Source organism: Roseomonas gilardii (genome assembly GCF_001941945.1).
GTDB lineage: Bacteria > Pseudomonadota > Alphaproteobacteria > Acetobacterales > Acetobacteraceae > Roseomonas.
Genome location: NZ_CP015584.1, coordinates 115,343 through 171,069, shown reverse-complemented (window position 1 = coordinate 171,069; position 55,727 = coordinate 115,343). Strand labels below are relative to the sequence as shown.

The following is a 55,727-nucleotide window of genomic DNA, read 5'->3' as shown; positions in this document are numbered from 1 at the left end:
GGGAAGCGCAGCTTGGCCAGCGCGTATCCCGCCGGAACGGCGAAAAGGAGCTGGAAGAACAGGATGGCGCCGCAGACCACCACGCCGTTCAGCAGGTAGCGGAAGACGGGGATGCGCTCGAAGACCTTGCCGTAGTTCTCCGCCGCATGGAACCGTTCCGGCAGCAGCGAGAGGGAATCGCGGAAGATCTCGTCCAGCGGCTTCAGGCTGGCGGCGACCATCCAGATATAGGGCATCAGCACCAGCAGGCCGAGAACGGTCAGCAGGGCGAGGCGCGGCAGGTCGCGCAGGAAGGGCGTGTCGCGCGGCTCAGCCATAATGCACCTGCTTGTCCAGGAAGCGCGTCTGCAGCCACATCAGCGTCAGCACGATGGCCAGGAAGACCAGCGTGACCGCCGCCGCGTAGCCGAGGCGGAAATAGGTGAACCCCTCCTCGTAGAGCGTGTAGAGCAGCACGGTGGAGGCCTTGTTCGGCCCGCCCTGCGTCAGCACGGCCACGAGGTCGAAGGAGCGCGTCAGGGCCCGGATCATCGTGATCGTCAGCACGAAGAGCGTGGTGGGGCCGAGCAGCGGCCAGGTGACGAGGCGGAACCGCTCCCAGGCCGAGGGCACGCCATCCACCTCGGCGGCGGCATAGAGCTCACGCGGGATGGCGGTGAGGCCCGCCATGAAGAGCACCATGTTGAAACCCAGGTTCTCCCAGCTCCCGATCGCGGCCAGGGAGAGCAGCACCGTGTCGGAGGAGGACAGCCAGGCCGGCCCCGGCAGGCCGACGGTGCGCAGCATGGCGTTCAGCGGGCCGATGGTGGGATGCAGCAGGTACTGCCAGGCCGCCGCCATGGCGACGGCAAGCGACACCACGGGCAGGAAGAAGACGGCGCGGAAGAAGGCGCGGCCGCGCAGGCCGGACTCGATCAGCACGGCCAGCCCCAGCCCGCCCAGCACGGAGACCGGCGTGGTCAGCCCGACATAGACCAGCGTGTTGCGAACCGACTGGGCGAAGCCGCGATCCGCGAGAAGCTCGGCGAAGTTGTCGAGCCCGACCCAGTGGAAGCCCTCGACGCCGAGTTCGTAGTCGGTGAAGGCCATGGCCACGGCCGCCAGGGTCGGCAGCAGGATCATCAGCACATAGGCGATCACCGCCGGCAGGCTCAGCAGCCAGGCGGCGAGGGCTTCGCCATGCCCTTTCGACCGCGCGACCGGGGCCGCGAGCACGGCTTCAGACATGGGCCAGTTCCGCGCCCAGCGCCATCGAGGGGCAGCGCCGCCCGGCGGCATCGAAGAGCAGCGCCTTGCCCGCATCGAAGCCCAGGAAGACCTGCCCGTCGCCGGGGATGCCGCCACGGCCTTCCGGCGGCAGGCGCAGCACCAGGGCGGAGCCGCTCTCCGGATGGCGCAGATGCAGCAGCAGGCTCTCGCCCAGGAACTCCATCGCCTCGACGCGGGCCGGCAGGCCGCTGGAGGCGAGTTGCAGGTCCTCCGGCCGCACGGCCAGCGTCAGCGGCCCCGGCGCGGCGCGCAGCCCGATGGCGAGGCCGGCGACCCGGACGATCCCATCCGCCTCCGCCTCGGCCGGCAGGGTGTTGATGCGCGGCGAGCCGATGAAGGTGGCGACGCGCAGATCGGCCGGATCGTTGTAGATCGCCTCGGGCGTGGCCACCTGCAGGATGCGGCCGCCGAGCATGACCGCGACCCTGTCGGCCATGGTCAGCGCCTCGGACTGGTCATGCGTCACATAGAGCGTGGCCGCGCCGCTGCGCCGGTGGATCTCCACGATCTCGCGCCGTGTCTGGACCCGCAGCGAGGCGTCGAGGTTGGACAGCGGCTCGTCCATCAGGAAGAGCTTCGGTTGCCGCACCATGGCGCGCGCCAGGGCCACGCGCTGCCGCTGCCCGCCGGAAAGCTGGCCGGGCTTGCGGTCGAGCAGCCCCGCCAGGCCCAGGGCCCGCCCGGCCTTCTGGACATCGGCCTGGATGCCCTGCCGGACCCCGGATGTCCCCGGCAGGAAACGGCCCAGGAAAGGCGCGCGCTGCCAGCCGTTCAGCCGCCGCATGGCCAGCGGCACGGCGATGTTCTCCGCGGCGGTGAGGTGGGGATAGAGGGCATAGGACTGGAACACCATGGCGACGTCGCGGTCGGCGGCGCGCCGCCGGGTGACGTCGCGGCCGGCGATCTCGATCCGCCCCTGGTCCGGCTGCTCGATCCCCGCGGCGATCCGCATCAGCGTCGATTTGCCGCAGCCGGACGGACCCACCAGTGCAATGAATTCTCCTTCCGCCATCTCCAGCGAGACGCCGGACAGGATCGGCGCCCCGCCGAAGGACTTCGTGACTCCGTTGATCAGGACCCCAGGCAAACCGAATCTCCGCAGATGCGGGCGGCGAGATGCACCCGGGGGATGACGCACGGGTTGCGGTTTCACGAAGCTTTCGTGGCAATCCTCCGACAGCCGAACCCAGCCACCGCCGGCCGGCTCAGACGGGGCGGTAGTGCCAGACGCTGGCGGGCGGCAGGTTCAGCGGGGTCCAGGCCTCCCGCCTGCCGCTCAGCCCGAGCCGCCGGCAGGGCAGGGGCGAGGTGATGCAATAGGTGTAGAGCAGGAAGCCCCGCCCCGGCGCGACGGCTTCCACCGCCTGCACGAAGCGCCTCTGCCGCTCCAGCGGCAACAGCACCAGCGGGATGCCGCAGATCACCGTGCCGACGCGGCCATGCAGGCTGGCCGGGATCAGGCGCGGCAGGTCGAAGGCATCGCCCGTGACCACGCTGGCGCCGGGGAGCCGGCGGCGCAGGTGCAGGGCCATTTCGCTCTCGATCTCGACGACGGTCAGCCGCTCCGGCGCCAGCCCCTGCGCCAGCAGGGCCCGGGACACGACGCCCGTTCCGGCGCCGAGCTCCACCACGATCTCACCCTCCCCGGCGCGGGTCAGCCGGGCGATGCGCCGGCACAGAGCCGGAGAGGACGGCACCACGCTGCCCATGCGCAGCGGGTTGCTCGCCCACTGCTTCAGGAACAGGCCGGCATTGGCGATCCCACGGCCCGGTTCGGAGGGGCCCCGGCCATCCCCGGGACCGGCCTTCCGCATGACGGTGGCAAGCCGCGCGATCCGCGGCAGAAGCGTCGAAACAGGCAAAGCGTGGATCCTCGTGCAGAGCCCCGGCCGGCGCGCTGGCCTTGCCCTGTCGGTCGAGCAGCCCCGGGGACGGAAAAGGCGGGAACAGGGGCTCCACCCGCCGGTGCCTCCGGCATGGGCGGCCCGGCTCTGCCGGCCTGGCCATCCCAGCCGGCACGATGCCGCATCAGGCCGGGACCGACCGCACGGCGGGCACTGCCGGTTGGGGCATGGAGGGCTGGGGCATGGAGGGCTGGGGCACCGGCGGGCTGCGCCTCGACCAGTCGAGCAGTTCGAAGCGGCCGTCGGGATGCTCGACCAGGGCGGTGCAGGATTCCACCCAGTCGCCGGTGTTCATGTAGACCACGCCGCCGATGTCGCGCATCTCGGCATGGTGGATATGGCCGCAGATGACGCCGTCATAGCCGCCGCGCAGCGCCTCGTGCGCCAGCGATTCCTCGAAGCGGTCGATGGCCTTGACCGCCTCCTTCACCCGCCGCTTCAGCCATTGCGACAGCGACCAGTAGGGATAGCCCATCCGCCGCCGCGCGGTGTTGAACCAGCGGTTCAGCAGCAGCGCCGCGTCATAGGCCCAGTCCCCCAGATGGGCGAGCAGCGGCCAGTAGCGCACCACGCTGTCGAACTCGTCGCCATGCATCACCAGCAGCCGCCGGCCATCGGCGGTGACGTGCTCAGCCTGCTGCGCCAGCCTGATGCCCGCGATCTCCAGCCCCACCCAGTCGCGGAACATCTCGTCGTGGTTGCCGGGGATATAGAGGATCTCCACGCCCTCGCGCGCCCGGCGCAGCAGCAGGCGGATCACCTCGTCATGCGAGCGGTCCCAGAACCAGGACTTCCGCAGCCGCCATCCATCCACGATGTCGCCCACCAGCACGATCCGCCCGCAGTCCGTCCCTTCCAGGAAATCCAGCAGCAGATCCGCCCGGCTGGCACGAAGGCCAAGATGCAGGTCGGACAGGAACACCGTGCGATAATGGCGCTTCGCGAATGTCTGTTGCATCCGATGCCCGGTAGCCCGTTGTGCCGCCGGTATAGGGTCAGCCCCGCCCGCCCAGAGTGAAGATTCGTTGAAGGGTCCGGGTCAGAACGGATACGGCCACCCGGCCTCGCGCCCCCTTGGCTGCCCAGGCCCGGCTGGTCCATCCTGGGGTCTCCAGCACGGTGCTGGCCCTCATGCGACGGACGGACCCCGCGAGACATGCACGGTGAGTACAAGGTACAGGGCGGCAAGCTCGTCGTCGTCGATCTCGACCTCCGGGACGGCCGCATCGCCGATGTCCAGATCGCCGGCGACTTCTTTCTCGAACCGGGCGAGGCACTGGACGACATCCGCGGCGCGGTGGAGGGCCTGGCGGAGGATTCGGATGTCGAGCGCATCGCGGCGGCGATCCGCGCGGCGCTGAGGCCGGATGCGGCCCTCATCGGCTTCAGCGCCGAGGCGGTGGCCATCGCGGTGCGCCGCGCCCTCGGGTCGCGCGGCGGCTGGCGGGACTACGACTGGCAGATCATCGAGACGCCCCCGCTCTCGCCCGCGATGCACCTGGCGCTGGACGAGGTCCTGGCGCAGGAGGTCGCGGCCGGCCGGCGCGGTCCGATGCTGCGCTTCTGGGAATGGGAACGGCCCGCCATCATCATCGGCGCCTTCCAGTCGCTGCGCAACGAGGTGGATCTGGAGGCGGCCGCGGCCATGGGCGTGGAGGTCGTCCGCCGCGTCACCGGCGGCGGCGCCATGCTGGCGGAGCCAGGCAACAGCGTCACCTACTCGCTCTATGCGCCGGGCGAACTGGTGCGCGACATGACCTTCGCCGATTCCTACACCTTCCTCGACGCCTGGGTGCTGCAGGCGCTGATCTCCCTCGGCATCGACGCCTTCTACAAGCCGCTCAACGACATCTCCAGCACCAAGGGCAAGATCGGCGGCGCGGCGCAGAAGCGCTTCTCCGGCGGCACGGTGCTGCACCACGTGACCATGGCCTACGACATGGACGCGGAGAAGATGGTGAAGGTGCTGCGCATCGGGCGCGAGAAGCTGAGCGACAAGGGCACGGTGAGCGCGGTCAAGCGGGTCGATCCGCTGCGCAGCCAGACGGGCCTGCCGCGCGAGGCGGTGATCCGGCGGATGCGGGAAACCTTCGTGTCGCTGCACGGCGGCGTGGCCGGGCGGATCACGCCGGAGGAATATGCGGCGGCCGAGAAGCTCGCGGCGGAGAAGTTCTCTTCCGACGCCTGGCTGCGGCACGTTCCCTGAGGCAGACGGGCCTCCACCGCCGCCCCGGGGGCGGCGGAAGCGTGACGCGCCGCCGCCTGCCGGATGCTCACAGGGCCGCGCGGGCATCCTTCCGGGCGAGGCGAAGCAGCAGATAGTCCACTTCCGCCCGCGCAGCGGCGGTCAGGGCCGCACCGGGCTTGCGCTGCGCGTCGGAGGCGATGAAGCCGCGGCGCATCAGCACGTATTTACGGACCGCGAGGCCCACCCCCTGCTGCTGCTCGTAGCGCAGCAGCGGCAGATGGGCGTCGAACAGGTCATGCGCCGCGTCCCGCGCGCCTTCCTTCTGCAGCTGCACCACATCCGCCAGCATTTCGGGAAAGGCATAGCCCGTCATGGCCCCGTCCGCGCCGCGCTCCATCTCGAAGTCCAGGAACATCCCGCCATTGCCGGTCAGGATGGAAATCGGGCGCAGCGAGCCGTCCTCCTGATAACCCCGCAGGGTGGAGATCTTCTCCAGGCCCGGCCAGTCCTCGTGCTTCAGCATCACGCAGGAGGGATGCTCCTGCACGATCCGGCGGATCACCCCGGGCGTCATCTGCACCGAGAGGGTCAGCGGATAGTCCTGGATCACGAAGGGCACGTCGTCGCCGATGGCCTCGATCGCCTGGCGATAGTAGGTGACGATCTGGTCGTCGGTGCGCAGCGACGGCACCGGCGCGATCATCACCCCCGCCGCCCCCTTGTCCATCACCGCGCGGCTGAGGGAGCGCATGGCGGCGAAGCCGGGCGCCGACACGCCGACGATGACGGGAAGCCCCGCCATGCCCTTCACGAAGCGCGCGGCGATGTCGAGGGACTCCTCCGGCTCCAGCTTCGGCGCCTCGCCCATGATGCCGAGCACCGTGACGCCCGTGGCACCGGCGGCGAGGTAGCGCTCCATCAGGGTATCCACCGAGGCCACATCGATCCGCCCATCCGGGTGGAAGGGTGTCGGCGCGATGGGGAACAGGCCGCAGGCGGTGGAATCGAGAGCCATGACGTTATCCTCGGGATGCTGGCGATCGGTCTGCCATCCGCACGGATGACCGGACCCGCAGGATAAGGGTCAGGGGCACCGGCGAGGAAGCCCGCCGCGCCGGCCTATTTCCCTGGAACCCTTCGGATCGATGGGCGGATGGCGGACCTGCCGGCTCAGCCCGCCTGGGGGACGGGCCGCCGATCCACCCTGCCGAGACGGGCTTCCACCAGCGCCAGGTCGTCCGGCTTGTCCACATCCACGGCCGCCGCGCCGAAGGGCATCTCCACCACGGCCACGGGCGTCCCGCATCGCGCGCCCAGCGCATCCAGCCCGGCCCGCAGAGTCATCCAGCCCATGGCATAGCGGAGCAGCGCGATGGGCCCCAGCATCCGCGCCATGGCCGTCGGCCGCTTCCGCTGCTGCTCCAGCCGTTGCCAGAAACGCAGCACCCGCGCCGCCTCGGGGCCCGCCAGCAGGAACAGGTTGCAGCCGCTGAAGTCGCCATCCCGGAAGCGCAGCCAAGTGCGCCGGGTCTGCGGGAATTCCGCCAGGATCGTCTCGCGCCGCGCGAGCGCCGCCACGGCGGATGCCTGGCCGGGGGCCTCCCGCAGCAGATGCGCCACCATGGCCGGCGTCAGCAGCGCGTGATCCGCCGTGGTGACCAGCAGCGGGGCGCCGAATTCCTCGAACGCCGCCGCCGCGCTGAGGGCCGGGCCCGGCGCGGCTGCCCGCAGGATCACGCCCTCCAGCCCTTCCAGCCCGGCCAGCACGCGCTGCGGCTCCTCGATGGACACGACGATGCGGGCGATGCCGGGTGCGGATCGCAGGGCCGAGACCACGCGCAGCAGCATCGGCACGCCCGCCACCGGCAGCAGCGCCTTGTGCGAGACCCCCGCCGCGGCCGCCATCGGGTCCGTCCCGCGCCGCTGCCCGGCCAGGACCAGCGCCGTGACCCCCGTCACAGCGTCTTTCCGTAGATGCGATAGGTCTTGTAGGCCTGTGCCCCCAGGGCCTCGGCCAGATGCCGCATGGGCAGGTTGTCCTCCAGGACCCAGGACATCTCGATCTGCCGGATGCCCAGGGCGTGGGCCTCCCGCCGCAGCGCCTCCACCAGGAAGAGCGGCAGAACGCGCCCGAGCAGCCCCGACTGCAACTGCGGCCGCACCCCCATGAGCGGCACGCGCGCGGTGGAGACACCCGACACCTTCAGCCGCCACAGCAGCTTCGCCCAGCCGAGCGGCAGCAGCCGTCCCGACAGGTCGCGGATCGCCTCGTTCAGGTTCGGCAGGCAGACGGCGAAGGCGACGGGGCGCCCCCGCATCTCCGCGAACCAGACCAGCCGCTCGTTCAGCAGCGGCTTCAGCTCCGCGGCCAGATGCGCCACCTCGGCGGCGGTGAAGGGCACGAAGCCCCAGTTTCCCGCCCAGGCCTCGTTGTAGATGCCGATCAGCGCCTCGACCTCCTGCCGCAGCGCCGCGCGCCGCAGCGGCCGCAGCGTGACGCCGGAGGGCAGGCCGCGCGCCACCATCCGCGCCGCCGCCGGCGGCAGCGCCCCGGTCACCGGGCTGATATAGGCGAACATGTCCCGCGCCTTGGCATAGCCCAGCGCCTCCAGCCGCGCACCGGCATGGGGCGGGTCATGCGGCATCATCATCATCGGCGGCGTGTCGAAGCCCGAGACCAGGAGCCCCGTCTGCTCGTTGATGGAAAGGCTGAACGGCCCCAGCATCCGCCGCAGGCCACGGCCGCGCGCCCAGCCCTCGGCGGCGCCCAGCAGCGCCGCGAAGGTCCCGGCATCGTCCTCGGCGGCCAGCAGCCCGAAATGCGCCGGCCTCCCGCCTTCCGCCCCGGGCACCAGCCGGTCGTCCTGCGCGCTGATGCGCCCCACGTCGCGCCCGTCCCGCCGCGCGATCCAGAAGGCCGCCTCGCCATGCTGGAACCAGGGGTTCTTCGCTGGGGACAGCGCCTCCCGCCGCTCCAGCCGCAGCGGCGGCACCCAGGCGGGATCGTGCCGCATCAGGTCGTGCGGCAGCCGGATGAAACGCTCCATCCCCGCGCGGTCCGTGACGGGGAGGATCTCGACGGGGGAGGAAGCCCGCGCGCCGGCCGCGCTCACGCCGCCCTGTCCGGACGGGCATCCGGGCGTGCGGGCCGGTCGCGCGGCGGCGCGCCGGTCAGCTTCTCCACCCAGGGGAAGCGCTTCGCTTCCTCGCGGTCATAGCCCAGGTTGAAGACATGCGGGCTGCGCGGCCGCTGCCGCACCTCGCCGTAATAGGTGCCGAGGGCGCGATCGACAACGAAGCTGGTGATCCCGTAATTCCCGCCCTCGTGGTGGAAATGATGTGCGAGGTGCAGCTCCTTCATCCGCCGCAGCAGCCGGCTCCGCGGCTTGAAGTTCAGGTGCTGGATGCAGTGGCAGAACTCGTAGATGCAGGTGATCACGAAGCCCGCCGCACAGGCCGCCGCCGCGCCGGCCGCGCCGCCGATCAGCCAGCCGACGGGGATCAGGATGACCAGGATGGTCGGCACCGTCGTCACCGGCGCGCCGAAGAGCACGTCCAGCCGATGCGGGTCCTGGTGGTGGTCGAAATGCACGCGCTTCCACAGCGCCGCCGTCAGCGGGGAGCGGTAGAGGAAGCGCGAATGCAGGATGAAGCGGTGGATGGCGTACCAGGCCAGCGGATAGGCCAGGATCGTGGCGGCCACCGCCAGCGCCGGCCGCAGCGCCCCTTCCGCCCAGTGCACGGAAAGCCCGGCCGAGACGATGGCGAGCAGCCCATACAGGTGGATCGCCGGATGCGCCGCATAGGCCACGACCAGCTCCCGGAGCGTCATCCGCCCCAGATCGAAACTGCGCCCGCCCCGCCAGGGACCGTACATGAAACCGCCTCCTTGCCCAGGTGGGTGCGGGCCGGGACCGCCCATGCGCTCAGGCTTCCTCGCGCCAGAGGCACAGGAGGCCCGCGACGGCGAAGCAGGGCAGCATGCTCCAGGTCGCCGGGACCGGGCCCAGCCCGCCGGCCTCGCCGATCGCGATCATCAGCCCCTGCGCCACGAGATAGCCGAGCCCGAGCGCCAGGCCAACCGCGGCCCGTCGCGTGCCGCCATGCTGGCGGGGCAGGCCGAAGGCCGCGGGCATGGCCAGCAGCAGCATCAGGAAGGGCACCAGCGCCGCCGCCGCGGCGGCCTGGAGACGCGTCTCGAAATAGGCGGGGCCCCGGCTGACCGGGCCTTCCCCGGCCTTGCCGCGCAGCAGGGCAGGGAGGCCGAGCGCATCCGTGGGCCGCGCGAGGTCCCGCATCGCCCGTGGCGAGGGGCCCTCCGGCCAGTCATACCCGGCCTGCGCCGTTTCCCGCTCCTCGCCCGGCCGCAGCAGCCGCGCCCCGGTCAGCCGCCAGCCCCCGGCCGCGTGCCGCGCCTCATCCGCCCCGATCCGCAGCGTGACCCTGCCCTCGGGGTCGCGCCGTACCAGCAGCACGCCGGACAGCGCCGTGCCGTCGGGCGACACCGCATCGGCGGCCAGGACATCCGTCCCGTCGCGCAGCCACATCCGGCGATCCAGGGCCAGCGGCCGGTCCGGCGCCTCAAGATGGTCCCACCAGTCCGAAAGCGCGCGCTCGCTGTACGGCGCCACGCCGAGCTGGAGGCCGAACTGCAGGCAGGCCGCCAGGGCACAGGCGGGGACCAGCGCCCCCATGATCCGCCAGCTTCCCAGGCCCGTGGCCCGCATGGCGGTGATCTCCAGCGAGGCGGCGAGCCGCTGGAAGGTCAGGATCGCCCCCACCAGCACCGCGAGCGGCACGAGCTGCCCGAGCGTGGTGGGCAGCCGCAGCAGGGCATAGCGCCCGATATCCGGCACCCCCCCGCGGGCCAGCACGTCCCCCGCCTTGTCGAGCAGGTCCAGCAGTTGCAGCAACGCGGCCAGCCCCAGCAGCACCGCCGTGGCCCGGGCCAGGAAGATCCCCGTCAGGTAGCGCGCCAGCACCCGTGGCAGCATCAGCGCACGGCCTTCGTCCGCCACGGCAGGCAGCGCGCCAGCAGGCCGCCGGCCCAGGCCGCCGCGTCGTCCATCCGCGCCAGGATGCGGTCGAACGGGCCTTCCTCCGGATGCAGGTTGCTGTGCCGGAAGACCAGGATGCTGAAGGCGGCGAACAGCAGGAACAGCAGCCACAGCGCCAGCGGTGCGTCGAGCCGCCCGATGGCGCCGAGGGACTCCGCCAGTTGCAGCGCCTGCTGGTAGAGCACGAGGATCGCCGCCCCCAGCAGGATCGCGACCGAACGGCGCGAGCGCTTGGCGGCCAGCCCCATCGGCATGGCCAGCAGCGGCAGCAGCAGCAGCGAGGCCGACCGCACCAGCCGCGCGTGCAGCTCCCCCGCCATGCGGCGCGGCGCCACGGGCGCATCCGCACGCTCCCGCCCCGTCCAGAGCTCGTCCAGCGTCATCTCCCGCTCATCCGCGCCGCGCAGCCGGAAGATCGGCAGGCGCCGCACGAAGGGGCGCGACTGTTCCGAGGCCGAGAAGGTCACCGTATGCGCCTGCCCCTGCGGGTCCACCGCGAGCTGCCGCCCGTCCTGCAGTTCCAGCAGCAGCTCGCTGGTTTCCACGCTCAGCAGCATCCGTCCCGTGGCGGCGGTGGTCAGCACGTCGGTGCCGTCCTGCTGCCGCTGGTGCAGGAAGATGCCGTGCAGCAGTCCCGTCTCCGGGTCCCGGCGCTCGACATGGACGGTGAGCCGCTTGCCGATCTGGGCGAACTCGCCCGGAACCAGGGTCGCGTTCCATCCCGCATCCATCAGGGAACTCAGGGCCGCGCGATAGGCATAGCGGCTGACCGGCTGCACATAGCCATAGAGCGCCACGCCCAGCAGGGCACAGGCCAGGCCCACGGCCAGGAAGGGCCGCGACAGCCAGGCCAGCGAAAGCCCCGAGGCCTGCAAGGCATCCAGCTCGTGGTTCTGGCTGAGCCGCGAAACGACGACATAGACCGCCAGGAACAGCGCCGCCGGCACCGCCAGACCCAGGTAATGCGGGATCAGGTAGAGCACGAGCTGCGCGATGGAAGCGGCCGGGCTTCCCGCCCCTGCCAGCAGGTTGAAGAGCCGCAGCAGCCGTTCCAGCAGCAGCGCCGGCAGCACCAGCAGCAGCGTGCCCGCCAGGGGCCGGACCAGGAGCCGCAGCATGTAGCGGCTGACCAGCCCGCCCCCGGCCGGCGGCCCGTGGGTGGCTTCCGCCGGGATGCGCTTCGCCTCGACCGCCGCGCTCACGCCTGCGCGGAGGCCCAGTGCTCGCGGAGGCGGCGCAGCAGGTCGTCGCGCACCGCATCCCCCGGCTCCATCGCCTGTCCGAGCGCGGGCGGCCCGGGCCAGCCGGCATCCGGAAAGGACTGGCCGAGATGCGTCCTCGTCCCGGCATAGCGGGGGATGACGTGGAAATGGACGTCCGGGTCCACCATCATCAGCATGAGGTAGTTGATCTTCTCATACCCGACCAGGTCCCGGAGCATGGGCTCGATGCGGCTCACGGCGGCATGCAGGTCGGCGAAACCCTCGGGGCTCACCGCGCCGAAGCGCTCCGCTTCCTCGCGGCACACGAGGACCAGGGCCCCGAGCGTGACCTGCTGCGGGCGCAGCAGCACGGTCCAGCAGCGGGTCTCGCCGATCAGCGTGGCGGGATAGCCGAACTTGACCAGCGTGGCATTTGGCGTGGCATCCGGTATGGCACTGGGCATGCGCAGACACCTACGCCCTGTCGCCGGAAGACGCCAGACGGATGCCGGCCGCCCCATGCCCCGCCGCGTCTCCGGCCCACCCGGAACCTTGCGGGGCCTGGGGTGCTGCGCCGCGTTGCTGGCATCGCTCGCCACGCCGCAGCCGGCGGCCGCGCGGCCGGAGGACGGCCCCCGCGTCACCGCCTGCGCCGCCGCCGATGCGCCGGCCGGCCCGCGCCTGCATGTTGCCGTCACCGGCGCCCGGAAGGTCGCCGGCAACATCACCATCACGGTCTATGGTCCGAAGCCGGAACGCTTCCTGGCCAGCCATGCCTATCTCGCCCGCCAGCGCGTCCCGCTGCGGACGACGTCCGCGGAGGCCTGCTTCGCCCTGGCCGAGCCCGGCATCTATGCCATCGCCGTCTATCATGACGAGAACAACGACCATAACTTCAACCGCAACCTGCTCGGCCTGCCGACCGAGGGCTACGGCTTCTCCAACGACGCGCCCACCTCGGTCGGCCTGCCCTCCTTCGACAGCGTCCGCTTCACTGTGCCGCCTGGGGAGTCGCGGATGACCATCCACCTGCGCTACTGATCCGCAGGACCGTGGCGGGCGCGGCCCGGAACACCCCGTCCGCCGCATCCTGCGCACGCGGCTCGACCGTCACGCGCCAACCCTCCGCCTCGCGCATGATGCGAAGCATCTGCCAGCCTGCCCGTCCGCCATGCCCCGCCGCCAGGGCCTGATGCACGCCCAGCACCGGGATCGGCGCCCCCGGGCCGGGAACCTCCCCCCGCAGCGGCCGGTGGTGGTGCCCATGCAGCACCAGCTCCGCCCCGTGCCGCGCCAGCACCCCGCGCAGCGCCGCCCTGTCCGAGAGCGCCTTGCGCCGGCCGCCGGGCCCCGGCAGCGGCGGGTGGTGTACCATCACGATCCGGAACAGCCCCTCGCGCCCCGCCGCATCCAGCAGCCCGGGCAGCGCCGACAGCTGCGCCGCGCCCAGCCACCCCGCCGCCGAGCCCGGCAGGGTCGGCACCGCCGAGGAAAGCCCGATCAGCGCGACCGGCCCGCGCCGCCGCAGGAAAGGGAAGGGCGCGCGGGCCGTCTCCCCCGCTGTCTCCCCGGCCATCCAGGGCGCCCAGCGCCCGATCCCGTCCGTCCAGGGCAGGGCCACGGTGGCGTCATGGTTACCCGGGACCACGGTGACCCCGCCCGGCGGGCCGAGCGCCGCCAGCCAGTCCCGCGCGGCCGCGAATTCCCCCGGCAGGGCGAGGTTCGTCAGGTCCCCCGTGATGGCCACATGATCCGCCCCGGCCGCCCGCAGATCGGCCAGCAGGGCTGCGGCGGGCACGGCCCGGCGCCGCTTGCGCCGCCAGGCGAAATAGGCGAGCAAGCGCTTCCCCGCGAGCTGCGAGAGCGGGTGGATCGCCCCGGGGGGTACAGGCAGGTGCAGGTCGGACAGGTGCGCGAGGCTGAAGGACATGGTGCGGCGCAGTCTCGCCCGTCCCCCGCCCCGGCGCCAGCGGCCCGCTGGCTGGGGGAATCCCCCGTGCCCGTCTGGAGCATGCCGGGTTCCGAACTGCTCCGCCGGGCCCTTCTCCGCGCCGGCATCGCCGACGCCGCCCCCTGGACCGGCACCGACGCGCAGGCGCCGCTGCTGCTGCTCCGGGCCGATCACGTCTATGACGCCTCGCTCGTCACGGGCCTGGCGCGCCGCCCCGGCACGCTTCTCTGCCGCCCCGAGGACGGGCTGCCAGTGGCGGCCTATCTGGCGGACCACCTGACGGACACGGCCCTGGCCGCTGCCGTGGCCGCCGCGCTCCTGGCCGGCCGTCCCGCCGGCGACCCCGCCTTCGCCGGCCTCCTGCCCGCCCGCCCGGCCGATCTCGTGGACCTCTACAACAAGGCCCTGCGCAAGCGTGCCAACCCCTATCTCCTCAGCCTCGATGCCGGGACGCGGCGCGCGGTGGAATGGGAGATGTTCGGCGGCTCCTACAAGGGCGTCACCGACGCCATCACCAAGCATGTCTGGCCCCGCCCGGCCTTCCAGGTGGTGCGCGGCTGCGCCGCCCTCGGCATCACGCCCAACCAGGTGACCTTCGCCAGCCTGGTCCTGGTCTTCGTGGCCCTCTGGCTCTTCGCCACGGGCGCCTGGCTGCCCGGGCTGCTCGCCGCCTGGGTGATGACCTTCCTGGACACGGTGGACGGCAAGCTGGCGCGGGTGACGCTCACCTCCACGCCGCTGGGCAACGTCTTCGACCATGCCATCGACCTGATCCACCCGCCTTTCTGGTGGCTGGCCTGGATCTACGGCCTGTCCCAGGTCGGAATGCCGCTGGCGCATCCGGTCGCCGTCGGCGTCATCGTCTTCGGCGGCTATGTCCTCCAGCGGCTGCAGGAGGGCCTCTTCCTCGCCCTCTACAAGATGGAGATCCATGTCTGGCGGCGTTTCGACAGCTTCTTCCGCCTCTGGATCGCGCGCCGGAACCCGAACCTGCTGATCCTCAGCCTCTTCACCCTGTTCGGCCGCCCCGACTGGGGCATGCTCGCCGTCGCCGCCTGGACCGTCTTCGGCTGCCTGGAACAGGTCGTCGTCACGATCCAGGCCGGGCTGGCGCGCCGCCGGGGGCCCCTGCGGTCCTGGCTTGAGGGATGACCGGCGCGCGGCGCATCGGCCTCATCACCAACCCCCGCAGCCGGGCCCTTCGCGAAGGCCGCTTCGCCCTGGCGGAGGCCGCCGGGGGCCTGCCGCGCGCCGCGCCCTCGACCCCCGATGAACTTCGCGCCGTGCTGGCGGATTTCGCCGGGCAGGGCGTGGACCTGCTGGCCGTCCAGGGCGGCGACGGCACGCTGCGCGAGGTGCTGTCCGCCCTGCCGCGGGCCTTCGGCGAGCGCGCCCCGGCCATCGCCCTCCTCGCCACCGGCAAGACCAACCTCGCCGCCCGCGTCGTCGGGACGCCCGGGCCGGGGGAGGCCGGCCTCGCCGCCCTGCGCCGCGCCGCCGCCTCCGGCGCGCTGCGCCAGCACCGGCTTCCCGTGCTGGAGGTCCTGCGCCCCGGCCTGGACGAGGCCCCGATGCGCGGCCTCCTGTTCGGTGCCGGCGCCTTCACCGCCGCCAAGACGATGGCCGACGAGGGGCTGCACGGGCGCGGCATCCATGACCGGCTGGCCGTCTTCCTGGCCCTGGCCGGAACCGTGCTGCGCAGCATCGTCCAGCGTGACCACGCCCTGCGCGCCGGCTCCCCGATGTCCCTGTCGGTGGATGGCCGGCCCACGCCGGAAGGCCGCCGCTTCCTGGTGCTCGCCACGCCGCTGGACCGGCTGATGCTCGGCCTCTGGCCCTTCTCGGGCGACGGGGCCGGGCCGCTGAACTGGCTGGACGTGGCGGCCCCGCCGCGCCGCCTGGCCGCCGCCCTCTGGGCCGCCCGGCGGGGCCGGCAGCAGCCCTGGATGCCGGAGGCGGGCTATGCCAGCGGCCGCGCCGGCCGCCTCGCCCTCCGCCTCGACGCGCCCTTCGTGCTGGATGGCGAGGTCTTCGAGCCCGGCCCGCAGGGGCTCGTCCTGAGCGCCCCCTCCGCCGTCACCTTCGCCATGCCATGACCGCGCCGGACAGCCTGTCCGCCCTGGTCGCGGCGGAGCTGGCCTTCCCGCCGGACCCGAACCCGGCCATGCGCGCCGCGCGCCTTCTGGCGGAGGATATCGTCGCCCGGCACGGGGATGCGGTGGCGGCGATCCTCTTCTACGGCTCCTGCCGCCGGACGGGAGAGACGGCGGGACTGCTGGACCTCTATGTGCTCACGATGGGGAACCTCGCCTTCCACCGGCGCGCCATTCCCGCCCTGCTCAACGCCGTGCTGCCGCCGCAGGTCCTCCACTGGCGGCGCGACGGCGCGGAGCCCCTGCGGGCCAAGGTCGCGGTCATGACCCTGCGCGCCTTCGAACGGCGGATGCGGCCGGCCTCGATCGACACCACCCTCTGGGCTCGCTTCTGCCAGCCCACCACCCTCGTCCATACCCGCGACGAAGAGGCCCGCCGGCGCACCGAGGCCGCCGTCGCCCGGGCTGTGGAAACCGCCGTCACCTGGGCGCTGCGCCTCGATGCGCCCACCGGCCCGCCCGCGGCGCTCTGGCGCCATCTCTTCGCCCGCACCTACGGCGCCGAGTTGCGGGCCGAGCGCGGCAACCGCCCGGACAGCATCGTCGCCACGGCCCCGGGCTGGTTCGATGCCGTGCTGCCCGCGGCCCTGGACCGCATCGGCCGCCGCCCCTCCGGGAACTGGCGTCCCGCCTGGTCGCTGCGCCGCCTGGGCGGGAAGGTGCTGAACATCGCCCGGCTCGTGAAGGCCGCCTTCACCTTCGACGGCGGGCCGGACTACCTCGCCGACAAGATCGCCCGCCATTCGGGTATGCCCGTCGAACTCACCCCCTGGCAGCGCCGACATCCCGTCCTGGCGGCGCCCCTGCTGCTCTGGCGGCTGCGGCGGCGGGGCGCGGTCCGCTGAAGGACACCCTCAGGGCAGCTTCCCGTAGAGCACGCGGTTGCCCCTCCCGATCCGGACGCTGCGCACCGGCCGATAGGCTTCGGCCAGGGTTTCCCGCAGCAGCCGTTGCGCCGCCGGGTTGATCTGCCCCCGTTCGATATTCGTCGTCACGATGTAGTCCGGACGGGACGCCAGCACGCGCCGCAGTTCCGCCTCCTGATCGACCCCGATCCCGCCGGACTCCCGCAGGTCGCTCAGATGGGTCGGGAAGGCATAGGGCGTCGGCAGCGGGCTATGGGACAACAGGTAGAGCACCGCCTCCCCGTCGAAGACATAGAGCCTTGCCCCGGGCAGCATCGCCGCCACCAGCGCCCGCACCTGGCTGCCATCGCCCCGCGAGCGGAGATGCAGCACCCCCGGCACCGCCGTGGCCACCGCGCCCACCAGCAGCAGGGCTGCCGCGGCCGTGACCTTCCAGACCCGCGCACCCGGCCACCCCAGCAGGGGCGCGGCCGCCACGGAAAGCGGCAGGAGCAGGGGCAGGGCATAGTGGTTGTAGTAGGTCCCGAACACCAGCACGCCCGCCACCGCGACCAGCGCCCAGCCCGCCACGAAGCCCGTCGCGCGCCGGATCTCCGGCATCCCCGCCGACCGCCGCCAGGACAGCCGCAGCCCCAGCACGGCGCAGAGGCCGAGCGGCAGCAGCAGCCCCAGCATCGCCAGCAGCCGGGGCAGGGAGGAGCCCAGCACCGCCGTATTCCGCTCGAAGATCGAAAGGAAGTTCGCGAAGAGGAAAGGCTGTGCCTGCCCCATGGCGGCATAGGCGGCGAGGGCCGCCGCCGTGGGCAACAGGGCGCAGCCGACCCAGGCCAGCCCGGCGGAAAGCAGCTTCCCCGGCCCCATCCGCGCCTGCCACCCCGTCCAGAGCAGCGCGCAGCCGAAGAACATCCCCTCGAAGACGGCCGTGTACTTCACCTGCATCGCCAGCCCGGCGAGAAGCATGGCCGAGGCCCCCAGCCCCAGCAGCCGCTCGAAGGAGCCCGGGCAGGCCACCGCGCGCAGCGCCACCCAGGCAGCGCCCGCGACGAAGAGGTTGTAGAAGACCGGCGCCTGCCCCCCTTCGCCACCGAAGGCCCCGAGCCAGAGCAGGTAGGCCATGCCGGCGAGGAGACCGCCCCGGCGGGAGCCCAGCTCCGCCCCGATCCGCGCGACCAGGAAGGCGGTCGCCGTGGCGAAGAGCACCGCCACCAGTTGGTACTGGACGATCCCTTCGCCACCCAGGGCACGGATCCCCGCGTAGATCAGGAACAGCCCGACGGGCTTGCGGTCCCAGATGTCGAGATAGGGCAGGGCGCCCCGCAGCATCCGGTCGCCGACCAGCAGATAGAACTGCTCGTCGCTTTCCAGCACCGGATTGCCGAGGAAGAACCCGCGCGCCAGCAAGGCCACGGCCAGCAACAGGAGCATGGCTTGCAGATCGGGCCAGGTCCGGGCCACGAGGCTCCGGTCCAGACCCTGCTCCAACCCTGGCTCCGACGACAGCAGCCCCGGCCGCACTACTCCGCCGCCAGCGGCGCGCCGAGCTGTCCCAGGGGGGGCTGTCCCAGGGCATGGGCCGTTTGGATGATCGCCGCCAGGGCGCCGTCGATCTGCGCCGGCGTCAGCGCCGCGCTCACGCTCATCCGCAGCAGCGGCTTGCCGCCCGGCGTCGCCGGGCCGAGGGCGAGGTTGGTATAGACCCCTGCCTCCAGCAGCCGGTTCCAGAAGACGACCGCCGTTTCCCGGTCCGGCATGAGCAGGGAGACGATCGGGCTCGGCATGGCGCCCACGGCGAGGCCCGCCGCCGCGAGGCCCGCATGAAGCTGCTGCCCGTTCCGCCGCAGCGCCTCGCGCAGCTCGGGCCGCGCCTCGACGGCCTCGATCGCCTGGGTCACCGAGGCAATGACCGAAGGCGGCAGGGAGGCGGTGAACATGTAGGACCGCGCCGCCAGCCGCAACGCGTCGAAACCCTCATGGTCCGAGGCCAGGAAGCCGCCGATCGCGCCCAGGCTCTTGCTGAAGGTGCCGACGACGAAATCGACATCCGCCTCCACGCCCTCGGCCTCCGCCAGCCCGCGGCCATTCCCACCCAGCACGCCGAGGGAATGCGCCTCGTCCACCAGCAGCCAGGCCCCGGCCTCGCGCTTGACCTCCACGAACTCCCGCAGCGGCGCGGTGTCGCCCAGCATGCTGTAGATGCCCTCGGCCACGATCAGCTTCTCGCCGGGCTGGGAGGAAAGCAGCCGGAGGCGCCGCCGCAGGTCGTCGGGGTCGTTGTGGCGGAAGCGGGTCACCTGGGCATGGCCCAGCCGCGCCCCGTCATAGAGGCTGGCATGGCTGTCCGCGTCGAGCAGCAGATGGTCGCCCCGCCCGGCCAGCGTCGAGAGAGCGCCGAGATTGGCCTGGTAGCCGGTGGTGAAGACCATGGCCGACCGGCGCTTCAGGAAGGCGGCCAGCCGCGCCTCCAGCGCCGCATGGCCCCCATAGGTGCCGTTGGCGATGCGGGAGCCCGTGGTGCCGGTCCCCTGTTCCCGCGTCGCGGCGATGGCGGCCTCGATGCTGTCGGGGTCGAGGGTCAGGCCGAGATAGTTGTTGGTTCCCAGCAGCAGGATGCGCCGCCCGTCCAGCATGGCCTCGGTGGCGGACAGCACGGCGTCGAAGGTGACGGCGAAGGGGCTGCGGCCGGCGGCGGACACGGCCGCGTGTTCCTCGTGCAGCGCACGGAACTTGGAGAGCACGGTCAGGAGGCCAGGCTGGGATCGCTGGTCACGACCCGGACGAGGTCGCCGATGGTCTCAATCTCCGTCATCCGGTCCATCGGGATGATGATGTCCAGGCGGGTCTCCAGCACCATGATGAAATCGACCGCGCCCACGGAGTCGAAGTTCAGGTCCTTGAGGATGTTCGTATCCATAGTGATGGGGCCCGTCAGCTTCCCCGTCTCGTCCAGGGCCGCGGTTATTTCCCGTAGGGCGGCCTGCTCATCCAGCATATCTCTAAACCCCTATTCCCCAGCCTTCCCCCGGCCCGGGTCCGACTAACCCGTTCATGAAGTTTAATGCAAGTTTCGTTCTCCGGCGCTTTCCGGCGTCATGGAGAGCCATTGCGCGGCCGGTATGGCCTGTCCGGCCAGCAGCAGCAGGGCCGAGAGGATCGAGGCCAGCCCGGCCCCCGGCAACCCGAAGACCGCCAGTCCGCCCAGCGCCAGGGGCACATAGACCGCTGTTGCGGCGGCCCGCAGGCGCAGCGCCAAACCATGCCGTTGCACCGAAACCAGCAGGGGCTCCAGCGCGAAGCCGGCGAAGCTGATAGAGGAGGCAGCGGCCAGGAGCAGCATCACATGGTAGGCGCCGGTCGCCTCGGGACCGCCCACGAGGCGGAGCAGCCATTCCCCGAGCGCGGCCAGGACCAGCAGGAACAGGGCGGCGAGGAGGGTGGAGAGAGCGAGTCCCCGCCCCAGCAGCCGGCGCAGCGCTTCCCGGTCCCTTGCCGCCGCCAGCCGGGCCAGCTCCGGATAGAGGGCCGGGGTGAGGAAGCGGCTCGGCTTGAGGGCGGCTTCCCCGATCTGCCGCGCCAGGGCGAAGAGCGCCGCCTCCGCGGGGCCGAGCATCCAGCCCACGCAGAGCGTCGCCAGATGCGTCGAGCCGAGGGACAGCGTGGTCATCAGGTTCGTGGACCAGGCGAAGCCCCAGATACCGGGATGCGCCTCCGCCGCGCCGAGGCGGGGGGCCCCTGCCTCCCGTCGCAGCAGGCCGCGGCGCGATACCTCCCCCCAGGCCGCCGCCATCAGCACGATCCCGCCCAGCACCGTCGCCAGGTACCAGGCCACGAGGAAGCCCGGCAGCCCCGCGCCGCAGACGGCCGCCAGCGCCGCGCCCAGCAGCCGGAACCCGGCTCCCATGGCGTCCCGCCGGGCCAGGAGGTCGAAGCGGTCGAAGAGTCGCAGCAGCCCGATCGGCGTGGCCGTCACCATGAAGGCCGTGCTGGTGGCATACAGGGCCGCCAGCGGCACCACCTCCGGCGGCCAGCCGAAGGACGGCCCCAGGAACCAGGCCGCCACGGCGCAGGCAAGGCTGCCCACCACCCCTGAGCCGATATCCAGCCCCAGCGTGAAGCGCAGTAGCGCCTGGAAGGCCGGACGCCGCTCCGCCCCCAGGCTGCCCGCGCCATAGCGCAGCACGGCCTGCCAGGACTGGAACTTCACGAGCGAGGAGGCCGTCTGGGCGAAGCCATGCACCAGCACCAGCACGCCCATCCCCGCGGAGCCGAGGCTCTGCATGGCGAGGCCGAAGGCGGCCAGGTTCAGCAGCGCCGTCGCCGCCTTGCCCCCCAGGACCAGCCCGGCATTCCGCAGGATGCGCCGGAACAGCGCATCGGCGGTGGCCGCGCTCGCCGTCCGGCTCATGGCAGGGGCCCCGCCAGATGGGCCAGGATGCGGGCCGCCCGCGCCTCCCAGGTATAGGTCTCCAGCAGGAGCGCCCGCGCCCGCGCGCCCAGGGCGCCCGCCCGCGCCGGGTCAGCCAGCAGGGCCCGCGCCGCCGCCGCCCAGGCCGCCGCATCCCCCGGCGGCAGCAGGAGCGCCACCCCGCCATCCACCAGGATCTCCCGCAGCGCCGGGATGTCGGAGGCGAGGATCGGCTTTCCCGCCGCCATGTATTCGAAGACCTTGAGCGGCGACATCCACCGCCCGATCTCCCGCCCCGCCGCGGAGGCGACGCTGGGCGAGGGCGGCGCCAGCAGCAGGTCGAAGCGTGCCAGATAGGCCGGCACCCGCGCATGCGGCACATGCCCGTGCAGGTGCAGGTTCGCCTGCCCCCCGCAACGCTGCCGCCAGATGGCGAGGTCCCGCTCCGTCCCCCCCACCGCATGCAGGTCGCATTCGGGCAGGGCCTCAGCCAGGGCCGCCACCATCTCCATGCCCTTGCCGGGATAGAGGTGCCCGACATAGCCCAGTTGCGGGACGCCCGGCCGGCCCGGCCAGGGCCCGGGCGGCGGCCCGGGGTCCGCCACCGGGTCGGCGCCGTCATGCGCCACCATCACCGCTCGCCCGCGCAGCGCCGGCATCCGGGCGGCATAGTCCTCCGCGAGGCTGCGAGAGATCGCGACCATCAGCGCCATCCGGCGGTGCCGGAACAGCCAGGATTCCGCCATGCGCCGGGCCCGCCGCAGCGGCAGCGCATGCGCCTCATAGACAAAGGGCGCCCGGCTCCGCGCGACCGCCGCCGCCAGCGCATAGGCATGGCGCCCGTAGAGCAGATCCGGCGTCGGACGCGCCGCCATCTCCCGCGCGGCCAGCGCCGGGTAGAGCAGGTTCTTCGCCAGCGGCAAATGCGGCGGCGCCCGCAGCACCAGCTCGAAGCAGCGCGGCATGCCGAAGGCCTCGAAGACCGCCGCCGCATCCGCCTGCCGCCCCCGCGCATAGAGCGTCACCTCATGCCCGGCGGCGGCGAAGGCGCGGCACATGCTCATCACGTTCACGGCGCTGGCGACGCGGGACGGCAGGGCCGTGCCTGCGACATAGGCTATGCGCATGGGGCTATGCGCACGGCACGGCCTTGCCGGCATCCCCGCCGCCGCCCATCCTCCGCGCCCCCCGGAAAGAGCGCATGGGCGAGACGGACAGCAGGACGGATATGGGGCCACGCATCTGGGCGCTGCTCGGTCCCCGCACCGGCGACAACAACCAGGTCCTGGCACTGGCCGAGGCCGTGGCGGATGCCTGCGGCGGCACGGTGGAGGCGATCCCCCTGCGCCACAACCTGCTCCGCCTGCTGCCCACCCGGTTCGGCGGGATCGGCCTGGCCAGCCTCGACCGGGCCTCCCGCGCTGCGCTGGGGCCACCCTGGCCGGACCTCGTGATCGGCGTCGGGCGCCGCAGCGTCCCCGCCGCGCGCTGGATCCGGGCAGGCTCGGCGGGCCGCACGCGGATCGTGCAGCTCGGCCGGCCACGCTGCCACCCCGGCCGCTTCGATCTGGTGGTGACCACCCCGCAATACGGCGTGCCGCCCGGCCCCACGGTGCTGGAGCAGCCGCTCTCCCTGACGCGCCAGACCCCGGAACGGCTGGCCGGCGCGGCCATGGCCTGGCACGCCGCCCTGGAGCGCTTCCCGGCGCCGCGCCACGCCCTGGTCCTGGGAGGGCCGTCCTGGCCCTGGCGGCTGTATCCGGAGGAGGTGGAAAGCGCCTGCCACGCGCTCCTCGCACGGGCGAAGAAGGATGGCGGCAGCGTCCTGGCCGTCGCCAGCCGCCGCACGCCCACCGCTCTGGCCGGGCGCGTGCGGCGCATCCTCGCCGGGGCGCCGGTGCCCGCCGCGCTGCTGGAAGGCTCGGGCGAGCGGAATCCCTATCCCGGCCTGCTGGCCCTGGCCGACGAGTTCGCCGTGACCGCCGACAGCGTCGCCATGGTCTCGGAGGCGGTGGCGACCGGAAAGCCCGTCACCCTGATCCCCGTCCGCGCGAGCCGGCCCGGCGGCGTCTGGCTCAGCGCCATGCGCGCCCTGCGGCTGGCGGATGCCGGGCAGGCGGCCCCAGCCTGGCTGCGCGCCGCCGGCCGGGCCTGGGGCGGGCTGGTCCGGCGCGGCTGGGCCGGCTGGCCGCGCGACCTGTGGTTCTTCTGGCGGGGTCTGGAGCATCAGCGGCTCAAGCATGGGCAATCCGCGCCGCCGCCCGTGGCCGTGGCGGCGGTGGACCGCATCAGGCCGCTGCTGCCGGTTGGGGCCGGGGGAACTGGCCCCGGCAGCGATCCGCGAGCACGAGGGCATCCGGGCGGATATGCTTCTCCCTGATCCCCTTCTCCACCTCCGCGCGGGTGACCGATCCCTCGTCCAGGCATTCCGCCAGCATGGCAAAGAAGAAGGCCTCCTGACGCTGGTCCGGATGCGGCTTGTAGCGGGCCTGGGAGGTCCAGAGCCGCAGGATGGGCCGCACCACCGCCGCCGGGATCGGCCCGAAGCCGCGTTCGCGCACCGTGAAATCCACCTTCAGCCCCGTCTTCCAGGGCTGCGTCCGCCGCTTGGTCGTGTGCAGGAGGCGCGTATCCGCCTCCATCCGGTCGAAGTCGTTCCAGACGGACTCCAACAGCCCGATGGTCTCGCGCTTCTCCCGCCGCAGCTCGATCAGCTCCACATAGTCCAGCCGCTTCGCGAGGAGGTCCTCCAGCATCGGCCCGAAACGCCAGTGCGGGAGCAGTGCGCAGTCCAGCAGCATCACGCTGGTGGCGAGGTATTCCGCCGCGCCATTGTGCCCGGGCCGCGCCCGGCACCATATGGCCTTGCCCTCGCGGTCGCGGGCAAAGAGTTCCCCCACATCGCCCACCGCGAAGACATCGGGGTCCACCACCAGCGCCACGCCCCGGTGCCCCATGGCATCGGGCACGGCGAAGCGGAGAGGGGTGAAGGATTGCAGGTCGTCCATACGCCAGGTGCGGCTGTGCCCGGCGCGGAGGAAGCTCCGCCCCTCGGCGGCACGGAGCGGCGCCGAATGCTCCGCCTCCAGCAGCCGCACCTCGAAGCCGTCGGGCTGCCGCGCGTTGCGCCGGAAGGAATGCGCCGAGACCAGCGCGCCCAGCCGCTGCTTGGCGTTGGTGTGGATGAAGACGACCGGGCGGTCGGCCGGAGAGGGGGAAGGCGTGTCGGACTGGGTCATCCGTTCCTCCGTGGCCACCGGGTGGCCACGCTGGTGCTGCTGATATTGCCCCTGCTGGCAGGTTGCGCCGGAGAGGGGGCGGCGCCGCAGGGTCCAGCCGCGCCGGAGGCATTGGCACGGTTCAACGGCCTGTACCAGGGCCAGCAGATCCCGCTCGGCGCGGAGCCGACCTGCCGGAAGGAGCCGCATACCGTCTGGTTCCGCATCCGGGACGGGCTGGTGGAGCTGCGGACCTCCCGCCACCGCCATTCCGCCGTGCAGCGCCCCATCATGACGGGCACCGTGACACCGCGGGGCGAGATCGCGCTGGACCGCGATGGGTCGGAGCGCCGGGCCGCGGGGCAGATCACCGGCGACCGGCTGACCGTAATGGAGATCCCCACCACCAATGCCGCGCAGACGGGTGTGGGCTGCACCTATCGCTACGAGGCGACGCGCACGGGCGGGGAGACGTCATAGACGGAGGGGCCATATCGTGCCGCGCGGAGCGATCCAGGCTTCCGGACATCGCCGACTCCTGGCTCAACCCGGCGCCGGGGCGAGGCCGAGGCTGGCCCACCAGGCCAGCGTGTCCCGCAGCCCTTCCTCGAAGCCGATGCGCGGCGTCCAGACCGCCTCCGGCAGTTGCCGCCCCGCCTCGGAGCTCCAGTCCCGGTGCAGGATCTCCCGCGCCTTGCCGATGCCGAAGAGGCCGCTCCGCCCGGTCATCCGGGCCCAGCCATCCGCCGCCACGCCCGCCGCCAGCATGGCCCCGTCGGGCACTTCCAGGAAGCGAGGCCGGTGCCGCAGCTCCCGCGCCAGACGCTGCAGCAGCTCGCGCCAGCCATAGCCCTCGCGCCGCGCATCCGTGACCTCGAAGGTGCCGCCCAGCAGGCCGGCCCGGAGGTCGGAGCGGCAGAGGGCCGCGATGGCCGCCGCCACGTCCCGTGCATGCACCATGGCGATCCGCGGCTCCGGGGCGCGCGGCACGGGCACGATGGCCGAGGCCGCCAGACGGCGCAGCAGCAGCCCTTCCCGGTCCCCCGGTCCGTAGATCACCGAAGGGCGCAGCACCACCCAGCGCCCCGCCGGCCCCAGGGCCTCCACCGCCGCCTGCTCGCCCGCCCGCTTGCTGGCGGCATAGGGGGAAAGCCGCGCTTCCCGCGCCGCCAGGGAGGAGACCAGCACGCAGCGGGCCTCCGGCGCCACCCGGGCCACAGCCTCCGCCAGCCGCGCGCTGCCATCCCGGTTCACCGCCAGGAACTCGGCGGGCCGGCGCGCCTTGGTCAGCCCGGCAAGGTGCACCACCGCCTCGGCGCCGGACACCAGCCGGCGCAGGGCCGCCGCATCGGCGAGGTCTCCCTGCACGGTCTCCGCCGGAACCCCCTCGGCTGCGCGCCCATCTCGGACCAGCATCCGCACCCGCCAGCCCTGCGCCGCCAGCGCCGTGACCACATGGCGCCCCAGGAAGCCGGTCCCGCCCGTGACGGCGGCCAGCGGGGCAGCGGTCATTCCGGCAGCGCCGCCAGGGTGCTGGCCCCTGCCGTGAAATGCCCGGCCAGATAGCGGCTGCGCGCCCGGGTGCGGCTGAGCTTGCCCGAGGAGGTGCGCGGCAGGCTGCCCGGCGGCACCAGCACGATCCGCGCCTCGACCCCATGGCGCGCCCGCAGCATGCCGGCCGCCTCGGTGGCCAGCCGCTCGCGCTCCCCGCTGTCCGGCGCGCCGCGTGCCTCGATCAGCATCACCACCTGCTCCGCCCCCTCCTCCTCCACCGAGAAGGCGGCGGCGTCGCCGCTGCGCGCCGTGGGGATGGACTGCTCCACGGACCATTCCAGGTCCTGCGGCCAGACATTGCGGCCGTTGACGATGATCAGATCCTTGGCGCGGCCGGTGATCACCACCTGTCCGTTCAGGCGGTAGCCGAGGTCGCCCGTATCGAGCCAGCCATCCGCCGAAAGCACGGCGGTGCTTTCCTCGGGCCGCTCGTCATAGCCCTGCATCAGCCCCGGGCCGCGCACCAGGACGCTCCCCACCCGCCGCTCCGGCAAGGCGGCGCCGGTGGCGTCGCGGATCTCCAGCTCGGTGCCCGGGACCGGGGGGCCGCAAAGGGCGAATTCCCGCAGCCGCGCCGTGTCGCCGGGGGGCATGGCAAGACCCTCCCGCTCCAGCCGGTCCAGATCCACCACATCCGTCGCCAGCCCCTTGCTCAATGGGGCGAAGCTGATGGCCAGGGTCGCCTCGGCCATGCCGTAGCTGGGCACGAAGGCGTCCGCCCGGAAGCCGTCCGGCCCGAAGGTCTCGGCGAAGCGCGCCAGCACATGCGGCCGGATCATGTCCCCGCCGATGCCCGCGGCGCGCCAGGAGGAAAGGTCCAGGGCCGGGCCCTTGGCCGGGTCCGGCCGTCCCCGCCGGGTGCAGAGCTCGTAGCCGAAGCTGGGGCTGTAGGAGAGGGTGGCGCGGTTGGAGGAGATCAGGCGCAGCCAGAGCTGCGGCCGCCGCGCGAATTCCTGCGGCGAGAGGTAGTCCACCGTCACCTGCCCGGCGAGGGGCGCCAGCAGGAAGCCCACGAGGCCCATGTCGTGATAGAGCGGCAGCCAGGACACCGCCCGGTCCTCCGCGCCCACCTGCAGCCCGTGCCGCAGGATGGCGCGGATGTTCTCCATCAGCGCCCGCTGGGTGACGGCGATCCCCATGGGAAAGCGCGTGCTGCCCGAGGAGAACTGGAGGTAGGCGATCTCGTCCTCGGCCAGCGGCACCGGTTCGGCGGTGCCTTCCGGGGCCGAGGCCAGCGCCGCCACGGTTCCGAAGATCGTCAGTCCCGCCTCGGCGGCAAAAGGTGCCAGCCATGGCTGGAGAGCCTCCGGCACGAAGAGCGCCGAGGCGCGCGCCGCCAGGGTCAGCCGGGAAACATGCTCGACATAGGTCTGCCGCCCGCCGAAGGCGACCGGCAAGGGCAGCAGCACCGGCACCAGCCCCGCATACTGGCAGGCCATGAAGGCCTCCACCACGTCGGGCCGCGTCTCGGCGATGATGGCCACGCGGTTCCCGCGTTCCAGCCCCGCGCCGACCAGCCGCCTCGCCAGTTGCCATGCCGCCTGGCGCAATTCGCGATAGGGGAGGGCCCTGACCAGCTCCCCCCGCCCGTCGTAGAAGCTCAGGCCCGTTTCCCCACCAGCGGCGTAGTCCAGCGCATCGGGGAGGGTGGCGAAGGAGCCAAGGCGCCGGGGGAGCGAATTCCGTGTCGGGAGCATGGTCACCTCGGCGTCACCCGGCCAGGGCCGGAGCGGGCATGGCCCAGGAGCGGACAAGCGCCTCCGCCTCGGCAAGATCGTCCGGATAGTCCACCTCGCCCCAGCTGAGCCCCTCGATGGAGGTCACCCGGACCTGGCCTCTCTGGTGGCCCCCCTGGTCGCCCCCCTGTGTGCCCCTCTGGGCGATGGCATGGATGACGGAGAGGTACCAGCGGCGCAGCCCTTCCGGCTGGCGCAGCGCGGCCTCCAGCCCATCGGCGAAGAGCGCGCCGCCCAGGCCCTGGAAGCGCAGCATCCCGATGGATTCACCATTCGTCTCGTCCGCCGTCAGCGTCTTGCCGATGGCGCGAAGACTCGTCCCCTCCACCGAGACCTTCATGTCGTCGGCGTCGTATTCGGATTTGCGGTCGATGGTGACGGTGATGGGCGCGGCGGGGGAGGCCAGCAGGTGACGCAGTACCGCAGGCTCGAACAACGTGTCGCCGTTCAGCAGCACCGTGTCGGCGGCCCGCAGCAGATCGCGAACCAGGAAGCAGCTACCGATATTCTCGGCGACACCGAAGAAAGGATTGAAGACGGTCCGGACCGTCAGGCCCGCGGGCGTGATGTCGGGCAGCGCCGCCTCGATCGTCTCGGCCCTGAAACCCGTGACGAGCGTGGCTTCGCGGATACCGGCCTTGGCCAGTCCCTGAAGCTGCCAGCCAAGAATGGGTTCGCCACCCACGGGAAGGAGACATTTCGGGGTCCGCTCCGTAAACGGCAGGAGGCGACGCCCCTGGCCAGCACACAAGACGATGGCCTTCAATGTTCATATCCCATGATTGACACCGGTGTATGTAAGCCATCGCCTCCCGCTGTAACACCCTATCTTTAACGCGCCATGCCCGGAGAACGGGCCTGCAATTCGGCTGCGGCAACGTGGCATCCGGATCATTCCGGACACGATATCCGCCCAAATGGTCCCGCCGCCCTGTCGCGACGGCATCGTGACGGCGCGAGAGCAGTTCACAGGGAAGTCCAGAAGGCCTCCTCGCAGGCATCGGGGCGAAGCGGCGGTCGATCATCTCCAGCGTCCTGGAGGGATCGAGCTGCCGCGCCAGTTCGGGATAGAGCCAGCCTGCCATGGCCCGAAGGGCGAGCACGTTCAGCGCGCCGCCGAAATGGTTCCGGATCCCGAAGGCACGCTGCTGGCCCACGGCCCACGGCATCGACCACGATGCGCGGCCAGTCCCCGGCGCCCCGCGCCACGGCCGGCATCGCCAGCAACGGCAAGGCGGCGAGATCTCTTCGGGTCAGCACGATGCAGCGATCTCCTTCATCCTGGGGAAGCATCAGCCTGTCCTGCATCGCCGAAGGACCACGTCGCAAACATTAACATACGGTATATTTCATGAAATTGCGAACGATTAGCATTCTCTATAAAGGATCGACCGCTTCGAGAAATTAGGAATTCCAACAAGTTGCGGGATCATTATGATGTCCGGTGAAACCAGATCGCGGGCCCGGCCCGATGGGGCCCTGCCCGGATTGCTGCTGGCAGCCGGCATCGTCGCCTGCGTTCCCGCCATGGCGCAGACCAGCGGCGGCACGGGCGGTGCCACACCGGCACCGGCCGATCCCACGCTTCTGCCGCAGGTCAACGTCACCGGCGATGCCGAAACGGCCTTCAGCCCGGTGCAGGGCTTCGTCGCCCGGCGCAGCGTCACCGGCACCAAGACCGACACGCCGGTGCTGGAAACGCCGCAATCCCTCTCGGTCATCACGCGCGACCAGATGGACCAGCAGAACGCGCAGACCCTGAACGGCGCCGTGCGGTACACGGCGGGCGTGACGCCGGAAACGCGCGGCGCGGTCGGCACGCGCTACGACCTGCTGAAGGTGCGCGGCTTCGACGCGGACACCTACTGGAACGGGCTGAAGCTGCTCGGCAATGGCTGGTACGGCACGCCGCAGGTCGATCCCTTCCTGATGGAGCGCATCGAGGTCCTGCGCGGCCCGGTCTCCGTGCTGTACGGGCAGGCCGGCGCCGGCGGCGTGATCAACCAGCAGAGCAAGCTGCCGACGCTTGATCCGTTCCACGAGGTGGGGATCGAGTTCGGCAACTTCCGGCACAAGCAGCTCACCTTCGACCTCGGCGGCCCGCTGGATGCCGACCGCCACTTCCTCTACCGCATCACCGGCATCGGACGGGCGGAGGATGCGCAGGTCGCCCAGACGCGCAACGAGCGGATCGCCATCGCGCCGTCCTTCACCTGGCGGCCCGACAACGACACCACGCTGACCCTGCTCGGCCTGTACCAGTACGATCCGGAAAGCGCCGCCTATGGCAGCGTGCCTCCCTCCGGCAGCGCCCTGCCCAACCCGCTGGGCCGCATCTCCCGCCGCTTCTACGACGGCGACCCGAATTTCGAGAAGTTCAACCGCACCCAGGGCTCGCTCGGCTATCAGTTCGAGCGCCGCTTCAACGATGTCTGGACGGTGCGCTCCAACGGCCGCTGGTTCCATCTGGGCCAGGAATACAACAGCGTCTATGGGAGCGGCCTGCAGGACGACAACCGCACCCTCAGCCGCGGCACGGCCGCCTCGACGGACAATCTGGACACGGCCTCCTTCGACAACCAGTTGCAGGGGCGCTTCAACACCGGCCCGGTCCAGCACACGGTGCTCGCCGGCTTCGACTACCAGCACCTGAACACCAATTACCGCAGCGGCTTCGGCACCGCGCCCTCGATCGACATCTTCAGCCCCACCTACAATCTCGCCATCGAGGCGCCGGAACGCTACCTCGTGCGCGCCCACAGCAACCAGTACGGCATCTACGCGCAGGAACAGGCCAGGCTCGGCGGCTTCGTCCTCACCCTGGGCGGACGGCAGGACTGGGCGGACAGCACGACGCGCAACCTGACCTATGACACGACCTCGAAGCAGTCCGACCACGCCTTCACCGGCCGCGTCGGACTGACCTATGTCTTCGACAACGGCATCGCGCCCTATGTCAGCTACACGGAATCCTTCGTGCCGCAGGCGGGCACGGACCGCACGGGCAAGGCCTTCGATCCCGAGCGCGGCCGGCAGTACGAGGCCGGCATCAAGTACCAGCCGCCCGGCATGAGCGCGCTGTTCACGGCCGCGGTCTTCGACCTGACGCGCAAGAACCTGCTGACCACGGATGCCGTCAACCCCTACTACCAGTCCCAGGCGGGCGAGGCGCGATCGCAGGGCGTGGAGCTGGAGGCGAAGCTCAGCGTGACGGAATCGCTGGACGTCACGGCGAGCTACACCTGGCTGGACACGGTCTATACCCGCAATGCCGATCCCACGGCGGGCAAGCACCTGCCGGCGGTGCCGTCGAACCAGGCCGCCGCCTGGGCCTACTACACCTTCCACAACGGGCCGGTGACGGGGCTCTCGATCGGCGCCGGCGGCCGCTACACCGGCGAGACCTGGAGTACCGACAACAGCTTCAAGGTGAAGAGCTTCCTGCTCGCCGATGCCACGATCCGCTACGACATCGGCCAGGCCATCCCGCAGATGCGGGGCGCGGAGGCCTATGTGAACGGGCAGAACCTCTTCGACAGGCGCTATGTCGCGTCCTGCTACTACGGGGAATGGTGCGCCTTCGGCTTCGGGCGGCAGGTCTTCGCGGGGCTGAAGTACCGCTGGTAGCCGGAGCCGGCGGCTCCGGACCGTCCGGGCAGGCCCGTCAGGCGGCGAGGTCCTGCCGGAAGGTTTCCAGGCGCAGCCCGTCGCCCTGATCGAAGAGATGGGCGAGGCGCGTATCCCAGTGGATGGGGAGCACCTCGCCCGGCGCGGCCTGGATGCGGTCGCGGAAGGTGCCCATGAAGCGATGCTCCCCGAGCCTGCCGAAGACCTGGGTCTCCGAGCCCGTGGGCTCCATCACCTCCACCACCATCGGCAACCCGCCCTCGCCGACCATCAGGTGCTCGGGCCGGATGCCGTAGGTCACGCGGCGCCCGGGCGCGACCGGCGAGCCCACGGGCAGCGGCAGGACCATCCCGTCGCCGAGCTGCACGCCGCCCTCCACGGTCGTCCCGGGGAGGAGATTCATGGCGGGCGAGCCGATGAAGCTCGCCACGAAGATGTTCGCCGGGCGGTCATAGAGTTCCAGCGGCGCGCCGATCTGCTCCACGCGCCCATCCTGCATCACCACGATCCGGTCGGCCATGGTCATGGCCTCGATCTGGTCATGCGTCACGTAGATCATCGTGGTGCGCAGCCGCTGGTGCAGCGCCTTGATCTCCGTCCGCATCTGGACGCGCAGCTTGGCATCCAGGTTCGACAGCGGCTCGTCGAAGAGGAAGACGGCCGGGTTGCGCACGATGGCGCGCCCCATGGCCACACGCTGCCGCTGCCCGCCCGAAAGATGGCGCGGCAGGCGGTCGAGCAGCTTGGACAGGCCCAGGATCTCCGCCGCGGGCCGCACCTTCTGCAGGATTTCCTCGGGCCTCGCCTTCTTCAGCTTCAGGGCGAAGGCCATGTTCTCCGCCACGGTCATGTGGGGATAGAGGGCGTAGTTCTGGAACACCATCGCGATGTCGCGATCCTTGGGCGGCACGTCGTTCACCACGCGCGGGCCAATGCTGATCGTGCCGGCGGTGATGGGCTCCAGCCCGGCGACCATCCGCAGCAGCGTGGACTTGCCGCAACCCGAGGGGCCGACAAGGACGACGAAGGCGCCATCGGGAATGTCGATGGACACACCGTGCATCACGGCATGCGCGCCATAGGCCTTGCGGACATTGTTGATGGTGACGGACGCCATTTCCCCTCTCTCCCCTTTTTCCGTGTTCAGTGTCCGGCGATGACGCCCTTGCGCAACAGGAAGCAGCCATAGGGGCGGGCATCGCCGACCTGGGCCACGGCGAAGCCCCTGCGGGCGGCCTCATAGAAGGCGAAGCGCTCCAGCCCCTGCATGGCCAGTCCCGGCACCGCCCGCTCCAGCTCCGCCTGGACCTCGCGCTGGATGGGCGGGACCTCGTCGGGCGCGCCCACCACCTCCATGCGCCGGACCGGGCCGGGCTCGAAATCGTCGATCGGCAGCAGGGTCAGGATCGCCGCCGCGACCTCGGCCATGCGCAGGCCCGGAAGGCTGACGAGGCGGCCCGAGGCGGTGGAGCGCGCAATGGCGGCGGCGGGATGGTTGGCATCCACCAGCACCAGATCGTCGCCATGGCCCATCGAGGCCAGGACCCAGAGCAGGTCCGGCGTCAGGAGGGGATGGATGGTCTTCAGCATGGCATGTGCCCCTGTTGGCGCCCGCATCGGCGCCCCCGCTTGCCGAGATAGACCCGCGCCGCATTGCCGCCGAGGATGCCGGCCCGTGCCTCCGGCGACACGGGGGCAAGGAGCGAAGCGGTGGCCTCCCACCAGCCCGGATAGCTCCCAGCCATGCGCAGCACGGGCCAGTCGCTGCCCCAGATCAGGCGCTCCGGCCCGAAGAGCTCCAGCACCCGCTCCGCATAAGGGCACAGCTCCTCCACGGTCCAGCCGGGCGCCGCTTCGGTCACCATCCCCGAGAGCTTGCAATGCACATGCGGCAGCCGCGCCAGCGCCGCCATGCCCTCCGTCCAGCCGCGCCAGGACCGGGAACCCGGCCCTTCCGCGATGGCGGGCTTGGCCAGATGGTCGATGACGATCGCGAGGCCGGGATGGGCCCCCGCGAAGTGGAGCAGATGAGGCAGGTGGCGGGGCTTCACCAGGGCATCGAAGACCAGCCCCAGCGCCTGCATCGCCTCCACCGCCGGCAGCAGCGCCGGGCGCAACAGCCATTCGTCGTCGGGCAGGTCGTGCAGCATCGGCCGCAGCCCGACCAGCAGCGGGTCCGCCGCCAGCCGCCGGAGAGCGGCCGGAGCATCGGCGGCTTCCAGATCGCTCCAGCCGACCACGCCGAGGACACCGGGCTCCGCCGCCGCGATGCCGAGCAGGTAGCGGGTCTCGGCCTCCGTGGGCGCGGCCTGCACGGCGATACTACCGCCGATCCCGGCCTCACGGAGCAGGGGCGCCAGGTCGCCTGGCCCGAAATCCCGGTGGATCGCCTCCATCTCCGGCGTCAGCCAACCATAATCGCCCCGGGACAGGGCCCAGAAATGCTGGTGCGCGTCGATCCGGGGCGGCAGCGGCGACGTCATGCCGGCACGGGCGCATCGGGGCGCAGCAGCCCGGCATCCCGCATCCCGGCCCAGAAGGCGGCGGGAACCGGCCGTGCCAGGGCGGCGAGGTTGCGCCGGACCTCCTCGGCACTGCCCGCCCCCAGGACCACGGAGGAGATGGCCGGATGCGCGAGGCCGAAATGCAGCGCCGCGTCGGCGAGGCGGACGTCATGCGCGGCGCAGATCACCTCGATGCGTCGCACCGTGTCGAGGATCTCCGGCGGTGCGTCCCGGTAGTTGTACTTCGCCCCGGGAACGGCCCCGGTCGCCAGGATACCGGAGTTGAAGACGCCGCCCAGCAGGATGCCGATGCCCTTCTCCAGCGCGAGGGGCAGGAAGTCGTCGAGCGCCCCCTGTTCCAGCAGCGTGTAGCGCCCGGCGAGCAGCATGGCGTCGAAATCGCCCGCGCGGGCGAAGCGGGCGCACATCGCGCTCTCGTTGACGCCGATGCCGATCGCCTTCACCACCCCTTCGCCGCGCATCCGGTCCAGGGCGGGATAGGCCCCTTCCATCGCCTCGCGGAAACGCCGCTCGACGGCATCGCCATGGGTCCAGCGGTCCACGTCATGGATCAGCAGCAGGTCGATCCGGTCCGTGCCCAGGCGGAGCAGCGACTGCTCGACGCTGCGCAGCGTGCCGTCATACGAATAATCCACCACCGCCCGGTGCGGCAGGCCACCGCGATAGCCCGAGCCATCGCCACGGCCCTGGCGCGGGTCCATCCACCGGCCGACCTTGGTGGACAGCACCACGCCTTCGCGCCCCGCGATCCGCAGCGCCGTGCCACAGCGGTGCTCCGACAGGCCATGGCCATAGAGCGGCGAGGTATCGAGCAGGGTGACGCCCTGCTCGATAGCCGTGACGGCGGCCTCGATCGCCACCCGTTCATCCAGCCGGGCATAGAGATCGCCCAGGGGAACGGCGCCGAAGCCGATCGCGGAAACCGTCAGCCCGGAACGCCCCAGCGGACGCGAGGGCAGCCTGGGCCGCGGCTCAGCCACCCTTCACCGCCCCCGCCGTGAGGCCGGCGACGATCTGGCGCTGCGCGATGATGGTCAGGATCAGCACCGGCAGCGTGACCACCAGCGCCGCGGCCGCCAGCGGCCCCCAGCTCACCTGCTCGAAGGACAGCATGTTGTACACGGCAACCGGCAGGGTCCGCGTCTCCCGCCCGGCCAGGACGATGCCGAAGACGAAGTTGTTCCAGGAGAAGATGACCGCGAGGATGAAGGCCACCACGATCCCGGGCCGGGCGATGGGCAGCGCCACCTGCCGGAAGATCTCCCACTGGTTGGCGCCGTCGATCATGGCGGCCTCTTCCAGCTCCAGCGGCGTGGTCTCGAAATAGCCGATCATGATCCAGATCACGATCGGCACCGTGACCACGAGATGGATGACGATCTGCGGCACCAGGGAGCCCAGCAGGCCCAGCCACTGGAAGAGCAGGAACATCGGGATCAGGAAGGAGAGGCCCGGCGTCATGCGGGCGATCATGATCACCACCGCCGAGCGGTGCGCCCCCAGCCGCGCGATGCCGTAGCCCGCCGGCACGCCGACCAGCAGCGCGAGAAGGGTGGCGGTGCCGGTGACGACGATGCTGTTCCAGAAATAGAGCAGGAAGTTGTTGCTCTCGAAGACGCCGACATAGTTCTTCCAGGCGATCCGGTCGGGGATCAGGATCGGCGGATAGGCGCCGTTGTCGATCTCGAACTTCAGCGAGAGGGACAGCATCCAGACGAAGAAGAGCAGGGCCGGCGAAACCACCAGGAGCCCGCAAAGGATCATCCCGAGCTTGCGCATCAGCGTGCGGGCCATCAGGCGGCCCCCCGCACGGCACGGTCCGCGCGGCGGCGCAGATGCAGCAGCAACAGGGACAGCAGCACGATGAAGACGAAGAACACCACCGCGATGGCGGAACCGTAGCCCACCTGGTAGTAGGCGAAGGCCACGCTGTAGAGATACAGGTTGATCGTCTCCGAGGCCGTGCCCGGGCCGCCCTGGGTGATGGCGTAGATGATGTCGAAGCTCTTGAAGGCATCGATGGTCCGGATGATCACCGCCACCATCAGGAAGGGGCTGAGCATCGGCAGGGTCAGGTAGCGGAAGCGCTGCCAGGCATTGGCGCCGTCGATCTGCGCGCTCTCATAGGGCTCCTGCGGCAGCGAGGCGAGGCCGCCCAGCACGATCAGCATCACCAGCGGCGTCCACTGCCAGGTCTCGACCAGCACCAGGGACGGGATCACCGTGCTCGGATGGAAGACCCATTCCTGGGGCTCGATGCCGACCAGGGAGAGCAGGTAGTTCAGCACGCCGAGCTGCGGATGGAACATCATCGTCCAGACCAGGGCGATGGCCACCGGCGTCGCCATCATCGGCATGACGAAGATGCCCCGGAACAGCCCGCGCAGCGGCATCTCCTTGTGGAAGAACAGCGCCGCCGCCGTGCCCAGCACCAGCGGCGCCACCACGGACAGCACCGTATAGACCAGTGTGTGCCACAGCGATTCCAGGAACCGCCCGTCACCGGCGAGGCGGAGGTAGTTCGCCATCCCGACGAAATGGTGGCTCTCGCCCACCCGCCACTCGTTCAGGCTCATCCACAGGGTGAAGACCCAGGGGAAGAGGATGACCGCGCAGACGGTGAAGAGGGCCGGCAGCACGAAAGCCCAGTAGGCCCGGCGGCGCCGGTCGCTGCCGCCGCCGGAAAGGGCCGCCTCGCCCGGCGCCGCCTGCGGCTCCGCCGGCGAGCTGGCCGAGGCGGCCACGCTCATGCCCGCTCGCTCCGCTCCAGCACAGGCCGGAACTCCTGGGTCACACGCTTGAGCTCCGTGGCCGGGTCGGCGCCGGAGATCATGTTGGTGAGCGCCACGCCATAGACGTCGCGGAACTCGGTGACCGGGATGATGACCGGCAGGGCAAGACGGCTGACCGCCGCCGACTGCGCCACGGCATCCACCCATTCGCCCGGCATCTTCACCCCCTTGCGGACCTCGGGATCGGTCAGCACGGAGTTGCGGAAGGGCACGCCGGAGCCGGTCTGCAACAGGCGCGCGCCCATCTCCCGCGACACCGCCCACTGGCAGTAGAGATAGGCCGCCTCCTTCTTCGAGGAGGCCGCGGCGACCCCGATCCCGTCGCCGAAGGTGCCGGCGGCATGCGCCTTCGGCCCCTTGGGCATCAGCCCGTAGCCGACCTTGCCCACGACGCGGGACTTCTCCGGGTCCTCCAGCGGCGGGGCGAAGCCGATGCCGTCCAGCCACATGCCGATGCGGCCCTGCAGGAAGGCGGACTGGCATTCCGCCCAGTTGAAGCCCGAGATGCCCGGCGGCCCCGACTTGCTCAGCAGCTTCTGGTAGAGCTTCGCCGCCTCGATCGCCTCCGGCGTATCCGTGCGCAACTCGCCCTTCGCATCCACCGACGGCATGTCATAGCCGAGCATGAAGGTGGTCCAGACGGGCGTGTTGGCGTTGCGCAGCCCGCGCGCCACGAAGCCATAGGTCCGGCTGCGCGGGTCGGTCAGCGCCTCGGCGGCGGCGACCATCTCGTCGAAGGTGGTCGGGAAGGCGATCTTCTTCTGCGCGAAGAGCTCCTTGTTCCAGTAGAGGATCCAGTAGTCCACGGACCAGGGCAGGCCGCCGATGGCCTTGCCGTCGCGCGCGAAGGTGAGCCCGGCCTCGGAAAAATCCGACAGCAGGTCCGGCGGCGTCAGCGCGCGGTCGTTGACGTAGGGCGTGAGGTCGGCCAGCCAGCCGCCCTTCTCGAACTGCCGCTTCTGCACGTGGTAGCTGAGATGCACCACGTCGAAGCTCGGCTTGCCGGAGGCCAGCTCGATGGTGGCCTTCTGCCGCTGCTGCTGCTCCGGCGTCTGCTCGGCATTCACCTTGATGCCGGTGAGGTCCTCGAATTCCTTCTGGTAGCGCTGCAGGATATCGCCGCGCGGGCTCTTGATGAGCGAGACCTCGATGGTCGTTCCGGCGTGCTTGCGCCAGTTGATCCCGGTCTGCGCCCAGGAGGGCCGGGCGCCCAACAGGCCCATCCCACCCAGCGCCGCCCCGGTGCCGAGAAGCTGCCGACGCGTCGGCCTGCGTAGCTCTGCCATACGTTCCTCCACTTCCCTCGGCGGCATCACCCGCCTGGCCGGATCTTCGGGACAGCCATCGCCGCCCAGCCCTCTCCGGGGCTCGCCGCCTTCCATGACGGAGGCGGCGGTCATCCATGAGCGATTCCCATAGCCGCCCCGCGAGAAGCTTGCAACATGGTTCGAGGGGAGTAACATGTCGGCTTCATAACACCGCCCTGTCAGGGGCGAAGGGAGTGGAACACATGCCCCGGGACACGCAGCCTTTCGGTCTCTCCTGCGCCCTCACGACCCCTTTCGAGGCCGATGGCGCCGTGGACCTCGCGCGGCTGGTCGCGCAGGCCGGCTGGTGCCTGGAACAGGGCTGCGGCAGCGTCACGGTCTTCGGCACGACGGGGGAGGGCGCCTCGATCGGCCTGTCCGCCCGGCGCGCGATCCTCGCGGCGCTGAAGGAGGCGGGGTTCGATTTCGGCCGTTCCGTCGTGGCGGGCGTCGCCGCCTCGGCCATGGAGGACGCCCTGGAACAGGCCCGCATGGCCTATGACCAGGGCTGCCGCGCCATCCTCCTGGCGCCGCCCTTCTACTTCAAGAACCCGAGCGAGGAGGGACTCTTCCGGTGGTTCAGCGCCTTCCTGGACGGGCTGGGCGATGCGGCACGGGATGTCATCCTCTACAACATCCCGTCGGTCACGGCGGTCCCGCTTCCGGTCTCCCTGATCACCCGCCTGCGGGAAGCCTATCCCCGGGCGATCCTGGGCGTGAAGGATTCCTCCGGCGACTGGTCCTATGCGCAGGAGCTCCTGGCCGCGCATCGCGACCTCGTCATCCTCATCGGCGACGAGCGGCGCCTGGCGCAGGCCGTGCGGATCGGCGCCCAGGGGGCGATCTCCGGCATGGCCAACATCCACCCCGACCGGCTGCTGAAGATCATCGGCACGGGCGAGGCGGACCCCGCCATGGACAAGGCCGTGGACGAGCTCCTGAAGTATCCCGTAACCCCCGCCGTGAAGGCCCTGGTCGCGGCGCGCACCGGCGACCCGGCCTGGGCCAACACGCGGGCCCCGCTGCTGCCCCTGTCATCCGATGAGGCCGGGGCGCTCGGCGCGCGGCTACAGGCGATCTTCGGGGGATAGAGCCGGGGGATGGTCGCCATCGTCGAACAGGCCCTGATGGACCGGGACTCGCCCAACCTGCGGTCCCGGGCCTATGACAGCTTCACCCGGCATCTGCTCGCGCGCGACCTGCGCGCGGGCCAGTTCATCTCCCAGCGGGAACTGGTGGAGATGACGCAGCTTCCGCTGGCGGCGATCCGTGAGATGATCCCCCGCCTGGAAGCGGAGGGGCTGGTCCGCACCGTGCCCAATCGCGGCATGCAGATCCCTCATGTCGATCTGGGGCTGATCCGGGAGGCCTTCCAGCTCCGCCTCTTCCTGGAGCGGGAAGCCGTGGCGAGCTTCACCCGCACCGCCAGCGACGAGACCATCGCGGCGCTGGAGCGCGAGCACCAGGCCATCATCGACGAGTGCCGGGCGGCGGCCGGAATCGGCGGGATCACCGCCGCGCATGTGCAGCACGCGCAGGACATCGACTGGAGCCTTCACACCAGCATCATCAACGCCCTGAACAACTCCATCATCGCCGACATCTATCGCGTGAACTCCATCAAGATCCGGCTGATCAAGCAGGAACAGACCCGGCTGAACGAGACCGTCCTGCTGCCGACCATGGAGGAGCACCTCGCGGTCATCGCCGCCATCCGCTCGCGCGATCCGCAGCGGGCCGCAGATGCCATGGGCGACCATGTGAACAGCGCCCGCGACCGCGCCATGGGGTTGCGCTAAGGGCTTGGCGCAGGCCGCAGCAGACGCGGCTTGCTTCCGCACCGCCGCCGCGCTATAGGAATATAATCAACGCCATCGCCGCACGATCCGCTGTGCCTCCATCGGCACCGTTGGATCTCATCCCCTTCGGATGGACGGCGGGGCCAGGCCTCGCATCCATCCGAAGGAATAAAGGGCTAAAACCCTAAAATCCTAAAACTCTAAAGTAAGAGAACGACCCGCGTGACGGTCCGCCGCAGCCCATGAAGGCAAAGCGGCAAAGGCCACCAGCACTGCCCGGCCAGCCCCCGGGAACCTGCCCAGGGGCCCAGGCCGCCATTCGCATCACACGAGCAACTCGATCAGGAAGGGACCGTTGCGGCCGAGGCTCCCCGCCAGGAGGTCCGCCAGCCCGTCGAGGCTCTCCGTCCGGGCGGCCTCGACGCCCATCCCCTCGGCCAGCTTGATCCAGTCCAGGTCCGGGTTGCCCAGGTCGAGCATGTTCATCGCGGTCGGACCCGGATTGGCGCCCACGCCCAGATATTCGCCCAGCAGGATCTGGTACTTCCGGTTGGCGATGATGATGGTCGTGACCGGCAGCCTTTCCCGCGCCTGGGTCCAGAGCGACTGCAAGGTGTACATGGCCGAGCCATCCGCCTGCAGGCTGATGACGCGCCGCTGCCCGCCCGCGCCGATGGCGGCACCGGTGGCGACGGGCATGCCGTCCCCGATCGCCCCGCCGGTCAGTTGCAGCCAGTCATGCGGCGGCGCGGCATGGGTCTGGGGATAGAAACCCCGTCCATAGGACACGCTCTCGTCGGAAATGATCGCACCCTCGGGCATCAGGGCCGCCACGGTGCGCGCCAGTCCTTCCGGCGTCGGCGCGCCGCGCACGGGCTCCGGACGCGGGCCGGGATCGGGGATATCGGCGCGGGGGGCACCCAGTTCGTCCGCGAGCGCCGCCAGCGCCGCCTCCGCATCCTGCTCGTAGCGGCTGAGCACATGGATCTGGGCATCCGGGGGGTAATGCGTGGAGGGCTTGCCGGGATAGGCGAAGAAGCCGACCGGCGCCTTGGCGTTCACCAGAATCAGATGCTCGAATTCCGCCAGGGCCTGGATGGCGACATCGGCGACATAGGGCACGCGTTCCAGTTGCGGGCGGCCACGGCCGCGGGACACGCGGGCATTGGACATCTCGCCCAGCAGCTTCGCGCCGCTGGCCTGGGCGATGCGCCAGGCCAGTTCCTGCCCCTTCTCGCCCAGCGCGGCCCCACCGAGAAGGATCAGCACGTTCCGCTTCTCCCGCAGGATGCGCGCGGCGGTCCGGACGGCCGCCGGATCGGGCGCCGGGGCCGGCGGCACGGGCAGGGGCTCCGCCACCACGCCGCCCTCGTTCCAGGATGCGTCGGAGGGCAGGATCAGCGTGGCGATCTGCCCCGGCGCGGTGCGGGCGGCCTGCACCGCCACCGCGGCGTCCCGCCCGACATCGGCGGCGGCCGTGCTGGTGCGGACCCAGGCGGAAACGGGCCGGGCCCAGCCTTCCGTGTCGGCGGTAAGCTGCGCGTCATAGGGGCGGTGATAGGTCGCCTGGTCGCCCACGACATTGACGATCCCGCTGCGGGCGCGCCGGGCGTTGTGCAGGTTGCCGAGTCCGTTCGCGAGACCGGGGCCGCAATGCAACAGCGTGCAGGCGGGCTTCCGCGCCATGCGCCAATAGCCGTCTGCCATGCCGGTGACGACATTCTCCTGCAAACCCAGGACGCAGCGCATGCCGGGGATCTGGTCGAGCGCCGCAACGAAATGCATCTCGCTGGTGCCCGGATTGGCGAAGCAGGTGTCCACGCCCGACTGGAGCAGCGTATGGACAAGACTGTGGGCACCATTCATGGCGGCATTTCTCTCCCGTCGCGGTTTCGGATGCGCAGACTGCGCGCGGCCGGCATGGGCCGCAAGGCCCCGGCCCACGCAGATGCCGCGCCGGCCGCATCCTTCGCGACCGGGCCTTCCACAGCCACGCCTCCAGCCGCTAGCCTGCACACTCGGGCCGCGCATCAGAAAGCGGCCATGATGGAGGACGTGGTGCGACCGAACCTCGGCATGGCTGGCCTCGCGCTGGCACTCGGCATCGTGCAGCCGGCTTTGGCGCAGACGCCACCCACCATCCCCCTGGCGGTGAACCAGGGCACCACGCCGCCCGATTGCAGCACGCATGTGAACTTCGACCGCAATGCCGATCTGCCCGGCTACCGGATCGCCTCGGGCGGGCGCGACCAGTGCCTGCCCTTCATGCCCACGAACCAGCTCGTGCCGCTCGGCTACGGCCCGAACGATTTCTACGCGCGGGAATTCACCGATGCGCGCATCCGGCAGCGCTGGGCACAGTGCCGCGAGAATCCGGCCTGTGCCGGCCCGGCCCGCAAGGGCGCCGAGGGCTTCACCAGCTTCGAGCCGCGCCGCACCGGCAGCGTCGATCCCGTGGGCCGCATCGACCAGGATGGCGAGGTGGACCTGCGCGCCATCCGCCGCCCGGTCTTCTTCGCACGCGAGCCTTTCGCCGAGCCGATCGCCGGTGCCGAGCCACACACGCACACGGTCGAGTTCACCGTGCCGCGCGACAGCTACGAACGGCTGCATCTTGGGCTGCGCGATCCCATCCGGCTGCGCGGCTGGTATCTGGAGGGGCAGGGGATCGAGGACGGCAGCGGCACGCGCCGCCGGGCCCTGGTCATCATGAACAATGGCGGCGGCAGCGAGCTGACCGCCACCGACGATCCCCGTGCGACGGGCGTGGCCCGGGATGCGGAGGGCCGCTATGTCGTCGATGCCTCGGCGAAGGGGGAGGGCGAGCAGCCGGGCATGCGCCACTGGCGCGGCTTCGTCTGGGCCCTGAACGAGGCGGGCTTCGACGTGCTGATCACGGACCGGCGCGGCAACGGCATCTCGGGCGGCGTCAACGGCTTCAACACCGCCGAACAGGGCCGCGACATGATGCGCGAGCTGGAACAGATGGAAAGCGGCGAGGGCCTGCGCATCCTGACGCCGCAGGGCGAGATCCTGTCCGGCCCCGCCGCCGGCGGCAGGCTCATGGCCGGGATGAAGGCGCGGGAGATCCCGGTGGTGCTCGGCGGCTATTCGCGCGGCTCCTATGCCACGGCCTGGGCCATGCACCGCAACTTCGTGGCCGATTGCGACCGCGACCAGCCGGACCAGCCCTGCAAGCCACCGCTGGGCTGGAGCAATATCCGTGGCGCCATCCTCTACGGCCCCAATTCCGGCGGGCTCGGCTATCGCCTGGCGGGGCACGACATGATCGAGGCCGCTCTCAGGGTGGAGCGCAACACCACCTATTATCCGGACTCCGAGGTCTTCGCCGGCATCGCCCAATGGCCCGGCCTGCTGATCGCGAAAGGGATCTGGGACTATGTGGAGGGGCTGGAAGGCTCGCTCGATGCCTATCGGCGCGCGCGGGAGCCGAAGGAGATCTTCGTCTTCCGCGGCCCGCATCCGCTGAACACCCAGGCCCCGGAGAACATGCGCCTGGTCGGCGAGCGCATGGTCGCCTTCGCGACGGCGGCCGTGCTGGGGCGCCCGGCGGTGCAGGGCGCCACGCCCCCGACCGACCTCAAGGCCCTCGTCGCCTCCAGCCCAGCCTATTGGGAAAGCACCACGCGGCCGGTGGAATGACGGTCACGGCGCCGGCAGCCATTCCTCCAGCGTCACCTCGAAGGTCATGCAGACAGGATTCGATCCGGGCACGAAGGGACCGCCGAAGACATTCCCCTCGGTATCGGCCACCACGCCCGTCAGGGCGGCGCGCGTGGCGCCGTCCTGGCCGGACCTCACTTCCCCCGCGATGCTGACCACCTCCACGGCCGGCCCCCGGACATGGATGTAGCGCCCGTCGAGCGTGCCGAGGCAGGCATCGTTGAGGCTGCCCAGCGCCCCGCGCACGAAGGCGTTGCGGAAGCCTTCCGCCAGGCACAGCTTCTCGACGCCGAGGACAAGGTCCTCGTTCGGCGCGATCCGCGCATAGGCGACGCGGCCCATCTGGCCGTTCTCGACGGTGATGGCATCAGACATTCCGGGGAATCCTGTGCGGTTGCAGAAGCGGGATGTTGGTTTCCGGATCATGGGCCTGCCGCAGCTCGAACTCGTCGAGCGAGGTCACCAGGACCGGGATCGGGACGCGGCCGACGATGCAGGCTTCCGTGACAACATGCCCGCCCTTGACCGCGCCCGATGCGGTGCGGATCGCGGCATGGCAGTGCACGAGCGGCCTGTCCTGCAGGCTCCGGCCCAGCGTGGCATTGCCGAAGACCATGTAGGCCGGCCCCGCTTCGATAGGCGCGCTGTAGGCGATCAACGCCTGCCCGGAGGGGTCGGGCGGGGCGACGCAATACTGCAGCCTCTCGAAATAGCCCCCCAGGATGGTCGTGGAGGCGCTGGTGATGCCGGCCTCCGCCAGCGGGCGGACCAGCGCCTCGAAGAGGCTCAGCCCCGGCTGCAAGGCCAGCCGGATATGGCGCGCGGCACGGCCGTGCAGGCTCTGGATGCGCACCGGGTTGAAACTGCCCCGGTGGTGCAGGAGCCTTGGCCTGGGCACATGAGCCGTGACGGAATATCCCATGATCGGGTCCCTTCCTGAGTCAGCCTTGCCTTAGGCCGAGACCGGCTGCGCGGGCTGCGCCACGCAGCCCCGGGCCTGCAGTTCTTCCCGCACGAGCTTCTTGGTGATCTTGCCATAGGCGGATTTCGGCAACTCGTCCCAGAAGAAGACCCGCTTCGGCAGCTTGTAGCGGGCGATCTTGCCTTCCATCCAGGCGAGCAGTTCCGCCTCGTCCAGCGACATGCCGGGGTTCGTCACCGCCACGGCGACGCCGACCTCGCCCCAGACACGGTCCGGCATGCCCAGCACGGCGACCTCCGCCAGGGCGGGGTGAGTCAGGAGCTTCTCCTCCACCTCGCGCGGATAGACGTTGGAACCGCCCGAGATGTACATGTCCGACGCGCGGCCGGTGATATAGACGAAGCCCTCGCTGTCCTGATGGCCGAGATCGCCGGTGCGGAACCAGCCGTCGCGGAAGGCCTTCGCATTGGCCTCCGGGTTGTTGTAGTAGCCCGCAAAGACCGCGAGGCCGCAGACACAGACCTCGCCCGTCTCGCCCGGCGGCAGTTCGTGCCCTGCCTCGTCCTGGATGGAGACCTGCATGGCGGTGCGCTCGTAGCCGCAGGTGCCGAGCCGGACCCCGGGGCCATCTTCCGCCTCATGCAAAGCAGGCGGCAGGACGGTGATGTTGCCCGTGACCTCGCCCAGCCCGAAATACTGGACCAGCACTTTGCCGAGCTTGCGCAGGGCGTGCTTCTGGTCCTCCCGATACATGGGCGCGCCCGCATAGATGACGTAGCGCAGCGAGGAATGGTCGTGCGCATCCACGGCGGGATGCTCCGTCAACAGCTTCACGATGGTCGGAACGGTGAACATGTTGCTGACATGCCAGCGTTCCACCAGCCCCCAGACCTCATCCGGGTCGAGGCGGTCGCCGGCCGGCAGCACGGTCTTAACTGCCCGGGCAACCTGGGCGATCTGATGGATGCCCGCGCCATGCGACAGGGGCGCGACCACCAGGGAGGCGTCGTCGGAGCCGAGGCCGGGCATCAGGTCGCAGAGATGGTTCGTGGCGACGAAGCCCATCTGGCCATGGGTGAGCACGGCCGCCTTCGGCCGCCCCGTGGTGCCGGAGGTGTAGAAGAACCAGCAGGGATCGTCATGCTCGACATCGGCAGCCGGGAAGGGCGTGCCGAGATGCCTTTCCACCAGGCTGTCATAGTCCTCGCCCAGACCGTCCCCGCCGATGGACACGACGAGCCGGAGATCCGGCGCCGCCTCGCGCACGGCCGCGGCATGGTCGCGGAACTCCGCGCCGCAGAGCAGGGCCGAGGCACCGCTGGACTCCGCCAGATAAGCGACCTCGGCCGGCGTCTGGCGGAAATTGGTCGGCACCCAGACGGCACCGAGCCGGAAGCAGGCGAACATGCTTTCGAAGAGCTGGTTGCAGTTGCGCGACTGCACGAGCACACGGTCGCCCTTGCGGATACCGCGGGCCGACAGCGCCTGGGCCATGGCGTCCACGCGCCGGTCCATCTCGGCCCAGCTCCATCGCCGCTCGCCCCAGACGAAGCCGGTTTCCTCCGCATGGCGCCGGGCGGCCTGCCGCAGGAAGTGCGACAGGTTCATCACCCGCTTCGTGGCCGGCACGACGCCGCCGACGGGGGCGATGCCGCTCAAGACAGGCGCTCCAGGATGGAGACGTAGTTGGCGACGGCCGCGCCGCCCATGTTGAAGACAGCGCCCCGGTCGGCGCGGGGAAGCTGCATGTCGCCCGCCCGCCCCGTCAGTTGCATCGCCGCCATCACATGCATCGAGACGCCGGTGGCGCCCACCGGATGCCCCTTGGACTTCAGCCCGCCGGAGCGGTTCACCGGCAGCCTGCCGTCCGGGGCGGTGATGCCGTCCAGCGCCACGCGCGCGCCCTGGCCATGCGGCGCCAGCCCCATGGCCTCGTACTCGATCAGCTCCGCGATGGTGAAGCAGTCATGCGTCTCGACGAAGGAGAGGTCGTCCAGCCCCAGCCCCGCATCGGCGAAGGCGCGCTGCCAGGCCTGGGCGCCGGCCTCGAAACGCGTCGGATCGCGGCGCGAGAGGGGCAGGTAGTCGTTCACCTGTACGGCCGCGCGGAAGCGGACGGCGTGTTCCATGGCACAGGCGGTCTCCTCGTCGGCCAGCACCAGCGCCGCCGCGCCGTCGCTGACCAGCGAGCAATCGGTGCGCTTCAGCGGCCCGGCGACATAGGGGTTCTTCTCCGAGGCCGTGCGGCAGAACTCGAAGCCCAGGTCGCGTCGCATCTGCGCGTAAGGATTGTCCACGCCGTTGCGGTGGTTCTTGGCGGCGATCGCGGCCAGCGCATCCGTCTGGTCGCCGAAGCGCTGGAAGTAGTTCTCGGCGATGCGGCCGAAGACGCCGGCAAAGCCGCCCGGGATGTCGCCTTCCTCCCGGCGATAGGAGGCACCGAGAAGATTGTCGCCCACCTGGGGCCCCGGCGTGGCAGTCATCTTCTCCACCCCGATCACCAGGGCCAGGCGGCCGCGCCCGGCGGCGATGAAGTCGCGGGCGGCGTAGATCGCCGCGGAACCGGAAGCACAGGCGTTCTCGCAGCGCGTCGCCGGCTTGAAGCGCAACTCGGGCACGCTCTGCATCGGCAGCGAGGCCGGGAAATCCTGCCGGCTGAAGCCGTTGTTGAATTGCCCGACGAAGACCGCGTCCACCTCGGACGGGGCGATGCCCGCATCCGCGATGGCCGCGCCCGCCACGCGCGCGATCAGGCTCTCGGCATCCGGTTCCTCCAGCTTGCCGAAGGGGGAATGCGCCCAGCCGACGATGCAGGCTTCAGTCATGGTTCTGTTTCCTCATGGTATGGGCCGCCGGGCGACGCAGCGTGGCGGCGATGTTCGTGGCACCACTGGGGCGGGCGAGCAGCTCGCTGACCCGCTTGGCCTCGGCGGCGAGAAGGGCCGCGATCTGGGGGCGCCTGGCATCGCCCAGGCGGCCGTCGATGGCGGCGATGGAAAGCGCGCCTTCGCAGCGCCCCTGCCGGTCCAGGATCGCCACGCCGACGCCCCAGCTTCCGGCGGTGAGATGGCCCGGGTTGAAGGCGAAGCCCTCGGCGCGGGTCCGGGTCACGGAGGCGCGCAGGATGTCCGGCGTGAAGCTGCGGTAGCGCTCCTCGGCGAATTCCGCGGCACAGGCGGCAATCATCTCCTCGATCTCGTCATCCGGAAGGGTGGCCAGGATCGCCAGGCTGCCGGCGCCCACGCCGAGCGGATGCCGGTCGCCCGCCTGCAGCACATGCGACCGGATGGGGAAGGGGCCTTCCTCCCGGTGCAGGCAGACCACGTGCCAGCCGCGCCGCACGGACAGGAAGGCGGTGTCCTCGCTCCCCTGCGCCAGCCGGAAGAGGGAGGGCAGGGCGGCGCGGTGGACGCCGTAGCGGTCCGCCGCCAGGGAGCCGATGACGAAGGCCTCGGGCCCGAGATGGTAGCGCTCGCTGAGCCGGTCCTGTTCCACCAGCCCCTGCCGCTCCAGCCCGCGCAACAGGCGATGCACCGTGGGCTTGCTGAGGCGGGAATGCTGGGTGAGGTCGATCAGCCGCGCGCCCCGGCCGGCATGCCCGGCCACGAGGCGAAGCAGCGCGATGGCCCGCTCCAGGCTCTGCGTGCCGGCCAGTTGAGCACGCTCAGACATGGTGCAACGCAAAATATTCCAACATATGGACCTTGTCTTGTCTTGGAAAATCATCGCTTCCCGGCTGAAAAACTATGTCTTATAGACAAGTCCGTCAAAGCAAATTCATGCCGTTCCTTTAGAGGTCCACATCCCGGAACAAAGGAAACTTTCTTCCGGAACCTCGCGGGGCATGGACACGAAGTTGCCGGACCATGGGGCAGAAAGACCCCGTCGTGACCACGCTGTTTTGGGGAAACCGTTCCAATGACATCCATCCAACGCCGATCCCTGCTCGCCGGCGCCTCGGCCCTGCCGCTTGTGGCCCTGCGGACACGCCCGTCCTGGGCGGCGGAGTTCAGCTACAAGCTGGCAACGAACCTGCCGGCGACGCATCCGCTGAACACGCGCAACGCCGAGGCCGCGGAGCGCATCAAGGCCGCGACCGGGGGGCGGCTGGAGATCCAGCTCTTCCCCAACAGCCAGCTCGGCAACGACACGGACATGCTGAGCCAGGTGCGCTCCGGCGCGCTGGAATTCTTCACGCTGTCCGGGCTGATCCTGTCCACGCTGGTGCCGCTCGCCGCCATCAACGGCGTGGGCTTCGCCTTCAAGGACAGCCAGCAGGTCTTCGCCGCCATGGATGGCGATCTGGGCAAGCTGATCCGGGCCGAGATCGCGAAGCGCAACATCATGGCCTTCGAGCATATCTTCGACAACGGCTACCGGCAGATCACCACCAGCACCCGGCCGATCCGCACGCCCGAGGACCTGCGTGGCATGAAGATCCGCGTGCCGGTCAGCCCGCTCTGGACCTCGATGTTCCGCGCCTTCGATTCCGCGCCGGCCTCGATCAACTTCAACGAGGTCTATTCGGCCTTGCAGACAAAGATCGTGGAAGGGCAGGAGAACCCGCTCGCCATCGTGGAGGCCGCCAAGCTCTACGAAGTGCAGAAGTACTGCTCCCTCACCAACCACATGTGGGACGGCTTCTGGCTCCTCGCCAACCAGCGCGCCTTCTCCCGCCTGCCGAAGGACGTGCAGGAGATCGCGTCGCGCGAATTCGCGCGCGCCGCGAAGGAGCAGCGCGAGGATGTGGCGAAGCTGAATGCCGAGCTGCGCGAGAAGCTCTCCACCGCCGGGCTGCAGTTCAACGACACCGATCCGGCGGCCTTCCGCGACGCGCTGCGCAAGGCCGGCTTCTATGCCGAGTGGAAGGGCAAGTTCGGCGACGCCGCCTGGAAGACCCTGGAGGATGCGGTGGGGGGGCTGGCATGAGTTCCATCGCGGATGCACCCCCGGTTGGCGCCGCTGCACCGCCACTGACCGGGATGGCGGCCGGCCTGTTGCCGCGCGCGGACCGCCTGTTGTGTCATCTGGTGGCCGTGCCCGCTGCGCTGATCGTGCTGGCGGAGATCGCCATCCTCCTGGCCGGGGTGGTGGCCCGCTTCGTCTTCCACCAGCCCATCATCTGGTCGGACGAACTGGCCTCCATTCTGTTCCTCTGGCTGGCCATGCTGGGGGCGGTGATCGCGTTGCAGCGCGGGCAGCACATGCGGCTGACGGCACTGATCTCGAAGCGCTCGCCCTCCACCCAGGCGGCGATGCAGACGCTGGCGATCGGCGCCGGCGCGCTCTTCCTGCTGCTGCTCCTGCCGCATGCCATGGAGTATGCGGAGGAGGAGTGGTTCATCGAGACCCCCGCTTTGGGATGGTCGAACATGGTGCGCGCCGCCGCCCTGCCGGTGGGCGTGGCGCTGATGCTCGTCACCTCGCTGCTGCGCCTGGCGCAGCACCGGCTGCGGGACCTGCTGCTGGTCTGCGCCGTCCTGGCCGTGCTGGCGGCGGCGCTCTGGCTCGCCGCGCCGGTCCTGAAGGCCATGGGCCACGGCAATCTCGTGGTGTTCTTCGTCGTCCTGCTGATGGCCGGCGTGCTGTCCGGCGTGCCGATCGCCTTCTCCTTCGGTCTGGCGACGCTGGCCTATCTCGCCAGCACCACCAGCGTGCCGCTGCTGGTGCTGGTCGGGCGGATGGATGAGGGGATGAGCACCCTGATCCTGCTCGCCGTGCCGCTCTTCGTCTTCCTCGGCGCGCTGATCGAGATGACGGGCATGGCGGCGGCCATGGTGAACTTCCTCGCCTCGCTGCTCGGCCATGTCCGGGGTGGGCTGAACTACGTGCTGCTCGCCGCGATGTATCTCGTCTCCGGGATCTCCGGCGCCAAGGCGGCGGACATGGCGGCGGTGGCACCCGTGCTGTTCCCCGAAATGAAGCGGCGCGGCTGCGACGAGGGCGAGATGATCTCCCTGCTCTCGGCCTCCGGGGCGATGAGCGAGACCATCCCGCCCTCGATCGTGCTGATCACCATCGGCTCCGTGACCGGCGTTTCCATCGCGGCGCTGTTCACCGGCGGCCTGCTGCCGGCCTTCGTGCTGGCGCTGGTCCTGGGGCTGATCGCGTGGAAGCGTTCGCGCCACGAGGATATGAGCGGCGTGCGCAAGGCCAGCGCCCGCATGGTCGGGCGCGCGCTGCTGGTGGCCCTGCCGGCCCTGGCGCTGCCCTTCCTGATCCGCGCCGCGGTGGTGGAGGGCGTCGCCACGGCGACCGAAGTCTCCACCATCGGCATCGCTTATGGCGTGCTCGCCGGGCTGCTGCTCTATCGCCGCTTCGACTGGCGGCGCCTCTACCCGATGCTGGTGGATACGGCGGCGCTGTCGGGCTCGATCCTGCTGATCATCGGGACCGCGAGCTGCATGGCCTGGGCGCTGACCCAGTCCGGCTTCTCGCGCGATCTGGCGCAGATGATGGGATCGCTCCCCGGTGGCGCCATCGGCTTCATGGCGGTGTCGATCCTGGCCTTCATGATCCTGGGCAGCGTGCTGGAGGGCATTCCCGCCATCGTGCTGTTCGGCCCGCTGCTGTTCCCCATCGCGCGGAGCATGGGCATCCACGAGGTGCATTATTCGATGGTGGTGATCCTGGCGATGGGCCTCGGCCTTTTCGCGCCGCCCTTCGGCGTCGGCTACTACGCCGCCTGCGCCATCGGCAAGGTCAGCCCGGATGCGGGCATGCGGAAGATCTGGCCCTACATGGGCGCGCTGCTGCTGGGCACCATCCTCGTCGCCGCCGTGCCCTGGATCTCGATCGGCTTCCTGGGAGGAAAATGAGCATGCGGAACCGTCTCGAAGGCAAGGTCGCCATCGTCACCGGCGGGCTCTCCGGCATCGGCGATGCCATCGCGCGCCGCCTCCTGGAGGAGGGCGCCAGGGTCATCGCCGCGGACCTGTCGGCCAATACGGAGCGCCTCTCCGGCGAGGACATCGACCCCGTGCGGACGGATGTCTCCGATCCGGAGCAGGTGCGGGACCTGGTGGCCCAGGTCATGGACCGGCATGGACGCCTGGACTGCCTGGTCAACTCGGCCGGGACCGGCACGGAGCGGGACTTCCTCGACACGCCCGTCGAGCTCTTCGACCGCATCGTCGCGGTCAATCTGCGCGGCACCTTCGTGGTCGGGCAGGCCTGCGCCCGCGCGATGCGCGAGGGGGGCGGCGGGTCCATCGTGAACATCGCCAGCGTCTCGGGCATGACCGGCAACTTCCACCGCTCCGCCTATGGCGCCTCCAAGGGCGGCGTGGTCACGCTGAGCAAGGTGATGGCGGTCGATCTCGCCGCCAGCGGCATCCGCGTGAATGTCCTGGCGCCCGGGCCGGTGGACACGCCGCTGGTGCGGCGGATGCACTCCCCGGAAAGCCGGGCCGGCTGGGCGCAGCGCACGCCACTGGGCCGCTACGCGCAGCCGGAGGAGATGGCGGGGGCCGCGGCCTTCCTCTGCTCGGAGGATGCCAGCTACATCACGGGGCATGTCCTCGCGGTGGATGGCGGCTTCCTGGGCGCGGGCCTGACCGCCGCCTGAGCACGGGCCAAGGGAAGGGCCCGGTGGGCCTTTCCCCCCGGGCGCGGCTATCGGCCCTGCACCTGCCGGGCCAGGAAATCCCGCGCGAAATCCAGGAAGCGCCCCGTCACGGCGCTGTGGTCGGGCCGGCGGATCATCTGGACATCCGCCACCAGGGGCGCATCGGCCAGCGGGCGATAGAGGACGCCCTGGCGCGACAGCAGGGCCACGCTTTCCGGCACCAGCGCGATGCCGAAGCCCGCGGCCACGAGGCTGGGCAGGGAATGCGCCTCCACCACCTGCTGCGAGATGCGGGGCGTGAAGCCCGCCGCGATGCAGGCATCCCGAAGATAGGCGGCGAAGCGCGAATCCCGCAGCCGCAGGAAGACCAGCCGTTCCTCCCGCAGCTCCGCGAGGCGCAGGCCATCGCGCGCCGCCAGCGGATGATCGTCGCGCAGCGCCACGCAGACCCCCTCCGCCCAGGCGCGCTCCGCGACCAGCGCATCATCCTCGCGTGGCCAGCGCTGGAAGCTGAGATCGACGCGGCGGGCATGCAGGGCTTCCTGCTGCTCCTGGGGCGGCATCTCGTGCAGGCGCACCTCCACCTCGGGAAAGCGGGCCTCGAATCCCGCCACCAGCGGGGCCAGGGGCCCGAGCAGGACTGAACCCGTCAGCGCGATGTCGAGGCGGCCCCGCCGGCCCTGGCCGATGGCGCGGGCCTGCCCGGCCGCTTCCTCCGCCTGGGCGAGGATGGCGCGGGCCTGGAGCAGAAAGGCTTCCCCCGCATCGGTCAGCTCGACCCTCCGGCTGTTCCGGCGCAGCAGCCGGGTCTGCAACTCCTGCTCCAGATCCTGGATCTGCTGGCTGAGCGGGGGCTGCGACAGGCCCAGCCGGGCGGCGGCGGCGGTGAAGCTCAGGGCCTCGGCCACCGCCACGAAGTAGCGCAGGTGTCGCAATTCCATGTGGTGGCATCCCGGCCAGCAAGGGCTGGCCCATCAATAGGCAAAACGACTGGATCAAGTCCGATAATATATTGGCCCTATCGTGCCTTTTCGTCCAACCTGCCGCGCCGTGAAGGATCGGGCAGGCTTCGCCCGGAGCGACGCGGCCAGGGGGGCCGGGACCGGCATGAGGCAGGACATCGCACGCAGGATGGCAGCCGGGCCGGGCGACAGCCCCGCGCCGGGTTCCAGGCTCATGCGGCGCCTGGACGCGCTGTGCCGCTTCTCAGCCGATGAGGGCAGCCTCACCCGCCTCTACCTCACGCCGGAGCATCGCACCGCCGCCGAGCAGGTGGCAGCCTGGATGCGGGAAGCCGGGATGACGGTCTCGCTCGATGCGGCCGCCACCGTGATCGGCCGCTATGAGGGCCAGGAGCCCGGCCTGCCCGTCCTGCTGCTCGGTTCGCATATCGACACGGTGCGCAATGCCGGCCGCTATGACGGCATGCTCGGGGTGCTGGTGGCCATCGAGGCCGTGGCGGCCCTGCACGCCGCCGGGCGGCGCCTGCCCTTCGCCGTGGAGGTCCTGGCCTTCGGCGATGAGGAAGGCGTGCGCTTCCCCGTGACGCTGACCGGTTCGCGCGCCGTCGCGGGCGGCTTCGACCCCTCGGCGCTGGAAAGCCGCGACGCGGAAGGGGTGAGCCTGCGCGAGGCGCTGCACCGTTTCGGTGCCGATCCCGCGGCGATCCCCGCCCTGGCGCGCCGCCCGGACCAGGTTCTGGCTTATCTGGAGGTCCATATCGAGCAGGGGCCGGTGCTGGAGGCCGAGGGCCTGCCCACCGGCATCGTCACCGCGATCAACGGCGCCACGCGCTTCGTGGCCGAGATCGGCGGCACCGCCGGCCATGCCGGCACTGTGCCGATGCATCTGCGCCGCGACGCGGTGGCGGCCATGGCGGAGATGGTGCTGGCGGTGGAGCGGCTGGCGCTGGAGGAGCCGGATCTCGTCGCGACGGTCGGGCAGGTCTCGGCCAGCCCCGGCGCCGTGAACGTCATCGCCGCCGGCGCCCGCTTCACCATCGACATCCGCAGCCCCCGCGACGCCCTGCGGCACGCGGCATGCGGGCGGTTGCGCGACGAACTGTCCACGATCGCGGCGCGCCGTGGCGTGAGCCTGTCGCTGCGGCCAACCTATGACGAAGCCGCCGCCCCCTGCGACCCGGCACTGATCGAGGCGCTGGAAGGCGCCAGCCTCCGCTGCGGCCTCCGCCCTTTCCGCCTGCCGAGCGGCGCGGGCCATGACGGGCTGGCCATGGCCCGCCTGTGCCCCATCGGCATGATCTTCGTTCGCTGCGAGGGCGGCATCAGCCATCATCCGGCCGAGGCCATCACGGAAGCCGATGCCCTGGCCGCGCTGCGCGTGCTCCTCGAAACCTTGCAGCACCTTCAACCCCGGACTTTCCAGAGAACATGATGTCCCACCAGGATTCGATCCGCGCCTTCCTCGATGGGGAACAGGGCGCCCAGGCGGATTTCCTCGCCGAACTGGTCAGGATGCCCTCCGACAACCCGCCGGGCGACTGCCGACCGCATGCCGAGCGCACCGCGGAACTGCTGCGCGCCCTCGGCTACGAGGTGGAGCTGCACGCCGTGCCGGAAGCGCTGGTGCGGGCCCATGGCATGATCAGCGTCACCAACCTCGTGGTGCGCCGCCGCCTCGGTTCGGGGGAGGGGCCGGTGATCGCCCTCAACGCCCATGGCGACGTCGTGCCGCCCGGCGAGGGCTGGACCCGCGACCCCTATGGCGCCGAGGTGGTGGACGGCTGGATGTATGGCCGCGGCGTCGCCGTGTCGAAATCCGACTTCGCCACCTATGTCTGGGCGCTCCGGGCGCTGGAAGCCTCGGGCGCACCGCTGTCCGGCACGGTGGAACTGCACCTGACCTATGACGAGGAAGCGGGCGGCGAGGTCGGGCCGGGCTTCCTGCTGAGCGAAGGCATCTCGAAGCCCGACCTCGTGCTGAGCGCCGGCTTCTCCTACAACGTGGTCACCGCCCATAACGGCTGCCTGCACCTGGAGGTGGAGGTGAACGGCCGTTCCGCCCATGCCGCCATGCCCTTCACCGGCGTGGATGCGCTGGAGGCCGCCACGGCGATCCTGTCCACCCTCTACGACTGGCGGAAGGGGCTGGCCGCGAAGACCTCCGCCATCACGGGCATCGGCTCGCCGCAGCTCACGGTCGGGCTGATCAAGGGCGGCATCAACACCAATGTCGTGCCCGACCGCGTCACCCTCCGGCTCGACCGCCGCATGATCCCCGAGGAGAACCCGGCCGAGGCGGAGGCGGAGCTGCGCCAGGTCATCGCCGATGCCGCCGCGGCCTTCCCGAAGGCCCGGGTCGAGGTGCGCCGCATCCTGCTGGCCGAGCCGCTGAAGCCGCTGCCGGGCGGCGAGCGGCTGGTCGAGGCCCTGTGCCGCCATGCCAGCGAGGTCATGGGCGAGCCGATCACCGCCAAGGGCGTCCCGCTCTACACCGATGCGCGCCTTTACTCAGCCCATGGCATCCCCGCCGCGCTCTATGGCGCCGGGCCCCGGACCATCGAGGACGCCAATGCCCATCGCGCCGATGAGCGGCTGCCGCTCAGTGACCTGCGCAAGGCGACCGAGGTGGTGGCGCTGACCCTGGCGGAACTGCTGGCCGCCTGACGGGCACGGGCGGGGCGGCGTGCGACGCGCCCCGCCACCCCGGGGCTTCCCCGGACGCGCCGGCTTCAGCCTGCGGCGTGCCTCGGGGACGCTGCCGCATCGGCATCGTGCTGCTCCAGCCGCCAGTCCACAGGCTCCAGCCCCTTCGAGGCCAGGAAATCATTGACCCTGGAGAAAGGACGGGAGCCGAAGAAGCCGCGATAGGCGGAGAGCGGCGAGGGGTGCTCCGACTGGTGGAGCAGGTGCCGGTTGCCATCCAGCAGCGGTGCCCGCCGCCGTGCGTCATTGCCCCAGAGGACGAAGGCCGTGGGAACGGACCGCGCATTCACGGCGGCCAGGACATGGTCGGTAAAGCGGTGCCAGCCGGAGCGGGCATGG

At 70.9% G+C, this 55,727-nt stretch carries 53 protein-coding genes (2 of these 53 running past the window's edge); 16 read left to right on the top strand and 37 right to left on the bottom strand.

All coding sequences use genetic code 11. The features are described from left to right. From RGI145_RS20360 to RGI145_RS20340, 5 genes are all read right to left on the bottom strand, one after another. Positions 1-317, bottom strand: the beginning of a protein-coding gene (locus RGI145_RS20360) for a carbohydrate ABC transporter permease (RefSeq protein WP_075800365.1). Its footprint begins 526 nt before the window's first position; the window shows 317 of its 843 coding nt (coding positions 1-317); it begins with the start codon at positions 315-317; its stop codon lies off the left edge, out of view. Then, positions 310-1,227 carry a carbohydrate ABC transporter permease gene (locus RGI145_RS20355; protein WP_075800364.1) on the bottom strand — a complete coding sequence of 306 codons (918 nt, stop codon included), beginning with the start codon at positions 1,225-1,227 and terminating at the stop codon, positions 310-312. Before RGI145_RS20355 ends, RGI145_RS20360 begins: the two co-directional genes overlap by 8 nt. Beyond that, a complete protein-coding gene (locus RGI145_RS20350; protein ID WP_075800363.1) occupies positions 1,220-2,356 on the bottom strand; it encodes an ABC transporter ATP-binding protein in 1,137 nt (378 codons plus the stop codon). The genes RGI145_RS20355 and RGI145_RS20350 overlap by 8 nt, the downstream gene beginning before the upstream one ends. A 118-nt stretch (positions 2,357-2,474) precedes the next feature. Further along, positions 2,475-3,131 carry a class I SAM-dependent methyltransferase gene (locus tag RGI145_RS20345; protein ID WP_083671250.1) on the bottom strand — a complete coding sequence of 219 codons (657 nt, stop codon included), beginning with the start codon at positions 3,129-3,131 and terminating at the stop codon, positions 2,475-2,477. Positions 3,132-3,297: 166 nt separating this feature from the next. Next, the gene (locus RGI145_RS20340) at positions 3,298-4,131 is read right to left on the bottom strand and encodes a UDP-2,3-diacylglucosamine diphosphatase (protein ID WP_083671248.1); all 834 of its coding nucleotides are present in this window, start codon (positions 4,129-4,131) and stop codon (positions 3,298-3,300) included. A 198-nt stretch (positions 4,132-4,329) separates the two neighbouring features. Here RGI145_RS20340 and RGI145_RS20335 point away from each other — a divergent pair, with 198 nt between their 5' ends. Further along, positions 4,330-5,379: a lipoate--protein ligase family protein gene (locus tag RGI145_RS20335; RefSeq protein ID WP_075800362.1), complete on the top strand. Its 1,050-nt coding sequence runs from the start codon at positions 4,330-4,332 to the stop codon at positions 5,377-5,379. Positions 5,380-5,446: 67 nt separating this feature from the next. Here RGI145_RS20335 and RGI145_RS20330 read toward each other — a convergent pair whose 3' ends face one another. The 7 genes from RGI145_RS20330 to RGI145_RS20300 form a co-directional block, all read right to left on the bottom strand. Beyond that, a complete protein-coding gene (locus RGI145_RS20330; protein ID WP_075800361.1) occupies positions 5,447-6,376 on the bottom strand; it encodes a dihydrodipicolinate synthase family protein in 930 nt (309 codons plus the stop codon). 155 nt (positions 6,377-6,531) lie between these two features. Beyond that, the gene (locus tag RGI145_RS20325) at positions 6,532-7,320 is read right to left on the bottom strand and encodes a nucleotidyltransferase family protein (protein WP_075800360.1); all 789 of its coding nucleotides are present in this window, start codon (positions 7,318-7,320) and stop codon (positions 6,532-6,534) included. Then, positions 7,317-8,474, bottom strand: coding sequence for a GNAT family N-acetyltransferase (locus tag RGI145_RS20320; RefSeq protein ID WP_083671245.1), 1,158 nt, complete (start codon positions 8,472-8,474; stop codon positions 7,317-7,319). Before RGI145_RS20320 ends, RGI145_RS20325 begins: the two co-directional genes overlap by 4 nt. Then, a complete protein-coding gene (locus RGI145_RS20315; protein ID WP_075800359.1) occupies positions 8,471-9,238 on the bottom strand; it encodes a sterol desaturase family protein in 768 nt (255 codons plus the stop codon). The genes RGI145_RS20320 and RGI145_RS20315 overlap by 4 nt, the downstream gene beginning before the upstream one ends. A 49-nt stretch (positions 9,239-9,287) precedes the next feature. Next, positions 9,288-10,379, bottom strand: a complete 1,092-nt coding sequence (locus RGI145_RS20310) for an LptF/LptG family permease (protein WP_075800358.1) — start codon at positions 10,377-10,379, stop codon at positions 9,288-9,290. After that, positions 10,355-11,620, bottom strand: coding sequence for an LptF/LptG family permease (locus RGI145_RS20305; protein ID WP_075800357.1), 1,266 nt, complete (start codon positions 11,618-11,620; stop codon positions 10,355-10,357). The genes RGI145_RS20310 and RGI145_RS20305 overlap by 25 nt, the downstream gene beginning before the upstream one ends. Continuing rightward, positions 11,617-12,084 carry an HIT family protein gene (locus RGI145_RS20300; protein ID WP_075800356.1) on the bottom strand — a complete coding sequence of 156 codons (468 nt, stop codon included), beginning with the start codon at positions 12,082-12,084 and terminating at the stop codon, positions 11,617-11,619. Before RGI145_RS20300 ends, RGI145_RS20305 begins: the two co-directional genes overlap by 4 nt. A gap of 55 nt (positions 12,085-12,139) precedes the next feature. On the opposite strand from RGI145_RS20300, the gene RGI145_RS20295 reads away from it, so the two are divergent. Next, positions 12,140-12,661, top strand: coding sequence for a DUF2141 domain-containing protein (locus RGI145_RS20295; protein WP_075800355.1), 522 nt, complete (start codon positions 12,140-12,142; stop codon positions 12,659-12,661). Here RGI145_RS20295 and RGI145_RS20290 read toward each other — a convergent pair. Beyond that, positions 12,612-13,550 (bottom strand): metallophosphoesterase family protein, encoded by a 939-nt coding sequence (locus RGI145_RS20290; RefSeq protein ID WP_075800354.1) that lies wholly within the window; start codon positions 13,548-13,550, stop codon positions 12,612-12,614. The genes RGI145_RS20295 and RGI145_RS20290 overlap by 50 nt on opposite strands. Before the next feature lie 66 nt (positions 13,551-13,616). Between RGI145_RS20290 and RGI145_RS20285 the strand changes: the two genes are divergently transcribed. The 3 genes from RGI145_RS20285 to RGI145_RS20275 are packed head-to-tail and all read left to right on the top strand — an operon-like array spanning position 13,617 to position 16,569. Then, positions 13,617-14,723 (top strand): CDP-alcohol phosphatidyltransferase family protein, encoded by a 1,107-nt coding sequence (locus tag RGI145_RS20285; protein WP_075800353.1) that lies wholly within the window; start codon positions 13,617-13,619, stop codon positions 14,721-14,723. After that, complete coding sequence (locus tag RGI145_RS20280; protein ID WP_075800352.1) at positions 14,720-15,667, top strand: diacylglycerol kinase family protein; 948 nt, start codon at positions 14,720-14,722, stop codon at positions 15,665-15,667. The genes RGI145_RS20285 and RGI145_RS20280 overlap by 4 nt, the downstream gene beginning before the upstream one ends. Continuing rightward, positions 15,664-16,569, top strand: coding sequence for a hypothetical protein (locus RGI145_RS20275; protein WP_075800351.1), 906 nt, complete (start codon positions 15,664-15,666; stop codon positions 16,567-16,569). Before RGI145_RS20280 ends, RGI145_RS20275 begins: the two co-directional genes overlap by 4 nt. A gap of 9 nt (positions 16,570-16,578) precedes the next feature. On the opposite strand, the gene RGI145_RS20270 is transcribed toward RGI145_RS20275, so the two are convergent. From RGI145_RS20270 to RGI145_RS20250, 5 genes are all read right to left on the bottom strand, one after another. Further along, complete coding sequence (locus RGI145_RS20270) at positions 16,579-18,072, bottom strand: ArnT family glycosyltransferase (RefSeq protein WP_083671242.1); 1,494 nt, start codon at positions 18,070-18,072, stop codon at positions 16,579-16,581. A 32-nt stretch (positions 18,073-18,104) separates the two neighbouring features. Beyond that, entirely contained in the window at positions 18,105-19,331 is a 1,227-nt protein-coding gene (gene spt, locus RGI145_RS20265; protein WP_075800350.1) for a serine palmitoyltransferase, read from the bottom strand. Continuing rightward, on the bottom strand, positions 19,328-19,579 hold the full coding sequence (locus tag RGI145_RS20260) for an acyl carrier protein (protein ID WP_037225191.1): 252 nt from the start codon (positions 19,577-19,579) through the stop codon (positions 19,328-19,330). The genes spt and RGI145_RS20260 overlap by 4 nt, the downstream gene beginning before the upstream one ends. Positions 19,580-19,642: 63 nt before the next feature. Further along, entirely contained in the window at positions 19,643-20,992 is a 1,350-nt protein-coding gene (locus RGI145_RS20255) for a lipopolysaccharide biosynthesis protein (protein WP_075800349.1), read from the bottom strand. Then, positions 20,989-22,119, bottom strand: coding sequence for a glycosyltransferase family 4 protein (locus RGI145_RS20250; RefSeq protein WP_167668384.1), 1,131 nt, complete (start codon positions 22,117-22,119; stop codon positions 20,989-20,991). Before RGI145_RS20250 ends, RGI145_RS20255 begins: the two co-directional genes overlap by 4 nt. 74 nt (positions 22,120-22,193) lie before the next feature. Here RGI145_RS20250 and RGI145_RS20245 point away from each other — a divergent pair, with 74 nt between their 5' ends. After that, positions 22,194-23,372, top strand: a complete 1,179-nt coding sequence (locus RGI145_RS20245; protein WP_075800348.1) for a mitochondrial fission ELM1 family protein — start codon at positions 22,194-22,196, stop codon at positions 23,370-23,372. Here RGI145_RS20245 and RGI145_RS20240 read toward each other — a convergent pair. Beyond that, complete coding sequence (locus RGI145_RS20240) at positions 23,281-24,231, bottom strand: hypothetical protein (protein WP_075800347.1); 951 nt, start codon at positions 24,229-24,231, stop codon at positions 23,281-23,283. The two genes, RGI145_RS20245 and RGI145_RS20240, sit on opposite strands and share 92 nt — an antisense overlap. A 21-nt stretch (positions 24,232-24,252) precedes the next feature. Here RGI145_RS20240 and RGI145_RS20235 point away from each other — a divergent pair, with 21 nt between their 5' ends. After that, positions 24,253-24,690: a hypothetical protein gene (locus tag RGI145_RS20235; RefSeq protein ID WP_156878698.1), complete on the top strand. Its 438-nt coding sequence runs from the start codon at positions 24,253-24,255 to the stop codon at positions 24,688-24,690. Between the two features lie 63 nt (positions 24,691-24,753). Here RGI145_RS20235 and RGI145_RS20230 read toward each other — a convergent pair whose 3' ends face one another. Genes RGI145_RS20230 through RGI145_RS20220 form a run of 3 tightly spaced genes read right to left on the bottom strand, consistent with a single transcriptional unit; the run spans position 24,754 to position 28,251 of the window. After that, positions 24,754-25,722 (bottom strand): NAD-dependent epimerase/dehydratase family protein, encoded by a 969-nt coding sequence (locus RGI145_RS20230; protein ID WP_075800345.1) that lies wholly within the window; start codon positions 25,720-25,722, stop codon positions 24,754-24,756. Further along, entirely contained in the window at positions 25,719-27,461 is a 1,743-nt protein-coding gene (locus RGI145_RS20225; RefSeq protein ID WP_075800344.1) for a fatty acyl-AMP ligase, read from the bottom strand. The genes RGI145_RS20230 and RGI145_RS20225 overlap by 4 nt, the downstream gene beginning before the upstream one ends. 13 nt (positions 27,462-27,474) lie before the next feature. After that, a complete protein-coding gene (locus RGI145_RS20220; RefSeq protein ID WP_237183355.1) occupies positions 27,475-28,251 on the bottom strand; it encodes a phosphocholine cytidylyltransferase family protein in 777 nt (258 codons plus the stop codon). 686 nt (positions 28,252-28,937) lie between these two features. On the opposite strand from RGI145_RS20220, the gene RGI145_RS20215 reads away from it, so the two are divergent. Further along, on the top strand, positions 28,938-31,127 hold the full coding sequence (locus tag RGI145_RS20215) for a TonB-dependent siderophore receptor (RefSeq protein WP_083671236.1): 2,190 nt from the start codon (positions 28,938-28,940) through the stop codon (positions 31,125-31,127). A 37-nt stretch (positions 31,128-31,164) separates the two neighbouring features. Here the strand turns inward: RGI145_RS20215 and RGI145_RS20210 are convergent, their stop codons facing one another. From RGI145_RS20210 to RGI145_RS20180, 7 genes are read right to left on the bottom strand one after another with little or no spacing between them, the layout of a single operon-like run. Further along, positions 31,165-32,244 (bottom strand): ABC transporter ATP-binding protein, encoded by a 1,080-nt coding sequence (locus RGI145_RS20210; protein ID WP_027281202.1) that lies wholly within the window; start codon positions 32,242-32,244, stop codon positions 31,165-31,167. A 26-nt stretch (positions 32,245-32,270) separates the two neighbouring features. Then, positions 32,271-32,717: an RbsD/FucU family protein gene (locus RGI145_RS20205; RefSeq protein WP_075800341.1), complete on the bottom strand. Its 447-nt coding sequence runs from the start codon at positions 32,715-32,717 to the stop codon at positions 32,271-32,273. Then, positions 32,711-33,610 (bottom strand): amidohydrolase family protein, encoded by a 900-nt coding sequence (locus RGI145_RS20200; RefSeq protein WP_075800340.1) that lies wholly within the window; start codon positions 33,608-33,610, stop codon positions 32,711-32,713. Before RGI145_RS20200 ends, RGI145_RS20205 begins: the two co-directional genes overlap by 7 nt. Further along, the gene (locus RGI145_RS20195; RefSeq protein ID WP_237183341.1) at positions 33,607-34,632 is read right to left on the bottom strand and encodes an aldo/keto reductase; all 1,026 of its coding nucleotides are present in this window, start codon (positions 34,630-34,632) and stop codon (positions 33,607-33,609) included. Before RGI145_RS20195 ends, RGI145_RS20200 begins: the two co-directional genes overlap by 4 nt. Beyond that, positions 34,625-35,446: a carbohydrate ABC transporter permease gene (locus RGI145_RS20190; RefSeq protein ID WP_027281198.1), complete on the bottom strand. Its 822-nt coding sequence runs from the start codon at positions 35,444-35,446 to the stop codon at positions 34,625-34,627. The genes RGI145_RS20195 and RGI145_RS20190 overlap by 8 nt, the downstream gene beginning before the upstream one ends. Further along, entirely contained in the window at positions 35,446-36,402 is a 957-nt protein-coding gene (locus RGI145_RS20185) for a carbohydrate ABC transporter permease (RefSeq protein ID WP_075800339.1), read from the bottom strand. The genes RGI145_RS20190 and RGI145_RS20185 overlap by 1 nt, the downstream gene beginning before the upstream one ends. Beyond that, a complete protein-coding gene (locus tag RGI145_RS20180; RefSeq protein WP_075800338.1) occupies positions 36,399-37,730 on the bottom strand; it encodes an ABC transporter substrate-binding protein in 1,332 nt (443 codons plus the stop codon). The genes RGI145_RS20185 and RGI145_RS20180 overlap by 4 nt, the downstream gene beginning before the upstream one ends. A 224-nt stretch (positions 37,731-37,954) precedes the next feature. On the opposite strand from RGI145_RS20180, the gene RGI145_RS20175 reads away from it, so the two are divergent. Continuing rightward, a complete protein-coding gene (locus RGI145_RS20175; RefSeq protein WP_075800337.1) occupies positions 37,955-38,842 on the top strand; it encodes a dihydrodipicolinate synthase family protein in 888 nt (295 codons plus the stop codon). Between the two features lie 9 nt (positions 38,843-38,851). Then, positions 38,852-39,550, top strand: coding sequence for a GntR family transcriptional regulator (locus RGI145_RS20170; protein ID WP_208864031.1), 699 nt, complete (start codon positions 38,852-38,854; stop codon positions 39,548-39,550). Positions 39,551-39,874: 324 nt separating this feature from the next. Here RGI145_RS20170 and RGI145_RS20165 read toward each other — a convergent pair whose 3' ends face one another. Continuing rightward, positions 39,875-41,416, bottom strand: a complete 1,542-nt coding sequence (locus RGI145_RS20165; RefSeq protein ID WP_075800336.1) for an acetolactate synthase large subunit — start codon at positions 41,414-41,416, stop codon at positions 39,875-39,877. 177 nt (positions 41,417-41,593) lie between these two features. Between RGI145_RS20165 and RGI145_RS20160 the strand changes: the two genes are divergently transcribed. Continuing rightward, positions 41,594-43,213: an alpha/beta fold hydrolase gene (locus RGI145_RS20160; RefSeq protein ID WP_075800335.1), complete on the top strand. Its 1,620-nt coding sequence runs from the start codon at positions 41,594-41,596 to the stop codon at positions 43,211-43,213. Between the two features lie 3 nt (positions 43,214-43,216). Here RGI145_RS20160 and RGI145_RS20155 read toward each other — a convergent pair whose 3' ends face one another. Genes RGI145_RS20155 through RGI145_RS20135 form a run of 5 tightly spaced genes read right to left on the bottom strand, consistent with a single transcriptional unit; the run spans position 43,217 to position 47,828 of the window. After that, a complete protein-coding gene (locus tag RGI145_RS20155; RefSeq protein WP_075800334.1) occupies positions 43,217-43,609 on the bottom strand; it encodes a PPC domain-containing DNA-binding protein in 393 nt (130 codons plus the stop codon). Continuing rightward, complete coding sequence (locus tag RGI145_RS20150; RefSeq protein ID WP_075800333.1) at positions 43,602-44,156, bottom strand: PPC domain-containing DNA-binding protein; 555 nt, start codon at positions 44,154-44,156, stop codon at positions 43,602-43,604. The genes RGI145_RS20155 and RGI145_RS20150 overlap by 8 nt, the downstream gene beginning before the upstream one ends. Before the next feature lie 30 nt (positions 44,157-44,186). Beyond that, positions 44,187-45,815, bottom strand: coding sequence for an acyl-CoA synthetase (locus tag RGI145_RS20145; RefSeq protein ID WP_075800332.1), 1,629 nt, complete (start codon positions 45,813-45,815; stop codon positions 44,187-44,189). Continuing rightward, a complete protein-coding gene (locus tag RGI145_RS20140) occupies positions 45,812-46,981 on the bottom strand; it encodes an acetyl-CoA acetyltransferase (protein ID WP_075800331.1) in 1,170 nt (389 codons plus the stop codon). The genes RGI145_RS20145 and RGI145_RS20140 overlap by 4 nt, the downstream gene beginning before the upstream one ends. Continuing rightward, a complete protein-coding gene (locus tag RGI145_RS20135) occupies positions 46,974-47,828 on the bottom strand; it encodes an IclR family transcriptional regulator (protein WP_075800330.1) in 855 nt (284 codons plus the stop codon). Before RGI145_RS20135 ends, RGI145_RS20140 begins: the two co-directional genes overlap by 8 nt. A gap of 246 nt (positions 47,829-48,074) precedes the next feature. Between RGI145_RS20135 and RGI145_RS20130 the strand changes: the two genes are divergently transcribed. The 3 genes from RGI145_RS20130 to RGI145_RS20120 are packed head-to-tail and all read left to right on the top strand — an operon-like array spanning position 48,075 to position 51,723. Continuing rightward, positions 48,075-49,085: a TRAP transporter substrate-binding protein gene (locus RGI145_RS20130; protein WP_075800329.1), complete on the top strand. Its 1,011-nt coding sequence runs from the start codon at positions 48,075-48,077 to the stop codon at positions 49,083-49,085. Beyond that, positions 49,082-50,974 carry a TRAP transporter large permease gene (locus RGI145_RS20125; RefSeq protein ID WP_075800328.1) on the top strand — a complete coding sequence of 631 codons (1,893 nt, stop codon included), beginning with the start codon at positions 49,082-49,084 and terminating at the stop codon, positions 50,972-50,974. Before RGI145_RS20130 ends, RGI145_RS20125 begins: the two co-directional genes overlap by 4 nt. Before the next feature lie 2 nt (positions 50,975-50,976). Further along, positions 50,977-51,723, top strand: coding sequence for an SDR family NAD(P)-dependent oxidoreductase (locus RGI145_RS20120; protein WP_237183340.1), 747 nt, complete (start codon positions 50,977-50,979; stop codon positions 51,721-51,723). Between the two features lie 47 nt (positions 51,724-51,770). Here the strand turns inward: RGI145_RS20120 and RGI145_RS20115 are convergent, their stop codons facing one another. Then, positions 51,771-52,664, bottom strand: a complete 894-nt coding sequence (locus RGI145_RS20115; protein WP_075800326.1) for a LysR family transcriptional regulator — start codon at positions 52,662-52,664, stop codon at positions 51,771-51,773. A gap of 166 nt (positions 52,665-52,830) precedes the next feature. On the opposite strand from RGI145_RS20115, the gene RGI145_RS20110 reads away from it, so the two are divergent. Beyond that, a complete protein-coding gene (locus RGI145_RS20110; protein ID WP_335740097.1) occupies positions 52,831-54,117 on the top strand; it encodes an allantoate amidohydrolase in 1,287 nt (428 codons plus the stop codon). Further along, entirely contained in the window at positions 54,114-55,349 is a 1,236-nt protein-coding gene (locus RGI145_RS20105; protein ID WP_075800324.1) for an ArgE/DapE family deacylase, read from the top strand. The genes RGI145_RS20110 and RGI145_RS20105 overlap by 4 nt, the downstream gene beginning before the upstream one ends. A 65-nt stretch (positions 55,350-55,414) precedes the next feature. Here the strand turns inward: RGI145_RS20105 and ung are convergent, their stop codons facing one another. Beyond that, positions 55,415-55,727, bottom strand: partial view of a uracil-DNA glycosylase gene (gene ung / locus RGI145_RS20100; RefSeq protein ID WP_075800323.1) — the 3' portion only. Its footprint extends 455 nt past the window's final position; the window shows 313 of its 768 coding nt (coding positions 456-768); its start codon lies beyond the right edge, outside the window; the stop codon is at positions 55,415-55,417.

What these genes read in the sequence shown, in the direction of transcription:
- RGI145_RS20355 (WP_075800364.1), bottom strand. Translation starts at nt 1,227, where the DNA reads ATGTCTGAAGCCGTGCTCGCGGCCCCGGTCGCGCGGTCGAAAGGGCAT.
- RGI145_RS20340 (WP_083671248.1), bottom strand. Translation starts at nt 4,131, where the DNA reads ATGCAACAGACATTCGCGAAGCGCCATTATCGCACGGTGTTCCTGTCC.
- RGI145_RS20335 (WP_075800362.1), top strand. Translation starts at nt 4,330, where the DNA reads ATGCACGGTGAGTACAAGGTACAGGGCGGCAAGCTCGTCGTCGTCGAT.
- RGI145_RS20330 (WP_075800361.1), bottom strand. Translation starts at nt 6,376, where the DNA reads ATGGCTCTCGATTCCACCGCCTGCGGCCTGTTCCCCATCGCGCCGACA.
- RGI145_RS20315 (WP_075800359.1), bottom strand. Translation starts at nt 9,238, where the DNA reads ATGTACGGTCCCTGGCGGGGCGGGCGCAGTTTCGATCTGGGGCGGATG.
- RGI145_RS20300 (WP_075800356.1), bottom strand. Translation starts at nt 12,084, where the DNA reads ATGCCCAGTGCCATACCGGATGCCACGCCAAATGCCACGCTGGTCAAG.
- RGI145_RS20295 (WP_075800355.1), top strand. Translation starts at nt 12,140, where the DNA reads ATGCCCCGCCGCGTCTCCGGCCCACCCGGAACCTTGCGGGGCCTGGGG.
- RGI145_RS20290 (WP_075800354.1), bottom strand. Translation starts at nt 13,550, where the DNA reads ATGTCCTTCAGCCTCGCGCACCTGTCCGACCTGCACCTGCCTGTACCC.
- RGI145_RS20280 (WP_075800352.1), top strand. Translation starts at nt 14,720, where the DNA reads ATGACCGGCGCGCGGCGCATCGGCCTCATCACCAACCCCCGCAGCCGG.
- RGI145_RS20275 (WP_075800351.1), top strand. Translation starts at nt 15,664, where the DNA reads ATGACCGCGCCGGACAGCCTGTCCGCCCTGGTCGCGGCGGAGCTGGCC.
- RGI145_RS20260 (WP_037225191.1), bottom strand. Translation starts at nt 19,579, where the DNA reads ATGCTGGATGAGCAGGCCGCCCTACGGGAAATAACCGCGGCCCTGGAC.
- RGI145_RS20255 (WP_075800349.1), bottom strand. Translation starts at nt 20,992, where the DNA reads ATGAGCCGGACGGCGAGCGCGGCCACCGCCGATGCGCTGTTCCGGCGC.
- RGI145_RS20250 (WP_167668384.1), bottom strand. Translation starts at nt 22,119, where the DNA reads ATGCGCATAGCCTATGTCGCAGGCACGGCCCTGCCGTCCCGCGTCGCC.
- RGI145_RS20245 (WP_075800348.1), top strand. Translation starts at nt 22,194, where the DNA reads ATGGGCGAGACGGACAGCAGGACGGATATGGGGCCACGCATCTGGGCG.
- RGI145_RS20240 (WP_075800347.1), bottom strand. Translation starts at nt 24,231, where the DNA reads ATGACCCAGTCCGACACGCCTTCCCCCTCTCCGGCCGACCGCCCGGTC.
- RGI145_RS20230 (WP_075800345.1), bottom strand. Translation starts at nt 25,722, where the DNA reads ATGACCGCTGCCCCGCTGGCCGCCGTCACGGGCGGGACCGGCTTCCTG.
- RGI145_RS20225 (WP_075800344.1), bottom strand. Translation starts at nt 27,461, where the DNA reads ATGCTCCCGACACGGAATTCGCTCCCCCGGCGCCTTGGCTCCTTCGCC.
- RGI145_RS20215 (WP_083671236.1), top strand. Translation starts at nt 28,938, where the DNA reads ATGTCCGGTGAAACCAGATCGCGGGCCCGGCCCGATGGGGCCCTGCCC.
- RGI145_RS20210 (WP_027281202.1), bottom strand. Translation starts at nt 32,244, where the DNA reads ATGGCGTCCGTCACCATCAACAATGTCCGCAAGGCCTATGGCGCGCAT.
- RGI145_RS20205 (WP_075800341.1), bottom strand. Translation starts at nt 32,717, where the DNA reads ATGCTGAAGACCATCCATCCCCTCCTGACGCCGGACCTGCTCTGGGTC.
- RGI145_RS20200 (WP_075800340.1), bottom strand. Translation starts at nt 33,610, where the DNA reads ATGACGTCGCCGCTGCCGCCCCGGATCGACGCGCACCAGCATTTCTGG.
- RGI145_RS20190 (WP_027281198.1), bottom strand. Translation starts at nt 35,446, where the DNA reads ATGGCCCGCACGCTGATGCGCAAGCTCGGGATGATCCTTTGCGGGCTC.
- RGI145_RS20185 (WP_075800339.1), bottom strand. Translation starts at nt 36,402, where the DNA reads ATGAGCGTGGCCGCCTCGGCCAGCTCGCCGGCGGAGCCGCAGGCGGCG.
- RGI145_RS20180 (WP_075800338.1), bottom strand. Translation starts at nt 37,730, where the DNA reads ATGGCAGAGCTACGCAGGCCGACGCGTCGGCAGCTTCTCGGCACCGGG.
- RGI145_RS20175 (WP_075800337.1), top strand. Translation starts at nt 37,955, where the DNA reads ATGCCCCGGGACACGCAGCCTTTCGGTCTCTCCTGCGCCCTCACGACC.
- RGI145_RS20170 (WP_208864031.1), top strand. Translation starts at nt 38,852, where the DNA reads ATGGTCGCCATCGTCGAACAGGCCCTGATGGACCGGGACTCGCCCAAC.
- RGI145_RS20165 (WP_075800336.1), bottom strand. Translation starts at nt 41,416, where the DNA reads ATGAATGGTGCCCACAGTCTTGTCCATACGCTGCTCCAGTCGGGCGTG.
- RGI145_RS20160 (WP_075800335.1), top strand. Translation starts at nt 41,594, where the DNA reads ATGATGGAGGACGTGGTGCGACCGAACCTCGGCATGGCTGGCCTCGCG.
- RGI145_RS20155 (WP_075800334.1), bottom strand. Translation starts at nt 43,609, where the DNA reads ATGTCTGATGCCATCACCGTCGAGAACGGCCAGATGGGCCGCGTCGCC.
- RGI145_RS20150 (WP_075800333.1), bottom strand. Translation starts at nt 44,156, where the DNA reads ATGGGATATTCCGTCACGGCTCATGTGCCCAGGCCAAGGCTCCTGCAC.
- RGI145_RS20140 (WP_075800331.1), bottom strand. Translation starts at nt 46,981, where the DNA reads ATGACTGAAGCCTGCATCGTCGGCTGGGCGCATTCCCCCTTCGGCAAG.
- RGI145_RS20135 (WP_075800330.1), bottom strand. Translation starts at nt 47,828, where the DNA reads ATGTCTGAGCGTGCTCAACTGGCCGGCACGCAGAGCCTGGAGCGGGCC.
- RGI145_RS20130 (WP_075800329.1), top strand. Translation starts at nt 48,075, where the DNA reads ATGACATCCATCCAACGCCGATCCCTGCTCGCCGGCGCCTCGGCCCTG.
- RGI145_RS20125 (WP_075800328.1), top strand. Translation starts at nt 49,082, where the DNA reads ATGAGTTCCATCGCGGATGCACCCCCGGTTGGCGCCGCTGCACCGCCA.
- RGI145_RS20120 (WP_237183340.1), top strand. Translation starts at nt 50,977, where the DNA reads ATGCGGAACCGTCTCGAAGGCAAGGTCGCCATCGTCACCGGCGGGCTC.
- RGI145_RS20115 (WP_075800326.1), bottom strand. Translation starts at nt 52,664, where the DNA reads ATGGAATTGCGACACCTGCGCTACTTCGTGGCGGTGGCCGAGGCCCTG.
- RGI145_RS20110 (WP_335740097.1), top strand. Translation starts at nt 52,831, where the DNA reads ATGAGGCAGGACATCGCACGCAGGATGGCAGCCGGGCCGGGCGACAGC.
- RGI145_RS20105 (WP_075800324.1), top strand. Translation starts at nt 54,114, where the DNA reads ATGATGTCCCACCAGGATTCGATCCGCGCCTTCCTCGATGGGGAACAG.